Here is a 57,671-nt window from a genome sequence, read left to right on the forward strand (position 1 = left end):
ATTGATTGCGCCTTCTTTAAAAATGCTGCGCTGCTTGGCCATCTCTTCGGGCTTTTTCTTACCCATAGCACGGCGGAGCATATCGGCGCCGCCAAGGGTGTAACCCGACAGCACCTGCGCTATCTGCATTACCTGCTCTTGATACAGAATAATGCCGTAGGTTGGCGATAACAGTTCTTTTAGTGATTCATGCTGGTACTGAGAATCTGGATAAGATACTTCCTCGCGCCCATGCTTACGCTCGATAAAGTTATCGACCATGCCCGATTGCAACGGACCTGGGCGGAACAAAGCAACCAGTGCGATCATGTCTTCAAAACAGTCGGGCTGCAGACGCTTAATCAAGTCTTTCATACCGCGGGATTCGAGCTGGAATACTGCTGTGGTTTCATACTTTTGCAGCAGGCGGAACGACGCAGGATCCGTTAACGGAATCGCTTCAATACGCACAGGCGGACGACCGTTTTTGACTTCGACCTTATTCACCATCTCCAGTGCCCAGTCGATGATAGTCAAAGTACGTAAACCCAAAAAGTCGAATTTAACCAGACCTGCAGTTTCGACGTCGTTTTTATCGAATTGGGTTACTGGGTTTTTACCTTCAGCGTCGCAATAGAGCGGCGCAAAATCGGTAATTTTTGTCGGTGCAATCACCACACCACCCGCGTGCTTACCGGCGTTACGGGTCACACCTTCGAGCTTACGGCACATGTCGATCAGATCTTTGACATCTTCATCGGCATCATAGGATTCTTGCAGTGCAGGCTCAACCTCAAACGCTTTCGCCAGCGTCATGCCTGGTTCTGGTGGAATGAGTTTAGAAATTCGGTCAACAAAACCATAGGGATGACCCAGCACACGGCCAACGTCGCGAATAACCGCTTTTGCCGCCATAGTTCCGAAGGTGATGATTTGCGATACCGCTTCACGGCCGTACAATTCGGCCACGTGGTCAATAACCTCATCACGTCTATCCATACAAAAGTCGACGTCAAAGTCGGGCATGGAAACCCGCTCTGGATTGAGGAATCGCTCGAACAGTAAGTCAAATTCCAATGGATCTAAATCGGTAATCTTAAGCGCATAGGCCACGAGTGAACCCGCGCCCGAGCCACGACCAGGCCCGACTGGAATACCGTTATCTTTACCCCATTGAATGAACTCCATTACGATCAAGAAGTAACCTGGGAACCCCATCTGGTTGATCACTTTGAGTTCGATATCGAGGCGCTCGTCGTATTCACCGCGTTTCTCGGCGCGCACCTCAGGATCAGGGAACAAAAACTCAAGCCGCTCTTCAAGACCCTTCTTCGAACAATCGACCAGAAAGTCTTCGATGGACATATCGCCCGTCGGGAAGTTGGGCAGGAAATATTCGTATAAACGGATCGTCACATTACAGCGTTTAGCGATTTCGACACTGTTCGCCAACGCCGCAGGAATGTCGGCGAATAGTTCACACATTTCCTCTTCGCTACGCAAATACTGCTGTTCACTGTATTTTTTAGGTCGGCGAGGATCGGCAAGGGTAAAGCCATCGTGGATAGCGACGCGAATTTCATGGGCGTCGAAATCTTCAGGTTTAAGGAACACCACCTGATTGGTGGCGACCACGGGAATCCCTTTCTCCTGCGCTAAGGCCACAGCCATGTGCAGATAGCGCTCTTCGTCTGGGCGTCCAGTGCGGATAAGTTCAAGAAAATAGCGATCGGCGAAATGGGTTTGATAAAACTCACATAAAGATTCAACTTGAGTGCCATTGCCCTTGAGCAGCGCCTTACCCAGATCGCCTTCTTTGGCGCCCGATAACAGCAAAATGCCTTCGTTATAGGTGAGTAACCACTCTTGATCTATCACCACACGGCCAGCCACTTGGCCACGCAAATAGGCCTGACTGATAATTTGGGTGAGATTCTGATAACCGACATTGTTCATCGCAATGATGGTCAAGGCGCATAATTCGCCTTCAAATCCGGGCACTTGCATCCAAAAATCGGCGCCGATAATCGGCTTAATCCCCGCACCATGGCAACCACTGTAAAACTTCACCAAACCACAAAAGTTGTTTTGATCAGTCAGGGCGACAGCCGCCATTCCCTGCGCTTCCACCTGCGCCAAAATTGGCTTAACCTTGGCCACGCCATCGGTCATAGAGAAGTCACTGTGGACACGAAGATGCACAAAACGAGGATCGGACATAATTAGGATTATCTTTGAATAGCAGGTTAACAATAACTAGAAAGCAGCCTAACAAAGTCACGCAGCCAGAGCCAGTGACTTTGCAGGATAACGGCAACTATATACCCAAACAACCTCAAGATACCTATTTCGGCTTGTTTGGGTCAAATGCTAAAAATCAGCGCTCACAGTCCCAGTAATGCTTTGACGGGTTTGAAACTTTTACGGTACTGGTCAAACACACCATGTTCGGCGATGGCCTCAAAATGCGCCTTAGTCGGATAGCCTTTATGCTGAGCAAAACCATATTGCGGATAAGCAGCATCGAGCACGTCCATCTCACGATCCCGCGTCACTTTCGCGATAATCGATGCAGCACTAATACTGGCAATTAAACCATCACCTTTAATGATGCTGTGACTGGTAAGCGAGACGCCATTATGGGCAATAAAGATGGGGCTACGATTACCATCCACAAGCACAAGCTCAGGGGCAATATTAAGCCCAGCAACCGCGCGCTGCATCGCCAACATAGTGGCGTGCAGAATATTCAGCTCATCGATTTCAGCAGGACTGGCGCGGCCAACGTGATAACACAACGCTTTATCACAAATCTCATCGAACAGGGTTTCGCGGCGCTTCTCAGTGAGTTTTTTAGAATCATTCAGGCCACTGATGGGCTTGCTCGGATCCAAAATCACTGCGGCAGTGACGACGTCGCCGACTAAGGGGCCACGGCCGACTTCATCCACTCCGGCAATCAACCCCGTCGAAAAGGCCAGCAAATCGGCTTCAGTTAAACTTTTATAGGTTGCCACTAATTAGCCTCCGGCGATTTAGCCTGAGTATGTTTAGGCTCAACCAGTGCCATTACCGCTTCAGCGGCTTTTAAACTCGCATCACGGCGTAACACTTGGTGCAGGGCATCAAACTCAGCTTTGAGCGGCGTAAAATCTCGATTTAACTCGACTGTGACCGCCGCAGCTATTTTCTCTGGCGTGCAATCTTCTTGAATGAGCTCAGGGACGAGATCTTTTCCAGCCAGTAGATTCGGTAACGAGAAACGCTCGACCTGCATCATGCGCTTAGCAATCCAATAGGTCATAGGGCTAACACGATAAGCCACCACCATAGGACGCTTGACCAACATGGCTTCTAACGTCGCAGTGCCCGAGGCCAATAAAATGCCATCGGCCGCTGCCATCACTTCACGGGACTGGCCTTCAATCATGTGGATTTCAAGATCAGGCGCAAAATCCTTCAGTGCTTGCTCAAATTGGTCACGGCGTTTTTGATTCACCAGCGGGGTCACAAAACGTATATCAGGGAAGTTCTGTTTAATCAGTAAAGCCGCCTTCACAAAAGGCTCAGCCAGTTGCTTTAGCTCTCCACCACGGGAACCGGGCAGAATCGCTAAGTATTCAGCATCGGCATCTAATCCAAGCAAGGCACGGGCTGCAGCTTTATCACTTTGGAAAGGAATATCGTCAGCCAAAGTATGACCCACAAAGGTACAAGGCACCTGATGCTGATCGTAAAAGGCTTTCTCAAAGGGCAACAGCGATAACACCATATGAGTAGCCTTGGCGATTTTGAATATCCGTTTTGGACGCCACGCCCACACGGACGGACTCACATAATGGACCGTCTTAATGCCGCGCGCTTTGAGTTTAAGCTCAAGACCAATATTAAAGTCCGGTGCATCAATGCCAATAAAACAATCGGGCTTAAGCGCGGTAATCTCTTTAATCAGGGAGGCACGTACTGTTAATAAACGAGGCAAACGGGATAGCACTTCAACAATGCCCATCACGGCGAGTTCTTCCATCGCAAACAGGGATTTAAAGCCAAGGGCTTCCATGCGGGGACCACCGATACCGACAAAATGCGCATCGGGATGAGTCTTTTGCAGCGCCGCCATTAAACCTGCGCCTAAAATATCGCCCGAGAGTTCTCCGGCAACCATGGCAAACACTAATGGAGTTTTATTGCTCATAAACCAATCATGTCTCATGAATGAATGACATTGGATGACGGGGCGAACAACAGCTAAAACGCATCATGCCAAGCCATACTGCTGTAAATTAATGATTAAGCTCATTGATGGTTGAATGCACAAGGACATTACTAACGACAACGTCTAACCACCCAATAGGCTTAAGCCAATAATACAAAAGGGCATAAAAATGCCCTTTTGATGTCGTGTGGTCATCAAGTTAGCGAATAATGCCGCGACTCGATGACTTTACAAATTCAAGGAACAATTTCACTTGCTCATCGCTCTGTGCATCTTCAGCTAGGGCTTCCATCGCTTCGTCAACTGTTAAGCTGCTGCGATATAAGGTTTTATAAGCACGACGCACCGCCAGCTGGCTTTCTTTAGAAAAACCACGACGTTTCATGCCTTCGCTGTTTAAACCGCGTGGAATCGTCGGCTGACCCGCCGCCATCACAAAGGGAGGCACATCCTGCAGCACCAAAGAACACCCTGCAGTAAACGCATGGGCACCGATATGCACAAATTGGTGAACACCTGTCATACCGCCTAAAATCGCCCAATCACCCACGTGTACATGACCCGCGATAGAAGCGTTATTGGCCATGATTACATTATCGCCGACCACACAGTCATGGGCGATATGCACATAGTTCATAAACAGGTTATTCGACCCAATACGGGTTTCACTGTTATCTTGAACTGTACCACGGTGAATAGTCACGTGCTCACGGATGACGTTATTGTCGCCAATGATCAGTCGTGTGGGTTCACCAGCGTATTTTTTGTCTTGGCATTCTTCGCCTACTGAGGCGAATTGAAAGATACGATTACCTTTGCCGATAATCGTTGGACCTTTAACAACCACATGGGAACTCAACCAACAATCATCACCAATTTCAACGCCTGCACCGATATAGGTCCAAGGGCCAATGGTGACGTTATTGCCAATTTTTGCATCGGGATGCACAAACGCTAATGTATCTATCACTGACTAATCTCTCTGCGGGCACACATGATTTCAGCGGAACAAACCACTTCACCATCCACTTTGGCCTCACCGTAGAAGACGCCAATCCCGCGGCGCTCTTTAATCATTTTGACATCAAAATGGATTTGATCTCCTGGCTCAACCACACGTCTAAAACGCGCATTGTCGATACCAGCAAAGTAATACAACACCCCTGGAGGTGGCACATCACTACTCATGGTTTTAAAGGCTAACAGGCCAGTTGCCTGCGCCATGGCTTCTAAAATAAGCACGCCTGGCATCACAGGCTGAACCGGGAAATGTCCCTGAAAAAATGGCTCATTTATTGAAACGTTTTTGATCGCCTGCAGACTAACACCAGGAGTGTAATCAAGCACACGATCGATCAATAGGAATGGATATCTATGGGGTAGATATTTAAGTATTTCTTTAATATCCATAGTGTTCATTTGATTAGACACGAACCGAGTTCCTCAAATTGCCTTGGAGCAATTAATCTGGTGTTTTTAAATTTTTTTCCAACGTTTTAACACGCTGGAACAGTTCATCTAACTGACGGAAACGAACTGTATTTTTACGCCAAAGTTTATTGTCCATTGCCACTGTGGCAGAAGAGTATAAACCGGGCTCACGCATATTAGTGGTAATATTGGTAGCACCAGACACATGCACACCATCGGCAATGCTCAAATGACCTGCGATGGCACAACTACCGCCAATAATGCAATATTTACCAATAGTCACACTGCCAGCGATAGTCGTACTACCAGCGATTGCGGTATTTTCACCGATAATATCGTTATGGGCAATTTGTACTTGGTTATCGATAATCACCCCATCGTGGATCTCGGTATGGCCTAATGCACCGCGATCTACCGTTGAATTCGCACCTATCTCAACCCGATCGCCGATACGAACGCCGCCCGTTTGTGGAATTTTAATCCACTGGCCGCGTTCATTGGCATAACCAAAACCATCTGAGCCTAATACGGCACCCGAATGGATAATACAATTTTGCCCCAAATGCACATCGTGATAGACGGTAACATTAGCCCATAAACGCGTTTTTGAGCCAATAACCACATCTTGTCCAAGCACAACACCGGCACCTATCTGGACATCTTCACCTAAAATAACGTTCGCACCAATAACCGCATTCGCCCCAATCGCAACACCTTCACCTATATGGGCAGAAGCGTCTATTTGAGCCGAAGGATGGATACCCACCGCCGCTTTAGGCGTAGTGTCCAAGTACTGGGCAACACGGGCGAAACCAACGTAAGGATCTTTTACAATTAACGCAGTACCTTGATAATCCTGCGCATCTTTAGCTGACAATAACACCGCACTCGCTTGAGTTTCCTCAAGCTGAGAGCGATATTTACTGTTGGCTAAAAAAGAGATTTGACCCGCTTTGGCATGTTCTAAGGTCGCCACACTATTAATAACTAGCGTTTCGTCGCCTTGGATATCACCGTCTAATAACAGGCCTAGCTCTTTTAAAGTCACACTATTCATCTATTACTTGCCTTTGCTTAAGGCTTCAACCACTTTGCCACTGATGTCAGCGTTAGGCTTAACATAAATGACTGCACCACGTTGCAATACCAAATCATATTGGTCTTTTTCAGCGATAGTGTTGATGGCTTTTTGCACTTTAACTAACAGTTTATTTTGCTCTTCACCTTGGCGACGACGTAAGTCTTCATCCAATGCTTTGCCTTTTAACTGATATTCAGATTTTAGCGATTCCATTTTACGAACCAGTTCCGTTTTTTGTGCATCGTTCATTAACGCACCGTCACGTTGCTGCTTCTCCATCAGAGAGCGCATTTCTTCTTGCATTTTTTGGACATCAGCCATGCGATCGCCAAACTCTTTCTTCAGAGATTGAGAGATCTGTTCACGTTGTGGCAGCTGTTCGAACACAGCGCCCATATCCACTACGGCAATTTTCTCAGCATGTGCCATTAACGGCGCGCCTAACAAAACTAACGTCATCAGCGCGCGATTTACCATCTTGTTCAAAATAAACTCCTTGTTACCTTGTTATTGTCAGCAAAACTTGCCGAGTGTATGCCTTTTAAAAAGTTTTGCCAATATTGAAAGAGAATATCTCTGTTTGGTCGCCTTCGTATTCTTTAATCGGCCACGCTAAGCTAAACACCATAGGACCCATAGGTGATAACCACTGCACACTTAAGCCCCAAGAGGCGCGCAGGCGTGCTGGATCACTGTAGTCCTGTAACTTAGCAAACTCGTCTGCTGGCAAGCTATTTTTATAAAAATCGTAGTCAAACTCAGTATCCCAGACGTTACCCGCATCAACGAAGAAACTCGTACGTACTGAATTCGTGTAAGCCTCATCCAAGAATGGTGTTGGGACAATCAACTCCATGCTCGCTGTCGCAAGGGCATTACCACCGATTGAGCGACCAGAACTCACTTGGATACTATCAGGATCCGGCTGAGGGAAGTTACAGCCATCGCCGGATGGATCGAAGCAAGGTTCGCTGCCACTATACATATAGAAGGAGCGAGGACCGACCGAGTTTGACTTAAAGCCACGTAGAGAGCTACTACCACCCGAGTAATAGTTTTCCCAGAAAGGCAGAATTTGATCGTTATCGTTAAACTGACCATAACCGTTGCCATAACCTAATCGACCACGGGCCAAAAGCACGAAGCTCTGACTACGGTTGATAGGGAAATAGAAGTTAGTGTCAAAGTCTGTCTTAAAGTACTGTAAATCAGATCCTGGCGAAGTCATTTTACCGTTCAAACGCTGAGACGAGCCGTCTGTTGGGAAAGTGCCACGGTTCAAGGTGCTACGATACCAACCCAAACTCAATTCAAAGTTATCGAAACTTAAGTCCGCATTTGGATCGTTATCACGATAGATGTTATAGAAACGACGCGCTTGCTCGTAGGCGGAAATTTCAGAAATCGTGTTATGACGATAGCCGATGCCACCGTTGATACGGTTGTATTCATTGATCGGGAAACCCGAGTTCAATGCCACACCGTAAGAACTGTTTTTATAACGTTCTAAGTTAGCTTCATTGGCGTCAAACTCACTCCAATAAACGCTACCCCCTAAACTCACGCCATCCTTCGTCCAATACGGATCGGTATAGGATAAGTTAACGTTCTTAGAGTACTTGTTGGTGCTCAAACTCACACCAGCTTGGTTACCTGTGCCTAAGAAGTTATTTTGCTGCACACCAAACTGCAAGCTCAGGCCTGATTCAGTACCATAACCTACGCCAGCGTTGAATGAGCCAGACGGCTGCTCTTTCACTTTCACTGCGACATCGACTAAATCATCGGTACCTGGCACTTGAATGGTTTCAGTGTCAACAGTTTCGAAGAAGCCCAAACGGTTAAGACGCGCTTTAGATTGCTCAACTTGTGCAGAGTTTAACCAAGCCCCTTCCATCTGACGCAGTTCACGGCGCATCACTTCATCTTTGGTCACTGTGTTACCAGTGAAGTTAATCGCACGAACGTAAACACGTTTACCCGGTTTAACATTGATGTTTAATGTCACTTCTTTGGTCTTATCATCAATTTCTGGGTAGGTTTTGACTTCTGGGTAGGCATAACCGAAGCGGCCTAAATATTTGCTGTACATTTCTTCGGTGAAAGTCACATCGCCGCCGTTGTACATATCACCCGCTTTGATTGGCAGAATTGATTTCATCAACTCTTCACGGCCCATCAAATCACCCGTCAGGTTTACTTCTTTAACTTTATATTTCTCACCTTCATCTACGTTGATGGTGATATATAAACCTTTACGGTCAGGCGTCATCGCCACTTGCGTCGAGGTGACTTCAAAGCGGATATAACCTTTATTGTGATAATAGGTTTTGATGGTCTCGAGATCGGCCTGCAGCTTTTGCTTCTGATAACGGCGTTCGCCAAACAGATCCCACCAAGCCACATAATCTTTAAGTTCCAACATGCCAATCAACTCAGCATCGGTGAACTCATGATTACCGACCACGTTAATTTGGCGGATTTCGGCCGCTAAACCTTCGGTGAACTTAAATTTCAGCTCAACCCGGTTACGGGGCAAGTTGATCACTTGAGCTTCCACTTTAGCGCCGTATTTACCCACGCCGTAGTAGAAATCCTGCAGACCCTTTTCAATACCGGTCAACATAGTGCGATCGAGCGACTCACCGACTTTAACGCCAGAACCGTCCAGACTTTCCTGCAACTGTTCGTCTTTAATGTCTTTGTTGCCATCAAATGTCACGGCACTGATGGTGGGACGTTCAGTGACTTTCACCACTAATACGCCGCCATCTCGGCTCACGGAGACATTTTCAAAGTTAGTCGATGCATACAAGCTTTTAATCGCTTGTTGAATTCTTAACTGGTCAACAGTGTCACCTACTTTTACTGGTAAGCTTAACAGGGCAGCACCGAGTGCAACTCGCTGCAAACCTTCAACTTGGATGTCGGTCACTTCAAACGGTTGGAAAGTATCAGCCAACACAGTCCCTGAAAACGACGCACCGACGAATAACATCGAGGCAAAAAGTTTATTCAATCTCATAGAGCACTTCTAATTATTAGTCTGTCCTTGCTCAGAGTCGGGCAAAATCATTGAAGAGCGCAATGCTCATCAACATCAGCAGTATTGCTGCCCCAAATCTGAATCCTATTTCCTGCACCTTTTCAGGTACAGGTTTACCAGTTATTACTTCAATAAAGTAATACAGCAGGTGTCCCCCATCGAGCACAGGTAAAGGCAACAAGTTAATGATGCCTAAATTGACGCTGATGAGCGCGAGGAACCCGAGAAAATAGACCAGACCATAGTTTGCACTACTGCCCGCACCCTGTGCGATCGAGATGGGTCCACTCAGGTTTTTCACCGACACATCGCCGGTAAATAATTTGCCAATCATCTTAAAGCTCACAGCAACAAGTTGCCATGTTTTATCCGCTGCGATGCCGAAAGAATCGATTGGTCCATATTCAAGTTGTAAACGCATATTGTCTGGCCATGGCGCTTGGGTTGGGCTCACCCCCAGCATACCTATCTCTTGGCCATCGGCGTTTTTACTGCTTAACGGTGTCACTGCCACGTTAAACTGCTCGCCATTGCGACGCACAGTTAAGCTCACAGGCACATTGGCAGAATGTTGAATAATGTCAACAAAAGCCTGCCAATCGGAATAATTTTTACCATTTATCGCCACTAAGGTATCGCCGACTTTCAGCTCACTATTCGCAGCGGCGCTGTCAGGGCTAATTGCAGCTATTGTCGGGACAATTTCAGGGCGATAAATCCCTAAACCTAAAGTGGTAATCGGTGATTCTTTTTCAGGATCAAAATGCCAATTGCGGGTATCTAAAGTATAAGAGCGCACACTGGAATCTAAGCCCTGTAAACCGTTAACAGGTGTCAGCGATACACTCAGACTTTCATCGCCTATGTGGCCCGCTAAGGCTAAATTCACCTCTTCCCAGTTACGCACAGCCTGACCGGAAATGGCCGTAATTTGCATGGGCTCAGTAACTTGGATTTGCGCGGCGGCTGTCCCAGGCGTTGTCGATGTGATAACAGGTTTCAGTGAGGGCACACCAATCAAATACATGAAATACAAGGCAACAATAGCAAAAATGAAATTCGCAATCGGGCCAGCAGCCACAATCGCAATGCGTTGCCAAACGGTTTTACGATTGAATGCTTGATCTTTTAATTCATCGGGAACATCTTCAACGCGCTCATCGAGCATTTTGACATAACCACCGAGTGGGATCATGGCTAACACGTATTCAGTGCCATCTTTACCGACACGGCGCCAAATCGCCTTACCAAAACCTATGGAGAAACGTTCGACTTTGACACCACAACGGCGCGCGACATAGAAATGGCCGTATTCGTGGGCTGTGATTAACAGGCCCAGTGCAACGATAAAAGAACCTAAGTTCCATAAAAAATCTAACATCCCACTCCTTACGTCATTGATTTAATCATTCAGCCATTGCTAAGCGATGCTTGCTAAGGTCTCACGCGCATAGACGCGGGTTTGCGCATCTAAGGCTAAAATATCTTCTATGCTGCCCATAGGGCACTTAGGCACAGTCACTAAACAAGCTTCGTTCACTTTTGCAATTTGCGTAAAGCCAATTTGCCCCTGTAAAAATGCTTCAACGGCAATCTCATTGGCAGCATTTAACACTGTTGTCGCCTCTTGCCCTTGGGCACACGCGTCCATTGCCAGAGCCAAACAGGGGAAACGTTCAAAATCAGGTTCATAAAAGCTTAACTGTCCGACTTTGAAAAAATCTAAAGGTTCAACGCCAGAATGAATTCTTTGCGGATAAGCCATGCAATGGGCAATCGGTGTGCGCATATCTGGGTTACCCATTTGAGCAATAACCGAACCATCAAGGTACTGCACCATAGAGTGGATCACGCTTTGCGGGTGGATAACCACCTTCAGTTGCTCAGCCTGAGTGTTAAACAACCAACGCGCCTCAATAAACTCTAAGCCCTTATTCATCATAGTGGCGGAGTCGACGGAGATTTTAGGTCCCATGGACCAATTAGGATGTTTACAAGCCTGAGCTGGCGTCATGGCGGCCAGTGTCGCCAAATCCGAGCGCAGGAAAGGCCCACCAGAACCGGTTAACAGAATATGGGAAATACCCGATGCCGCTAAGTCACAACGGCCAAGGTTGGCTTGCACTTCTTGGGGGAGACATTGGAAGATGGCATTATGCTCACTATCCACAGGCAAGAGCACAGCACCAGAGCGCTTAGTCGCCTCAATAAACAGCTCACCTGACATGACTAAGGCTTCTTTATTGGCCAGTAATACCCGCTTACCCGCCTTTACGGCTTCAAGCGTCGGTACTAGCCCTGCAGCCCCAACAATCGCCGCCATCACAGTATCCACTTCGGCAGCGGTCACTAAACCGAGTAAATCATTGATGCCTGTGGTGACTTGGATATTGAGCGTCGCGGGTAAAACGGCACGCAACTGTTTTGCTGCCGCTTCATCCACCATATGCGCCACTTTTGGTCTGTGAGCAACACAAAGTGCGAGCATCTTATCGACGCTGGCGTTAGCCACTAGTCCGTACACGCGATAAGCGAGTGGATTCGCTGAGATCACACTTAAGGTACTGGCACCTATAGAGCCGGTAGCACCCAAAATCACCATATTTTGCATAGCGTTACATCCAGAATGCAATGTAGATCAGGGTAAACACCGGCAAGGCTGCGGTCAGGCTGTCGATGCGATCTAGTACGCCGCCGTGACCTGGCAAAATGGTGCCAGAATCTTTGATACAGGCCGCACGCTTAAACATACTTTCAGATAAATCCCCCACTGCTGACACTAAGGCAACAAATAAGGTTACTGCCACAACTAAGCCCAGTTCTTGCTCAGGCGAATAATACATCACAATCGCAACCACTATCATGGTGGTTGCTAAACCACCGAGTAGGCCTTCAAGCGTTTTCGCTGGGCTCACCGCGGGCATTAGTTTGGTTTTACCTATCGCCTTACCAACAAAGTAAGCGCCAGAATCGGCAGCCCACACAATCAACATCACCAAAAATACCAATACTGGGCCAAAATAAGGCGAAGCTTGTGAACCAATAGATTTGAGCGCGATAAGAGCGACAAAGCAAGGGATTAAGGTTAACTGTCCAAACATGGACTTAAACATAGGATTTTTTTGCCAAAACTTAGCGCTCTTAGGATAAGTCACCACTAATAATAGTGAGGCTAACCACCAAAGTGCGCCAATATAGAGAATGGCTAAATAGATAGGGTGTAATTGATGGCTTAACCAAACCGCATCGATGGGCACAATCAGATTCAGTGCCACCAACAAGATACCGACCGTACAGGTGAAGCTCCACTGAGTCACATCACACTGATTATCGATAATTCTTCCCCATTCCTTTGCTGCAATGAGAAAGACGCCGACCAAAGCCCAAGCGAAGTAGCTGGCAGGGAGCAAGAATATCGCCCCCAAAACTAATGGAACTAACCAAATTGCTGTTATTATTCGTTGTTTTAGCAAAAAAAATCCCTCATGAGGTTTTACAATGCACGCATCTCATCAATCTGACTTCCAGTCAAACCAAAGCGGCGCTGGCGACTTGCAAAAATGGCAATCGCTTCATGAAAAGCCTGTTCATCGAAATCAGGCCAAAGGGTGTCGGTAAACACCAATTCTGCATAGGCCGCCTGCCACAGCACAAAATTGCTGATGCGACAGTCCCCGCCCGTGCGGATCATTAAATCAACTTCACTCTGATTTTGCATGCACAAATGTGCACTTAAGGCTTCTTCGGTGAACTGACTGCTGGTCATTTCGCCAGTTTCAACCTTTTCCGCTAATTTTTGGGCTGCTTGAAGTATGTCCCAACGGCCACCATAGTTAGCGGCGACATTCAAAACTAAGCCGGTATTACCTGATGTCTTCTCTTGCGCGGCAGCAATTTGCTTCTGTAATCGCGCAGAAAAACGGCTGATATCGCCAATAATCTTCAGCTTAACCTGATTCTTATGCAGCAATTTAATTTCACGCTGTAATACGGTAAAAAACAATTCCATCAGCAAGCTGACTTCTTTATCGGGTCTACGCCAATTCTCGCTAGAAAATGCAAATAACGTTAGCGATTCAATACCCAATTGGCTTGCCGTGCTTACGGCTCTTCTAACGGCCTTAACACCGGCCTTATGCCCCAACACTCGTGGCTTACCTTGGGTTTGTGCCCAACGCCCATTGCCATCCATAATAATGGCGACATGCTTAGGTAACGACTGTTTCACGAGTTCGGGTAATTGTCCCGGCAAGGTCGTTTGAGTGTATAAATCACTCTCACTCGTCCTAGGGTGCGGATCAAGTTCCACTGTGGATGACATCTAATACAGCCCTTTAAAATAGACAAACGCCGTGTAGTATACCCCTACACGGCGCATCAACTCTAGCTTATCGAACTTGAGATTAGACTTCCATCAACTCAATTTCTTTGGCTGCTAAAATCTCATCAACCTTTTTAATGTGAGCATCGGTGAACTTTTGTACTTCTTCTTCGCTACGACGAACGTCATCTTCTGTACATTCTTTAGCTTTCTCAAGCTTTTTCACTTCAGAAATGGCATCACGACGTACGTTGCGGATAGCGATACGACCGTTTTCGGCTTCGTTACGCACCACTTTGATGAAGTCTTTACGACGCTCTTCCGTCAGCGCGGGTAATGGAATACGCAAGGTCGCGCCAGCAGACATAGGGTTCAGACCTAAATCTGAGCTCATAATGGCCTTTTCAACGGCTTGGATAGCACTACGATCGAATACAGTCACAGACAGAGTGCGTGAATCTTCAACGCCCACGTTTGCCACTTGGTTCAGTGGTGTCATAGTACCGTAGTAAGACACTTGAATTGAATCAAGCAGGCTTGGGTGAGCACGACCTGTACGTACTTTCGCCATTTGGTTTTTAGTCGCTTCTACACATTTACCCATGCGTTCTTGCGCATCTTTCTTAATGTTCTCAATCACGTTAAATGTCCTTCTTGGTCATTAAATAACTTTTTTTGCTCTGATCAGCGTGCCTTCCTCTTCACCCATGATAACGCGGCGAAGAGCGCCAGGTTTGTTCATGTTGAAGACTAAAATAGGCATGTCGTGATCACGCGCCAGAGTAAAGGCTGCTAAGTCCATTACTTTTAATTCTTTTTCCAGAATTTCCGCATAAGTGACTTCATCATACTTAACGGCGTCTGGGTTTTTCATTGGGTCTTCGGAGTATACACCGTCGACTTTCGTCCCTTTCAACACGACTTCAGCTTCGATTTCAATGCCGCGTAAACAGGCCGCAGAATCGGTCGTGCAGAATGGATTACCTGTACCGGCAGCAAAAATAACCACTCGGCCAGATTTTAGCAAGCTGATCGCTTCAGCCCAATTGTAATCGTCACACACACCCTTTAACGGGATAGCTGACATCAGACGGGCATTAACATAGGCACGGTGCAAGGCGTCGCGCATTGCCAAGCCGTTCATAACCGTTGCCAGCATACCCATGTGATCGCCCACCACACGGTTCATGCCAGCTTTTGCTAAGCCTTCACCGCGAAACAGATTGCCACCACCAATAACCACACCCACCTGAATACCCAGTTCAACCAGCTCTTTCACTTCCTGAGCCATGCGATCTAATACTTTAGGGTCGATGCCGAAGCCTTCGTCGCCCATCAGTGCTTCGCCACTTAATTTAAGAAGAATGCGTCTAAATGCGGGTTTTGGATTGGTGCTCATAATTTTTATCCTGGTTATAACAAGACCGCAGCGAATGCCACGGTCTTGGGGGTATTTAGCGTTGGCGATTAAGCCTTTTTAGAAGCAGCGATTTGAGCAGCAACTTCAGCTGCAAAATCTTCTTCTTTCTTCTCAATACCTTCACCAACTTCTAAACGAATGAAGTTAGTCACTGTAGCGCCTTTCTCTTTCAGAACTTCGCCAACAGTTTTCTTTGGTTCCATGATGTAAGCTTGGCCAGTCAGAGAAATCTCACCGGTGAACTTCTTCATACGACCCAGAACCATCTTCTCAGCGATCTCAGCAGATTTGCCTTCGTTCATAGAGATTTCGATTTGCAGTGCTTGCTCTCTTGCAACAAGATCAGCAGGCACATCTTCTGGATTAACGAATTCAGGCTTAGAAGCAGCAACGTGCATTGCGATGTGCTTTAAGGTTTCTTCGTCAGCTTCACCGGCTACAACAACACCAATGCGCTCACCGTGACGGTATGAAGACAGGTTTGCACCATCGATGTACTCAACACGACGAATGTTGATGTTCTCACCGATTTTAGTTACTAGAGCAACACGTGCATCTTCGAACTGTGCTTTTAAATCTTCAAGTGTCACTTTAGATGCTGCAGCAACATCTAACACTGCGTTTGCGAAGCCTAAGAAGTTAGAATCTTTAGCAACAAAGTCAGTTTGACAGTTAACTTCTAACAGAGCAGCGAAACCTTCGCCATTCTTGATTAAAATAGTACCGTCAGCAGCGATGTTACCCGCTTTTTTAGCCGCTTTAGCAGCGCCAGACTTACGCATGTTGTCAATCGCTAACTCCATGTCGCCGTCAGCTTCTGTCAGAGCGTTTTTACAATCCATCATGCCTGCGCCAGTACGGTCGCGCAGTTCTTTAACTTGGGCAGCAGTAATTGCCATTGTTAAATCCTCTATAAAAAATCGACTAATTTGCAGATATAAAACAGGGGCCGAATGGCCCCTGTTAACCAATCAAAAATCTTGGTTAATAAGGGTGATGAAACTCATCCCGCCTTATTATTATTCGGCTTCTACGAAACCGTCTTGCTCAGCTTGAACAGCCAAATCTTGACCACGGCCAGCTTTAGCAGCAGCAGCAACAGAAGTAGTGTACAGGCGGATGGCACGCATAGCGTCGTCGTTACCAGGAACGATGTAGTTAACACCATCTGGCGCAGAGTTAGTATCAACAACTGCAACAACAGGGATACCCAGGTTGTTAGCTTCTTTAATAGCGATATGCTCATGGTCAGCACCGATGACGAATAATACGTCTGGCAGGCCGCCCATGTTTTTAATACCACCTAAAGATTTTTCCAGCTTTTCAAGCTCACGAGTACGCATCAGCGCTTCTTTCTTGGTCAGCTTGTCGAAAGTACCATCTACTGATTGGCTTTCCAGTTCTTTCAGACGTTTGATTGACTGACGAACGGTTTTCCAGTTAGTCAGCATACCGCCTAACCAGCGGTGATCAACATAGTACTGGTCACAAGACAGAGCAGCTTCTTTGATCGCTTCGCCAGCAGCACGTTTAGTACCAACGAATAATACTTTACCTTTCTTTGAAGCTACATTGCTGATGAAAGCCAGCGCTTCATTGAACATTGGCACAGTATGCTCAAGGTTGATGATGTGAACACCGTTGCGAGCACCGAAAATGAATGGCTTCATTTTTGGGTTCCAGTAACGGGTTTGGTGACCGAAGTGGACACCGGCCTGAAGCATATCGCGCATTGAAACTGTAGTCATTTCTATTACCTTAAAATTTAGGGGGTTAGACCTCCACGTATCCCATGTCTTCGACCCCGCAGTTAACAGCTGAGGGCACCCCGAAGAATGTGTCGACACGTGTGTGATTTAGTATTTAGACAAATAGCCATGTATAATGGCCGCCATCTTTAGTCTTGCAAGTATCTAAACAGAGCAAATGCTGGCTTAGGCAATTCATCAAGACTTAAACATAACGGCGCGCTTTATACCATAAATAGCCCTAAAGCACAAATTTTTGCATTAGGTTGCGTGGCCAACAGACATTAAAGACACAAGAGAAAACGCAATGAGTATAGTCATCAAGACAGCTGAAGAAATTGAAAAAATGCGTGCTGCGGGCAAACTCGCCGCACAGGTATTAGAAATGATCGCCCCGTATGTTAAGCCGGGCGTGACCACCAATGAACTCAATGATCTCTGCGCCAAATATACCGAAGAGCAAGGTGCGATTTCGGCGCCGCTTAACTACCATGGTTTTCCTAAGTCCATTTGTACTTCAGTAAACAATGTGATTTGCCACGGTATTCCGAACGATAACCCACCATTGAAAGAAGGCGATATTCTCAATATCGACATCACAGTGATCAAAGACGGCTATCACGGTGATACTTCGATGATGTTTTTAATTGGTGAAGTGAGCGCTAAGGACAAACGCCTGTGCCGCATCGCGCAAGAAAGCCTGTATTTAGCCATTCGCAAGGTGCGTCCAGGTTTAAAACTGGGTGAAATTGGCAATACTATCGAAAAATTCATCAAAGCAAGCAAAACAGGCCTTGAGAAATATTCCATCGTGCAAGATTATTGTGGCCACGGTATTGGCTCGGGTTTCCATGAAGAACCTCAGGTCATGCACTACCGTAACGGCGATAACACAGTATTACGCCCAGGCATGTGTTTCACCATTGAACCTATGATCAATGCCGGTCGCCACACGACCATACTCGATCGTGATGATAAGTGGACGGTGACCACCTCAGACGGAAAAAACTCTGCCCAGTGGGAACACACTCTTCTGGTAACAGAAAAAGGGGTTGAAGTACTGACTCTGCGTGAGGATGAAGATTTCCCGCGTATCATCAATCACGAGCGATAGGCCAAACTAACAAGCATAAAAACAAGGGACTCGATGAATATAGCTCTGCTCGCAAAACAATCATTAATCGAACAGAATCAGATTCTTTTGGCCAGTTTTAAGGCTAAAACCCCGATTGAAGAGCTCGTCACGCAGCGCTGTCAATTTGTCGATGCCCTTGTCAAGCAAGCTTGGGAACAGCACGGACTAAGGGAATACGATATTGCCCTGATTGCCGTAGGCGGCTATGGCCGTGGGGAGCTGCATCCCCACTCAGATGTCGACTTGCTGTTCCTGTTTAATGATATTTTGTCACCCGCCGCCGAAGCAGCACTCAGTCAGTTTATTGCCTTTCTGTGGGATGCCAATCTCGAAATCGGCCACAGTGTTCGTACATTGAACGACACGATTATCCTCGGTCGTGAAGACATCACCATAGCCACTAACTTATTAGAAGCCCGACTGCTCGAAGGGCCTGAGCTTTTATTCGATCAACTTTACGATGCCATTCGTCAAAGTGATTTTTGGACCTCAAGCGATTTTTTTATCGCAAAACGGGATGAGCAAAATGCCCGCCATGCCAGAGCCAGTGCCTTCGATTTAGAACCCAATATCAAGAGTTGCCCCGGTGGCCTTAGGGATATTCAAACCATTGCTTGGGTAGCCATGCGGCACTTTGGCGCCGCTCGCCTCGAAGAATTAGTCCAATACGACTTTTTAGAACAAGGTGAATTAGAAGAATTGCTCGAATGTCAGCACTTTTTATGGAAGCTGCGCTTTGCCCTGCACATGGTGGTGGGGCGCGATGAAAATCGCTTACTCTTTGATGTACAACGCCAAGTTGCCGAACTTATGGGCTATGAAGACGCCACCCAGCTTGCTGTTGAGCAGATGATGAAACGCTACTATCGCACGGTACGCCGAGTGATGGAGCTGAACGAAATGTTGCTGCAGCTATTTAAACGGGCAACATTGGGGCACACAAAAGCCTTAGAAATTCAATCGATAGATAAACACTACCAGCGCCGTGGCACCTTTATAGAAGCGCTCAGCGATGATCTGTTCGATAGCGGCGAAGAAATTGTCCGGCTGTTTTTGTTGGTCGCAAAAAACTCCAACATCAAAGGCATTTACGCGCCAACACTGCGTTCACTGCGCCGTGCAAGACGCGCCCAACCGCAAGCCTTACAAGAAAATCCGCTTTGTCGCCAAACTTTTATGGAAATTCTGCGCCACCCTCGCGGCATTGTTGCTTTGTCTTTAATGCATAAACACGGTGTGTTATCGGCCTATTTACCCGCATGGCGAAATATTGAAGGCCAGATGCAGTTCGACCTATTCCACGCCTACACAGTCGATGAACATACTCACAGATTGCTGCTCAATATCGAACGATTCTCCCAGCCCGAACAAAAAGAAGAATTTCCCCTAGGCTCGATTCTCATCAACCAACTGCCGAAAAAGGGCTTACTGGTACTCGGTGCAATCTTTCACGATATTGCCAAAGGTCGCGGCGGCGATCACAGTAAATTGGGCTCAAGCGACGCCCTCGCCTTTTGTAAGCTGCACGGGTTAAACGATCACGATGGCCGTCTAGTCGCTTGGCTGGTTGAAAATCATCTGGTGATGTCTGTCACCGCCCAGCGCCGGGATATTTCCGACCCCGATGTGGTGGCCGATTTTGCTAGTAAAGTCCGCGATGCCGTGCATTTAAGTTATCTGTACTGCTTAACCGTGGCCGATATCTGCGCCACCAATGAAAAAACCTGGAACAACTGGAAAGGCTCACTGCTGCGTGACTTGTACTTTTCGACCCAAAGGGTACTCGCCCGCGGTAAAGAAAAACCCGTCGATATTCGTGCCAGAGTGCGTGAATACCAAGCTAAGGCGAAAAAAGAGCTGCTGCGCCGTGGACTGAAAGAAAAAGATCTCGATACCCTGTGGCAACGTTTTAAGGCGGATTACTTTTTACGCCACCAGCCCAATCAAGTCGCGTGGCACGCTGAAGCGATTTTAAAGCACAAACAACAGGATGAGCCCTTAGTCTTAGTGTCCAAACACACCACCCGTGGTGGCACTGAGCTATTTGTCTATTGCCAAGACAGACCAAAGTTATTTGCAACTGTGATGGCGGTACTCGACAATAAAAATATCAACGTCCATGATGCCAACATCATGACCTCAAAAGATAATTATGCACTCGATACCTTTGTGATCTTAGAACAAGATGGCGAGCCAGTGAGCCAGCTTTCACGCATCCAAAGTATCCGTAAGGCACTCGAAAAAGCCCTGTCGAGCGACAGTCCAAAACTGCCACGCTTTAGAAAACTGTCGCGCAAGATGAAACCTTTTAATGTTCCTACACAAGTGAGTTTCCTCGAAAGCAGTCGTCATGGTACAAGTATGATGGAGCTTATCGCCTTAGATTCGCCAGGATTACTGGCAAAAGTCGGCGATATCTTTTACCGTTGCAACACGACGTTACTCGCGGCCAAGATCACCACCATTGGTGAGCGAGCCGAAGACTTTTTTATGCTGCAGACCAATGACGGCCTACAGCTTAACGAAACCCAAGAAAATACCCTCAGGGACGCTTTAATCAGTGCCTTGAGTGCGAAGAATATCGAATCAGTTAATTAACGAGACCAGTGGGAGAAGTAAATGGAGGCTTTACGCCAACGTATTGAGGCGGCTTTTGAAGCGCGCGCCGACATCACGCCAAGCACAGTTGACGCCAGCGTGCGTGACGATGTGCAACATGTCATCAATATGCTCGATAAAGGTGAAGTCCGTGTCGCCGAGAAAATCGACGGACAATGGCATGTACACCAATGGCTGAAAAAGGCGGTATTACTGTCCTTCCGTATTTTCGATAACGTGGTTATCGATGGCGCCGAAACCAAATACTTCGACAAAGTGCCGTTAAAATTTGCCGAGTATGATGAAGCCCGCTTCAAAGCGGAAGCGATTCGTGTGGTGCCATCTGCAACAGTGCGTAAAGGCTCATTCATCGGTAAAAATACCGTCTTGATGCCATCCTATGTGAACTTAGGTGCCTATGTTGATGAAGGCACTATGGTTGACACTTGGGCGACCGTTGGCTCATGTGCCCAAATCGGTAAAAACGTGCATTTATCTGGTGGCGTAGGTATTGGTGGCGTACTTGAGCCATTGCAAGCGGGCCCAACCATCATCGAAGATAACTGCTTTATCGGTGCACGTTCTGAGATTGTTGAAGGCGTTGTAGTTGAAGAAGGCTCAGTGATTTCTATGGGCGTGTATATCGGCCAAAGCACTCGAATTTATGATCGCGAAACTGGCGAAGTGCATTACGGTCGTGTGCCAGCGGGTTCAGTCGTGGTTTCTGGCAACCTGCCGTCAGCCTGTGGCAAGTACAGCCTCTATGCCGCCATTATCGTTAAGAAAGTGGATGCAAAAACCCGCGGTAAAGTGGGTATCAACGAATTACTGCGTATTGTTGATTAACAGTATTCGTTCGATAACATGAGTTACGTAAAAAGATGCCCGAGGGCATCTTTTTTATTGTCGGTAAAATTTAGCCTACAGTTGCGCTGTTATTATCAGGATTAAAAATAAAGTGTTTCATAAAGCACTTAAATCAATCTCTCAACTTCGCGGAAAGCGTTTCTTGTCATGGCAATGGCCCGCCAGCCGATAATCCCCAATGGCTGCTGTGCTTTGTTTATCACCACAAGATATTCTGAATCCAAAAGATTCAACTGCAATAAGGCATCTTCCGATGTCGCCACCTCACTGATGGTAGGCACCGAATGCTGCATGATCTGATGGGCTTTTTTATGTAAAGGTGCCCTATCCTGCTCACGCTCAGCCGCTGTGCCAAGTAATGGACTAAACCAATGCTCCAGCAATTGATGAGTGATCACGCCAATTATCTTATGTTGCTCATCTAATACCACAGCCACCTTAGCGCGAGCAGCAGTAAGCAAACGCTTAACGTCGGCTAACTCATGGTCGAGGGAAATCGTGACGAGAGGTTCAAGGAGCGCGGCACCAATATGATCGCTAATACTCAGCTCACGATTAATCAAAATCGCTAAACAGGTCTCGACTATCTCAGGATCAAACAGAGTCCCTTTGCCCGCACGCAGCACTTCGGCCATTTTCTCCAGCCCTAAGGATGGACGATAGGGCCTGTGGGATAATATTGAATCGGCAACATCGGCTACCGCAATAATTTTTGCCTCATAGAGAATGGCTTTATCCTTTAACCCCTCAGGATAGCCTGAGCCATCGAGCCGCTCATGATGCTGTAAAATCATCTCTTTGATGGGCCATGGAAACTCCACATCCTCAATAATTTCAGCGCCATGGAGTGGATGGGTCTGTATTAATGCGTATTCTTCTTTTGAAAGCTTCGAAGGTTTGGTCAAGATCTGCGATGGAATGGCCAACTTGCCGATATCATGGACTAAGGCACCAATTTTAAGCCCTTCTAGGCGCTGGGGATCTAAGCCTAATTTCTCACCAATCAAATAACTTAATTGCGCCACCGATTTTTGATGCCCTGCGGTATAGGCATCTTTTAGTTCTAATGCCTCAGAAATAGCACTAATAAGCTGGGTTAACGACTGAGATAACTGCTCTTTTTGGGATTTAATGATTTTGGACTGGCGGGATACCGCGCGCAATGTGCGTGGTAGTTCAATGCTGTGCCATAAAATGCTGGCAAAAGTCAGTAATGATCTCGCATCATTACGACTATAGGGCTCGTTACGGTCAACCACGCACACTATGCCGACCAAGCGGCTGCGAAACAAAATCGGCACCGCCAAGTAACGCCCCGCAAGTAACAGTTTATCTAAGGGCAAATCCCCTAAGCGTCTTTGGGAGTCGGTTTGATTTTGGATGATCGGCTTATAATCTCGTACGCATTCGAGCCATACGCGGCTTTCAAGTTCTGACACTTGGGTATTATCTTTGATGAAATCGGCTTGGTCCGCCTCTGCGTTGGGATAGTCGGAACGTGCCGCGAGCGTGAGTGTTTTTGATTTTTCGTTATGCAACAGAATAAAGCCATAGCGACTACCAGTGAGCGACATCGCCTTAGCAACTGCGACTTTGAACACTTCTTCTTGGGAGGATTTAATCACATCTTCAATGTGTTGCAGCCAAGCATCGCTCGCTTGAATCGCTCGACGATAATCCGAATGCAACTCTTTCATCTGCGGATCTTCAAAATTAATGTCAGATAGAATCAAATACCATCCCATCTCAGGCAAAGAATGCAGCGCAAGATGCACACGTATACCCCGATGATCTTGGAGTTGAAAACCGAGCTCTTGCCCACGACGCCTTACAATATCGGCGCACAACTCGGCATTAAAGGCACTAAACAATTGGCTGATAGGTTGATTAATGATTTGCGCCGCCGAACGTGTACAACGCCGGTAAAAGGCTTGGCTCATCCGTAGCACGCGAAATTGCTCATCAAGCTGTGCCCAAGATAAATTCAAACTATCGGGTAAATCTTTCGTTCCAACGATAAGGCTTTGACTGGTTGGCATCCTGCACTCCGATCTTAGACTAGAGCATGGGCGACACGCTTATGCGCTATGTTCGCCCGAATGTTAACACTATAAAATCTCCAATAAACATAATGATAGCTGATTAAAATGGACCAAGCTGAATGCCATGATATCGCAATACTTACCATAACCTTAGCGCGACTGCCTGCGTATTAGAAAACGATCGTTTTATTGCCGTACACGACCACTTGCTCGTTAAGCACCAACTGCAGCGCTTTGCTCAGCACACTCTTTTCAACATCCCGCCCAGAACGTGCCATTTCTAAGGCGCTATAACTGTGATCGACAGGTATCACGTCTTGCTTGATGATCGGCCCTTCATCGAGGCAATTATTCACAAAATGCGCCGTCGCACCGATAATTTTCACCCCGCGCTCCCAGGCTTGGCGATAAGGCGCCGCGCCAATAAAAGCAGGTAAAAAAGAATGATGGATGTTGATGATGCGATTAGGATATTGCGCCACAAAATCAGGCGTTAATACCCGCATATACTTAGCCAAGACTAAATAATCGGGTTCGTATTGTGATACCGCAGCCAACAGTGCTTGCTCGTGTTGAATTCGGTCTAAGCCTTCGTGACTCACCAAATGAAAGGGGATGTTAAACTTTTCGGCCAGTTCGCGCAGCGCATCATGGTTGCCCACCACAGCGGCAATCTCGACACTTAAACCGCCGTAATAAGCTTTCATCAATAGATCGCCTAAACAGTGCGCTTCTTTTGTCACTAACACCACAATGCGTTTCTTGCCGGCGCTGACTAAGGTCATGTGATTCTTAGCAGGCAGCACGTCGCGCAGATCCTGTAATAACTGTTCGCTGTTAAAAATGCCCTCTAACTCAGTTCGCATAAAGAAACGCCCTTGGGCATTATCCACAAACTCACTGTTTTTGATAATATTCAGTTTATGGGTAAAACAAACACTGGTGATTTTGGCGATGAGGCCTTGCGCATCGGCGCAATCCGTCAGTAAGATTTTACGTTCTATGGATGGCGAAGTATTACCGCGAGTTTCAGTCATTTGTTGCAAAGTTGGCTCTCCTCTATTGTCCTTACATCGAGTTTGCCATAGCAAATCGTGCTGAACAGCATGAAAATCCTATAATGCGAAAATAAAAATGACATTTCAGAGGCTTGAATCAATAAAATGTAAAAATTAAGCAGTTAATTTTGTAAAAACACAATCCTAGCGGCGAGTATCTAAGTAACGCTGCAATACCTTACGCAAGGTTTCGGCCTTAGTGCCATAAACCACCTGCACACCTTTGCCCATCACAATTACACCCTTAGCGCCCAACTGACTCAAACGCACCTTATTAACTAACTCTGGCTTATGTACGCTCAAGCGTAACCGAGTCAAACAGGCATTCAGCTCAACGATATTGTCACGCCCACCAAGCGCCGCAATAATCGCCCGTAAACTTTCTTTAGGTCCTTTACTGTCATTGTCGTTATGCTCAAGCCTGCCGGGTGTTTTCAAATTAAATGCTAAAATACTCAACCTAAACAACAGGTAATATATGATGGCGGTCAAAGGCCCTAGGAAAATAAACCAGCTGGCATTACGGGACAATGGAAATAACAGCGTAAAGTCCACCAGCCCTTGGGAGAACACTATGCTGTGGTGAATATCGAGCATGATACAGATAAAGTAAGCGAGCCCAGTGAGTAAGGCGTGAATGATAAATAGGATTGGCGCCACAAACATAAAGGCAAATTCAATAGGTTCTGTCACCCCAGTTAACCAACTGGCCGCCCCTGCCGAGAGCATAATGCCCGCCACGCGATTGCGCTCAGAGGGATCGGCGCAGCGCCACATTGCCAGCGCCGCCGCAGGTAATCCCCACATTTTAATCAGGTAACCACCGGCAAGGTTTCCCGCCTGCGGATCGCCCGCTAAATAACGCGCTACCTCGCCACGAACGACTTCGTGCCCTAATAACTGATATTGGCCCACTTCTAAATAAAAAGGTGCATTCCAAATATGGTGCAAGCCAAGGGGAATAAGTAACCGCTCTAATGCGCCATACACGCCAAAGGCAATAGCTGGTTTTTGATAAACAGCCCAGTCAGATACCCGCTCAATCAATAGCGCTAAGGGTGGCCACACATGGGCGAGCACATAACCTAAGCCCATCGCTAGGGGAATGATCAACAAAGATGCACTGCGGCGTCCCTCAAAAAAGGAGAAAATCGCAGGCAAGCTTATATATTGACTCCAGCGCACCGCAAGACAAGTAATGCTGCCGAGCATCATGCCGCCCGCAATCCCAGTATCTAAAGTATCCATTCCCAATAGAGGCTGGGTTGGGAGTCGATACAAATCAGCTAGCGCGGCTAACGTCGCCGTCATCACCCCATAACCAAACACCGCCGTAAAGGCGGCAATGCCTTGATCGCGGCAAAAGCCAATAGCGACCGCTACGGCAAATAACATCGGCATGATGGCAAAAATGAGTTTACCCACAGCCAACATCAACACTGTCAGCTCTTCGGGCATAAAAGGAATGGGACTAACGGTTAAGCCGAGCATGACCCCAGCTGCAGGCAAAATGGCAATAGGAATAAGCAGCGCTTGGCTTAAGCGCTGGGCAAATTTAAACCATTGCTGAGTAACGAAACTGCCTAAGCGACGAGCTCGGTCTTGACGACTTGATTCCAGCGTTCTAGCCATTTTATCGCTTCAACCTCAGGTTCCATGGTTTCACAGGCATCGATTTCTAATAATTCTACAAGTGGTTTAGCACCAAGCTCACTCAAAAGCGCATCTACAGACTTACCGGCGCCGCAAAAGGTTTCATAACTTGAATCACCCAGTGCGATTACACTGTAGTTAAGCGCAGGTAAATAGGGCGCAAGATTTTTAAGATTATGATACCAAGGCTGAATATCTTCGGGTAAATCCCCTTGGCCTGTCGTAGAAGTGACCACAACTAACAATTCATCCTGCGGAGGAATAAAGCTGGCGACGTCATTTGGTTGCCACAATGTGACATCATAACCTAAAACTTGCATTTCTTTCTCTAGGGTTTCGGCGGCAAATTGTGCACTGCCATAGACAGTGCCAAACACCAGATTCACCTTTTTCATGGTACACTCCACATCGCGTTGCAAACCTTATTAGGCTGACCATACTTTATTGTTCAGCGGATGGGCAAGCTAAGGCGCAAAATTTTTATAAATCAAGTCATTGAGCATGAGGAAATATCTGATGCGACAGTCCACCCGCCAAAAACACCTCAAGCAACACCACAAAACAACCCATATTCGACGTAAAAACTATTTCCACTCCGCCCAGCAAAATCTCACATCACCACTTGTGTCTACCTCTGGATTCTCAACCTTAGCCGTGATGATGCAAGAACTGCGTCCGCAAACTGCACAAACTCCGCAACGCCTCGACTAACAACCGCAAGACTCATTTTGATGAAACTGTGTTGATTCGACCGTTATGGGTTCGATAGTTTTGATTCAATTGCTTTAGTGCCAATAACCAAGCCAAGCGAATGACTTTTGATGCCACTCACTTGGCTGACTGCCAATTATGTCGAGATTGTCTCAGTTGAGATTGTCAGAGTTAAGCTCATGGGTTACGCATTGCCAGTTGGTATTTCATCCGTGGCGATTAACAACTCAGCCTGTTGACTCAAGGTCGCCTCGTCCCAACCTAGCTCGGCAAACACGGTTTCCCACTCAGGCTCGATCTCGGTTTCTATGCTGAGCCGAACTTGAGTGACAGGATGGGTAAAGCTGAGCTTTTTCGCGATAAGCCACAGGCGATTAATGCCAAAATGCTCGCGGAAAAACGCATTTTGCTTACCGTCACCATGGGTGGTATCACCAACTATGGGGTGACGTAAATGCGCCATGTGTCTTCTGAGCTGATGCTTGCGCCCCGTTTTAGGGCTCAAGCGTACCAGTGCAAATCGGCTAGTGGGATATCGGCCTGACGGATACGGAATTTCAGTATTGAGTAACGGCTCATACGCCGTCACAGCCTCTTGCGCCGCTTTGTTGGGATCGGCATTCTTATCGCCCAATTCATCCAACTCAACCTTAAGCGCATAGTCTAAAATACCGCTCTCGTGCATATTACCGCGCACTAAAGCCAAATATTGCTTTTCAATCGTATGGGAAGCAAATTGCTCACACAGTGCATTGGCGACTTCACTGCTCTTGGCAAACAAAAGCACGCCAGATGTCGGCCTGTCGAGACGATGTACAGGAAATACATGACAGCCCACTAAGTCGCGGGTTAGCTGCATGGCAAAAAAACGCTCCCGACGCGCTAAATAACTACGGTGGACCAATAAGCCTGCAGGTTTATGAATTGCCACTAAGTGCGCATCTTCATAAAGAATTTCAATCTCAGGCGCCTGCTCTTCTGAATCATCCTCTTGGGTTGCATTCAGTGTATTTTCAGGCGTTTCAAGCCAGATATCATCTTGATTCATTTAACAACATATCCAATTCATTCAATACGCCAATCAGAGCTTGGCGCGGGGGCATATTCTGCCAAACATGTTCAGCCATAGGGGCTATCGCTATTTGCGTCGGCAATGGCGCACCCGTTTCGATTAACGTCTGCATTCTAGGCAGCAAAATAAACTGCAACCACTGCTCAAGGGGCATAAGATCACAGGCAAAAGGCGCTGTGCTTGCCATTGCCTCGGCAGAGGGCGCTTGCTCAGACCACAACTCGACCGCTTGTAGCGCTTGGGCAATCTGAGCCAATTTAGCTTGGGTTTGACTGTATAACATAGCTTTCAGATCCATTCTCATGTTAGCCATTGTGATTAAGGAACTTGCCACAATCCACAGGCCGAATAGGTCGATTAAAGTGCCGCAATCATACCATCCAGACGCACTTCCCCCTATAATGGCGCCAATTTATTGAGCCTCTTTGATTGATATGGCAGCCAAATGACTGAAATTACAACTTTAAGCCAGTTTTTAACCACAGCCAAAACCCAGTTCCAAGTGTATGATCTTGGCCGTAGGGTGCAACATATTGATATGCTCGCGTTTCACCAGATCGAATCTCTATCTACCCCTTATCCCTATCCCATTCAAGGGCATGCGCAATTTGCTATCGTCTTTTGGGATGCGAGTCAGCAACACTTTATTTGGTTTCTAAAACTAGCGTTAGATGAGCAAGGATTACTGTCGCCTGCACCGCGCTCACAATTTATCGAAATGATATTAGCGGCATTAGGGCAAGATCCCACTCAGCCACTCAGTGATGAGCAGCAAGAACGACTCGCAAATAATCCGTTTAACTTCAAGCCAAGCCAAGAAAAACTCGCCGTATTCAACGCGCTTGTTCGTAAACAACTCGGCCAACGCGCGTCATCGCAATACGAATTTGCCGTACAGTACCTGTCAGGCCAAGTAGCCCCAGCACAATGGCAACATATTGGGATGCAAGGCATAGCCGATGTATGTGCGCGCGCAAATGAATTTGATCATGAGCAGCACTTAGTATCGAGCTTTGACACAGCCGCCATCGAAGTGCAAATCGCCCTATGTCAGTGCCTTGAGCACTTACTGATTAGCGACACACTCGCCGATAAAATTCTCGCAAAACTTCAAGATGCAGCCCCAGAGCACCAAGCCTATTTCCTACGGGCTTTGGCTTCTAGCGCCAAACACAGCCAACAAGCGTTTGAGCATCTACACGGCCAAGCCTCTTTAGATACCAATGCCCTCATCAGTATTGCCGGACGTAACTGGTCGGTATTAAAACAAGATTCAAGTCGCAGTCTTTACTTAGAAGCCCTAGCACTGCAGCCCCAAGCCTTTTTTAATCAGGTCTTTGCTGATATTGTGGCTATTCCTAGTTTGCGCAATCAACTACTAGGCGAGTTAAGAAATCCCAATCGAAGCATTCAACTATCACAAGCCATAGGTGGTTTGTTTAAGGCAGCAAGCAAATGATGTCAGATTTACTGTTAATTATTGGCCTCGTCGTGATTGCCGCATTTTTTTGGCAGTTACGCCAAATGGCAGAGCTGAGCCGTATTTTTGTCGAAAAAGAATGCTGGCGACAAAAAGTGCAACTGTTAGCCATAGCAATGGAAACCGCCCGCCCAAGTATTGGCGGCACCACGGGGATTTGTTGGAAAGCGAAATATTTATTTGAATTCAGCACCGACGGCATTAACCAGTACAGTGGCCATATTTGGATGCAAGGCAAGAAAATTCAAAAAATAGAATGGCCTATCTTCCCAGAGCCCGAATGGCAAGAGGCGCCGACAGCGCAGGGGAAATTTGGCGGTTGTGGTACGCAAAGCGGCTGTAGCTCAGGCAAATGCCATTAAGCTTTTATCGACAATGTTGGCTCAAATAAGCTGTTCGCCAGAATTGAGAATAATCAGTTATTCTCTGGTGCTGCAAAATAACTCACTGTAAAAGTTAAAAAAGAAAGGGCGCGGCCCTAAAGCCACGCCCTCCTATTCTCTGTTAAGCTATCCCGCTATTTTTGTGCTCCCTGCACCATCCATGCGTCAATCTGCGTCCTGCTTCATCCCTGCTCAATCCTTGAGGTCCCTGTACTCATGTACTTCCCTATCTCTTGGTCATCCAGTCCCAAGCTTGCTCTTTCCTAAGCGGTTCCATCATCATCCATGAAACGGGTATTGCATCCATTCAATTGCACTCCCTGTGCCATTGCCATCCTATGCAATGAGTCTATCAATCCTTGATAGTCTCCCTTCCTTGGTATTGGCTATTTTTCATCCTGAAAGGCCTATATCCCTATTCCTTAAGTCACATTCCTTAGTCACTGTTCGATCATCCTGATCGCCAACATCCTGTTGCCCGTAACTCCTTCTACAAAATGAATTCTACGCCAACCAACAAAAGTACTCATTGCGGATTATTTAATAATGTTAACAAAAATAGTGAGCTTAACAGATGAAAAATAGACTAACCGGCTGATATAAATAAAAATAATAACCAAAACCAAGACATAACCACCCCTTTAACTTACAAATTACTTACATACTTGTGAGAGATCTCTTACACGGAGGATGGCAATTAGAATCAAAAGTAAGCAAACGCTAAATTTTCTCCCCTGAAGGACTTATGCATAAACCGCTATCGCTCAAAGTTCGACAAGCATTCTGCATGACCAAAACACAGTCAACACAGAGAGTAAATCATTGGGCAATAAGAGGAGTAGACTGGTAAACATGCTTTACGGTGATAAGTCTTTAAGCAGAGTTAAGCTAAAGTCCATGTGAATAGCTTTATAGCTTGGCAAAGCGAGATTAATGCTGAAAATGAACCAAAGAAAAGGGCGCAACTAAAGTGCGCCCCATTTATCCTTTGTAAGCCGTCCTGCTCGATTTGTGCTCCCTGCACCATCCATGCGTCTGCTTGCTTCCTGCGTCGTCCCTGTAATTCCTTTTCGTCCCTGTGTATCAAACTTGCGTGAGATAACACTCAGTCCTTTGACCTGTAAATCCATTTTACAGAGCCTGTCACTTCCTATGACTTCTTCCTATTGCATCCTGCAAAAATTTGTCTTCCATAGAGTAGTACAAGCTGTTCACCCTTATACTTTATCCTTGTCTCGACACATCCTGTCTCGAGTTCATGCTTAATCCTTAAGCGTGTCCTGTATTCTTCCTGAAATTCATCATCCTGACGATACGACTCACTGTCTCTAATCATCCTTGAAAAGCAATCCTGCTTTTCCTTAGCCTATCCTAGGCGAATGACAGTTTTCCTACCGTCAGCGATTTCAACCATGAAATCTTAATTCGTTGCTTCTTGCGTCCCTTTGGCCTGTTTCGCTTTCCTTGCTATCCATTTGCTTTGGCCATGAGTGAATTCTACGTTAACCATGACTTTTTTGTTCGGCTCAAAGAACGGACTACAAAATAAATTACGACCGAACAGGAGAAAAATAAACACAAACTAATGATTTAATTAAAAATTAAACCAAGAAGAACGAAAAACAATCAAAAAGAAAACATTATATCCTACAGCGTTTGTAAGCGATCTCTCACACGGGTATGGGCATCTCACTCGGGCGGCTTTTTTAACGCTTAAAAAAGCCGCGGATCATCTGAGCAAACATCACCCAATCTGCCATCAAACTGTAAAAGGGATACTGAAATGTCGCGGGTCGATTCTTCTCAAATACAAAGTGTCCCACCCACGCAAAACCGTAGCCAACGAGCGGAATAAACCAACATAGCCACCAGGCTTGTGAAACCAAGGCAATGCCAATAAGCAGCAAGACTAAACAACTGCCAACAAAGTGCAATTGCCGGCAAGTCGGGTGCTGGTGTTGGGATAAATAGAAAGGATAAAAATCGGCGAACCGTTTATAAGAGTGAGTCATCTTGTTGAACCGAATAGAATAATAACTGACCATGGACACTGCCGATATTGAGCTCGCCTAAAGAGACAAAGTCATGCTGGGTAAATAATTGCAGATGACTCTCCTGAGCGACAAACACACCAATGCCATCCAAATCCGGCTGCTCATCACACCAACTCACTACCGCTTGGACTAACTTATGTCCGAGTCCTTTATGCTGCTCGTTCGGTGCAAGGGCGATAAACTGCAAAATACCGCAGTGCTTACTGGGTAAGAGTTCGACAATACTGGACTCTTTTTTCATCAAAGCTTGGGTTGATTGCCAGCCCGTACCTAACAACATTTTTAAGCGCCAATGCCAGTAACGCCCTTCTCCCAAAGGCACTTCTTGCGTTACCACACAGGCTAAACCAACCAGTCTTTCATGGTCGAACAAACCTATGAGTGCTTGTTTTTGTTGCCATAACGTATTGAGTTCTTCGCGGATCGCGGCGCGCAATTTTTGCTCGTAAGCGGCTTTATCTGAGGTGAAAAGTGAATCGACAAAAAAAGGGTCATCATGGTAAGCGTTATAGAGGATAGAAGCGGCAATGCGTAAGTCTTCCGCTGTCAAATAGACTGCACGGCAGCCTTCCAAGGTCTCATTATCCATTATTAGTATTCCTTGACTTAGCTCACACTTTTTATGAGTAACAATTAATTTACCAAGGAAACAGAAAAGTGCAAATTTTAATCATAGATTGCATTTTTCAATCAGGCGTTTACTCTAAACGAAGGCACTATACTGAAAAGGAAATAATGATGGATACTACGCCAGTAGACTTAAGCCACTTATTCGAGCAACTCGGTTTAGACAGTAGCGATGAAGCCATAGCGCAATTTATTGCAACCCATGATATCGACCATCACATCCATCTAAGCCAAGCGCCCTTTTGGACCCCTGCTCAAAAGAGCTTTATCATCGAAGGCCTAGAAGCGGATGCTCAATGGACTGAGCCCATTGAGCAACTTGATACTCAGCTACGTAAATTATAAAACAAGACGCGCGGGGTTAAATTTTGCTGTAAGCCGTTTCGCCCCACCCCACTAAGGCATTGTTGCTCAGCACAATAGGTGTGCATTCGTCCTTGGTGGTTTTTCCATCGCCATTATTACGCTGGGTACGATAAAACAACACTAAGACTTCTTTATTCGATTCACCTTGTTGAGCACTTTGTTGAATGTAGGCTTCACTAAAATCAGCGGTGCCCATTAAGATCATCACTTGGTCTTTGGGCATCCCTAAACTCAGTTTGGTTAAGTTAGTACGGTTTTTATCCTGCACTTTTTCCCAAGATTCGCTGCTATCCCAACCCGATTCGCCATCACCGACATTGACCACACAGCCGCTAAGACCTAAGCTTGCAAGCCCTAAAAACGTGATGGCGATAAGTTTGTTATTCAATTTATGGTTAATCATGTGACATCCTATGTGATTATTATTTTTGCTTAAAAAAGCGATTTAGGCAGGACAAGAAGCAAAATAGATGCCAAATTACAAAACACTGTTTTTAAATGAAAAAAACTTACACGACCTTTTGAGATTAGTTTAAATCATTCAACAAATTAAGGAATTTTGCTAATTATGAGTCCACTTGACCAAGTATTGGCTGCGGCACGTGCGCTCGAGGCCTGCGGTAAAGTACCGAGCCTTGCCTTAATAAAAACCCGTTTAGGTAGCAGCCTACCTTTACCTATATTGATCCAAGGCCTACAGCAATTTAAATCTATGCCTAAGGCGGATCGCGAGCGTTTAGCCGAGTTGCAAGCCATCAGCCCGACAACCGAAGCCACTGCAACTAACGATACCTTGACGCTTGCACTGCTTGCCGAGCGTCTGCAGAAACAACAGACGCATTTTGAACGTCATGCTGAGCAGCAAAAAGCAGAAATAATGCAATTAAAAAACGAACTGCTTGAACTTAAACAACGCATCAACTTATTAGAATCCCAAGGAAAAACCGCTTAATGTTTGTCACTGAACTGCGTTTTGAATGCTTCGCCGACACCACTATCTCTGCCGCCGAAAAAGCCATTAATCAGCTCCTCGAAGCCTATCGAGCTAACGGCCAAATCTTAGGGCGAGAATTTGCGGTCGCCTTTAATGACGGTGAGTTTAGAGTGCGTTTACTGATGCCAGAGAAAAGCAGTTTAGCGCATAAATATCACAGCCCTTGGGTCAAAAAAGCCTTAGCAGAGTTAACCGACGCTAAGCTACTCGCGCCGCGGGAAAAGTTTATCGGTCAGGACATTAATTCTGAGGTCAGCAATACCGACACACCGAGCTGGCAACTGCTGTATACCAGCTTTGTACACATGTGCTCGCCCCTGCGCAGCGGCGATAATCTACTGCCGATTCCCTTATATCGACTTCCAGCAACCTTTAATGGCGATCACAAACGCATTATCCGTTGGCAGAGCGAATGGCAAGCCTGTGACGAGTTACAAATGGCGGCGGCCACCAAAGCAGAATTTGCCGCACTCGAGGAATTATCGAGTCCAGACAGTGATTTATTTCGTAGAGGTTGGGATTTGCGCGGCCGTATCGAATATCTCACGAAAATCCCGACTTATTACTACTTATACCGCGTAGGTGGTCAAGATTTAGCCTCAGAAAAAGCGCGGCCTTGTCCACGTTGTGGTAGTCATGATTGGAAACTCGATGAACCTTTATTGGATATGTTCCACTTTCGCTGCGAGCCTTGCCGCATAGTATCGAATCTGTCTTGGGATCATCAGTAACATCATTTTATCCCGCCAAAGACCTCAACCTAAGATAAGCCATGCTTAGGTTGAGCGTTCACGCTCAAACTCAGTGTGGTAGAGCATTCACACTCTGGCTAAACGTGGTAGAAGGCTGAGAGCTCGCCGCAAGATAGCGTCAAGCTCCCGCCAACTAGCGTTTACCGAAGAGGTTTTGCCACATACGTTTAAAGCTGGCAAAAATCCCCGGATGTTCTAATGCGGGCATCGGCAGTTCTTCATGTTTAACGGGCGGTGCTATCCGTGGCGATATTGCTTGGATAAACGCAGTCAAACTCGAGGCCAATTGCTCTGATTGCACTTCACCAGGGATTTCAATCCACACGCTGCCATCACTGTTATTGATGGTGAGCATTTTATCGCCCTCATCTAATAGGCCAATAAACCACGTCGGTGGCTGCTTGAGCTTTTTCTTCATCATCAGATGACCAATCAGATTTTGCTGCAGGCAGGTAAAATCATCCTCATTCCACACTTGCAGTAACTCACCCGTGCCCCATTTTGAGTCGAACAATAATGGCGCAGAAAAATACAAACCGTAAAAATGATTAATTTCCGGCCACAAAGTCAACTCAAGCGCATGCTCAACATTGGCAAAACTGCCTTCGACTTCGCGTTTCACCGGCTGCCAAGAAACCGCTTGGTCAAGATCAGCATGAAATTCGCCTTGAATACACACAGAAGGCTCACCCTGTGGATAATAACGCGGTAGTTCACCTAAACTCGTTAGGTAAGCTTGATGATAGTTTTGCAAAAATTTATCGAGTGCGAGCAGACAAGACACTTAAGCACAATCCAATTTCAGGTATAATGTGCGCCTATTTTGACATGGAAACAGTATTGATGACACAGAATCACGATCCCTATAGTGATGCGCAAGCGCTTGTTGGCCTGACTTTAGGTAAAGCCACAGACTATCAAGCCGAGTATGATGCGTCGCTGCTGCAAGGGGTTCCACGCTCACTAAACCGTAATGCTATTGCACTGACTGGGACCTTGCCGTTTCATGGTGCCGATATCTGGACGGGTTATGAGCTGTCTTGGTTAAATGCTAAAGGTAAGCCTATGGTGGCCATAGCTGAGTTTCATTTAAGCTATGAAAGCCTGAACCTGATTGAGTCGAAATCGTTCAAACTGTATCTCAATAGCTTTAATCAAACCAAGTTCGATAGCATAGATTCACTGCAAAAGACCTTAGTCGCAGACTTAAGTCAATGTGCCCAAGGTGATGTTAGCGTTAAAATCATCGAACCAAAAAGCTTTGGCATTCAGCGTATTATTGAGTTACCAGGCACGTGTATTGACGATCTCGATATTGAAGTCAGCGATTATAGTTTTAATCCTGATTACTTGGAAAACAGCACGGACGATAAGCAAACGGTTGCGGAAACGCTTAATTCAAACCTGCTGAAATCCAACTGTTTGATCACTTCGCAACCCGACTGGGGCAGCGTAATGATCCGTTATCAAGGACCTAAAATCGATCGCGAGAAATTGCTGCGCTATTTGATTTCTTTCCGCCAACATAACGAGTTCCACGAGCAATGTGTCGAGCGGATTTTTGTCGATTTGAAGCGTTTCTGTCATTGCACTAAATTAACCGTTTACGCCCGCTACACGCGCCGCGGCGGTTTAGATATCAACCCGTATCGCAGTGACTTCGAGCAACCTGGTGAAAGCCACAGACTCGCAAGGCAGTAATTAACGCCCATTCGACTAGCAAATTTCGAACTAACGTTTAGCACTGAGACAAAAACCAAGGTTAAAACCGACACTAAGCTCTGAATCACTAGCCCTAGTTGCTAACAAGATTCAGAGCTTTTTCATTGACTGTACTCGCACTGGCATCGAGCAATAAATTTCGCAGCCATTGATGACTCGGGTTTTGGGTGTATTTACTGCTCCACACCATATACAAATCAATGGGTCTTGTTTTCAGTGGCATAGGTAAAATTTGGATGCCGAACATCTCGGCGTACTGACTAGCGTACCGCAAAGGCGCTATGCCTATCGCCTCACTTTTGCCTACGGTAGCAAACATGCTCAATAAGGATGACTGCTCACTATACATCCTGCGCCTTGGCAACACGCCTTCGGTAAACAAATCCCCCGCAGTAAGATTAAAACGCCGCATATTCAAAAAAACATGTTTCTCCTCAAAATACTGCTCATGGGTGATGGCGCCTTGAATCCGCGGATGCTGCCGACTGACGATACACACTAAGGTTTCAGTGAAGAGTAACTTGCTCGAGAGCAAACTTTGCTGCGCGGGTTTAATGTCTATCGCCACCGCAACCCGCTCAAGCAAGATATCGCGATATAAATCAGCCTCCTGAGGTGGTGATTCACGGAAAATTACTTCAATGTCCGCATCCTGCAATAACGCCTGCACACCGGTTTGTAGCGCTTCAATAACCGACTCATTGGCATACACATAAAAGCGCCGCTGGCTACACTTTGGGTCAAAATGCTCAAACCCTAGCAATACGGTTTCAATATCAGCCATCGGCTGCTCAAACTTACGGTACATTTCCCGCGCTACCGCTGTCGGCTCAATTCCTCGCCCAACCCGATTAAACAATGACTCCCCGACCCATACCCTGAATCGGCTGATCGCATTACTGACTGAAGACTGAGTTAAATCCAGTTCATCAGCCGCTTGGGTGAAGGAACGAGTACGGTAAACCACCATAAACACGCGCAATAAGTTTAAATCTAACGGCTTTTGTGTCGGCATAAGGGAAAGCACTCATTCACAATATGAATATTACAACCCAAGCTAACTCGAGTTATCTAAATACACAAGCTGTCTATACTCAAACCATCAACGACACTATCTCTCTTATCTGTAGGTAAAATTATGCAAAAATCTTTGATGACATTGAGTATTATCGCAACGTTCTCCCTCAGCGCGACAGCGGCAGAACACGAGCATGAACATATCAGCCTGCACTATCAGGGAAAGCCTGCGACCCAGCAAACTACTGAGGTCAACAAGGCCACTGCAGCCACTCTAAATTACACCGATAAAAAAGCCTTTGAAGAGTTTTCTAAAAATCTCATCGCCGAACTCGATGAACCAACAGCCGCCATTTTGCGCACTGAATTTAGCTTTATCGGCGACAAAACCCCAGACACAGTCAATCCCTCACTCTATCGCCAAGCCCAGTTGAATATGGTGTCTAACGGCTTATACAAGGTCACAGAGGGGATTTACCAAGTTCGCGGTACTGACTTGTCGAACTTAACGCTTATCCGCGGTAAAACGGGGTGGATCCTTTATGACGTGCTGCTCACCAAAGAAGCGGCAAAGTTATCATTGGAATTTGCCCTAAAAAACTTGCCTGAGGGTAATGACTTACCTGTGGTCGCTATGATTTATTCCCACAGCCATGCGGACCATTTTGGCGGTTCCCGCGCCATTAAAGACATGTACCCTAAGGTCAAAGTCTATGGTTCAAATAACATTACCAAAGAAATTGTCGACGAAAATGTTCTCGCCGGTAATGCCATGAGCCGCCGCGCCGCCTATCAATACGGCGCAACATTAGAGCGCAACGAGCAAGGCATTGTCGATGCCGCACTCGCAAAAGGATTGTCCAAAGGCGAAGTGACCTACGTGAAACCCGATATCACCCTCAACAGCAAAGATAAGTGGGAAACACGCACTATTGATGGCATCGACATGGTGTTTATGGATGCATCAGGCACAGAAGCCGCCTCAGAAATGGCCACCTATATTCCCTCAATGAAGGCCTTATGGACGGGTGAACTCACCTACCATGGCATGCACAACATTTACACCTTGCGCGGTGCAAAAGTCCGTGACGCCATCAAATGGTCTAAAGACATCAATGCATTGCTGACACGCTTTGGCGATGATGCGCAGGTTCTTTTTGAGGCCCATTCAGCACCTGTCTTTGGCAATGCGGATGTCAATGCTTATCTCAGAATGCAAAGGGATAACTATGGTCTAGTGCATAATCAAACCCTGCGTTTAGCCAATAATGGTGTAGGTATTCAAGATATTGGCGATGCGATTCAAACCACTATCCCTAAAGCGGTGCGTGATACTTGGTATACCAATGGTTACCATGGCACCTACAGCCATAATGCCAAAGCCGTGTACAACATGTATTTAGGCTATTTCGATATGAATCCAGCCAACTTAAACCCACTGCCGACAAAGGATGAAGCGGCCAAATTTGTCGAGTATATGGGCGGTGCTAAAGCCGTACTCAAACATGCTAAAGCCGACTATGCCCAAGGCGAATACCGTTTCGTGGCAACGGCACTGAATAAAGTGGTCATGGCAGAACCCGATAACGAAAAGGCAAGACAATTACTGGCCGATACCTATGAGCAACTGGGTTACCAAGCGGAGGGTGCAGGCTGGCGCAACATTTATCTTACTGGCGCCCAAGAGTTACGCACAGGGATCCAACCCGGCGCCCCTAAATCGGCCTCGGCTGATATTTTAGGTGAAATGGATATCTCGACTCTGTTCGACTTCCTCGCCGTCAAAGTCGATAGTATCAAGGCCGCTGAACTTGGACTGTTAAGGCTTAATGTGATTAACCCTGACACTAAAGAAACACTCTACGTCGAGTTAAGCAACGGTAACTTAAGCAATATTAAGGTTGATAAACCAATAGAGGCCGATACCAATCTTTATATTGATAAGCGTGACATTACCGGGATTTTACTCGGCAAAGTGACCCTCAAAGACTTACTTGCCAACGGCACGGCCAAACTAGAAGGCGATAAAGCAGCCTTCGGTAAGATAGCGTCGACCTTAGTAAAATTTGATGAAAACTTTGAAATCGTCCCACTTCCGAACGCGAAGTAGTGACATCAACGCCCTGATAATTCAGGGCGTTTTTATGGAAAAGATTAACTAGCGTATATTCGCCTTGAACACTTCTAACACTTGGCTGGCGCTAGCGTTATTGGCTAACGTAAAGTACAAATAGCCATCACCGCGAAATGCCCTGTCTAATTCAAGCAGTAAATGGGTTTGCTCAGCTTCGCACACCACAGAGATTTCAATCTCACGTATCGTATTTAACCCTAGATTACGCGGCTTAAACTCAAATTCTTGATAACATCCAGAGGTTGAGCGAAAGGCGCGGGTATTCAAGAATCCCTGCTCAACATCGGCCTTATAAAGTACATAACCCATACTAAACATAGCATTAAGCACATGTTCAAGAACTGGTGTAGGCATGACAACCAAAACATCGGTGTCGCTAGGGTCAATCGCTGAATCAATATCTACACCTGTTTGCAGCCAAACTTGACACTGATTATTCCGCACAGGTAACTGAGTAAATGGCGTTTCAGGATGCAACTTACCACTGAAAGGAATGTTGCGCACTTCACCAGCTTGGATCTCAAAAGAATCGCTTAAACGCCAAGTTGCAAGTTTATGATTTTTAAAATAATCGCCATTATCTGTACTCACTTTAACTTTAGTCATTAACGCCAAGTCGAGTCCCGAAATTCTCTGCGCCACATTGCCGCCTTTAACGACGATTGTCGCGTTAAACATTTGGCCCGGCAACAAGCGATTATCTTCCAGTAAAGTATCGACACTCGCGCCGCCAATTCCGACAGAGGCAAGCATTTTTTTAAACATAGGGGTTCCTTATCCAGTGAACCTATTAACTATCATCAACCTAGTTCCAAGTGATTGAGGATAATGTTGTCAGATTAACAAAGCAGAATTAGTTCGCAGAACCTGGCGTTGGCGCTGCAGTTTTGCACTCAAGCAATAATTGCTGGAAATGCGCACCTAAGTCTTGTTGGGCAAATTGCTCGCTCGCAGTCGCCATTTGCTTAAGGCTTTGTAAGGCTTGATCTAAACCTTGTTGCTCAATGAGACTTTTAGCATAGGCCGCCGCATCGGCGCCTTTTTGCAGCAAGCTCGCGACCTGATCAAAACTGATGTCTTGTTCCATCACTTTCTGTAAGTCACCCAGCAATTCTGCCACCTTGGCCGACTCCACCAGCGAGCCCTCAACATTCACTAACTTGCCAAGCGGATCTTGGCTCAGTTTTTCAGCCACGCAGGCCGAAACTGTGCCCGCCGCTGCGCTTTGGGCCACAACATCTAAGCCATTAGCACGAATTTGCTCAACCACTTGCTGCAATTGTGGATCTTGGGCTAACCAAGCCTGCTCTAATTGTTGCTTTTCATCGCCACCAAAATAACCACAACCAGATAGCAACACCAGCATAGTAGCCGGCAACATGCACTTAATCTGTTTCATTGCTAAACCTCATTTAATCCATTCAAATTCAAAATATTATCGGCGTGACTATACCCAGCAATGTTTAACCGAAGATGAATAAAACGGTTGATAGCAAGATAAGACGGAGAAAGAACCATGGCTAAATGCGATCGCGAACTTCAGCGGTTTAACTGAGTTTACTGGCGTGAAAAAAACACGCTCTTTCGTCGTTAATCAGCAGCAAGTAAGCACTCTATACTACTCAGCTGTGCGGTTAGCGTTAAAGGAAGACTGGCGTTACCTGCATGCGCTAGGCTAATGGCAAAGCGATACTCCTCGGTCAAACGACCAAAATGTGCCTGCCAATGCATAGGGTCTGCTAAATCCAGTGTGTGTATTGGAATTTGTAGCGGGACTTGTAATGAAATATGTGGATAAACATTAAGCCTCTCTGCTACGCCGCAGGATTGCCTTAATGCGGCATCTTGACAGGATAGCTCAAGCGATTCGACTGCCAGTTGTTCGAACGGCTTTAGCTCAAAGGCGAAAGATTTAAGCGACTGCGCTAAACCGAGTCCTGTGGCCTTGATATAGGACTCCTTTAACGCCCATAAATCGAAAAAGCGCTGCCGCTGACTCGCTTCATCGGCGAGAGCGAGCAAGGCTGACGTTTCTTGGGGAGAAAAATAATGATTTAGGATTGGATAGATATCCGTCTTCGGCCGCGATCTTTCAATATCGGCCCCAAATAAACCAGACTCAACGCCATGAAACTGAGCCACACCAATCAATAACCAATCGCCGCTATGGCTTAGGTTAAACTCAAGCCCAGTTTGCTGCCGTAATGCCGTCGTTAAGCTCGGTTTACCCTTAGCGCCATATTCGAAACACCACGCCTGTGGCGATAAATCCGCATAGCGAGATAACACGGCCCGCAGCGCCGCCCTGACCTGTAATCCCTTCATTTGCGCCTTGGGGTCGCGATAACGCGCAACCTTTGCCAGTTCATCCTCACTTAACCAAGACTCGGCGAGTGATGTTTTGGCCACTGAAATATCATGCAGCGGAATAAAAAATAGATCCACATTCACGCCATTTTTGCTAGATGCTAGAGAGTCAGTCATTCGAGAGCCTAGCTGTACCAAGCTCTGCGGCTGATGAGTTATTATTGGCTGGCTTTCTGGAGAGCACTTAGCGGCATTCTGTTCAGGATTCATTTATGTGAGTTCATTTATATGGATTTATTATTGTTCGGGTTCATTTATCTGGATTTATTATTGTTCGGGTTCATTTATCTGGATTTATTATTGTTCGGGTTCATTTATCTGGGTTCACTATTAACTGACTCATTAGCCATCTTATATAGTCGGATCAGTGCTATATCAAGCCTTAGAGCCAATGCCAGCAAAAAATCAGTAGCAAAATAAGTGGCGAAATCTACAACGCAATATTTAGTGCAATGCCTAGCCCATCTTTAGCTCGTTTTCAACGCTATAAGCCACACAAACAGTCGCTCAAGTTAGCCGTTTCAGCCGCACAGTTTCACTCATCACAGAGGAGGCTTAAGCCAATATTGGGCTATTTTACCCCGCTAACTCAAAAAAGCGGCCTTTATCGCCGCTAAAAATTTAACTCTTCCACTATCAAAGTATTAAAAAGCCCAAGCGGCCAGCGAAAACCCAACATAACGCACAGAAAATACCTTTACTCAACAAAAGCCAATAAATTCCAGTCCCAGATGATTGTATCGCCCCGAAACCTCAGGTAATCTGCATCCCCATTAAGTGACACAGATGATAAGCACAGGTTTTACTATGGGTGTCGCGACATGAGTCCTCAATGTCAGTCGTGACTCAGCTACTATCGCTTATCAGTCCCAATAGATTATGTCGGATGATAATTATTATTAATGGCAGCTCGCGACTCTCAATCTAAAGCGCCGTCTTACGCCCCTAAGAGCACGACTCAAGCGGCGAAAAAAGACAGCGCACCTCGGCATCGAAACGCCACCACTACGCCTGAAATGCGACTCTTTATCCAGCAATCGGATCTGAGCGTCAGCCAGCTGGCAAAAATTTTAAATATTACCGAGGCAACAGTCCGTAAATGGCGGAAGCGTGAGTCCATTAGTAACAGTTCGAACACGCCCCATCACCTCAATACCACGCTCACGCCGATGGAAGAATATGTGGTGGTGGGATTACGCTATCAACTCAGACTCACCTTAGATAGATTGCTCAACGTCACCCAAACCTTTATTAATCCCAATGTGTCGCGCTCCGGCCTTGCCCGTTGCTTAAAGCGCTACGGCATATCGCGGCTCGATGAATTTGAAGCACCGCAAGTCCCCGAACGCTATTTTAATCAATTGCCTGTGACGCAAGGCAGCGATATCCAAACCTATACGGTCAATCCAGAAACCTTGGCTAAGGCGCTCGCATTGCCGAGTACCGACGGCAATACTGTGGTGCAAGTGGTGTCACTCACCATACCGCCGCAGCTCACTGAGCAAGCTCCAAGCTCAGTACTATTAGGCGTAGACACAGCAAGTGATTGGATTTACCTCGATATTTATCAAGACAGCAATACCCAAGCGACCAATAGATATATCGCCTATGTCCTCAAACATGGGCCGTTTCATTTACGAAAGTTGCTCGTTCGCAACTATCACACCTTCTTAGCCCGTTTTCCCGGTGCCCATGGCACGCCAAAGACAAGCGCGGCTAAATCCCAAAACAAGGTCACCGTATCTAGGTCGACCCGTGGAGACTCTTTATGAGCCATACCCCTTCTGTACCTAATTCTGCGACTGAGTCAAAAAAAGATAAACGACTCAACAAACGTTTAAAAGATATGCCCGTTGCCATCGTCGGCATGGCCAGCATCTTCGCTAACTCGCGTTATTTAAATAAATTTTGGGATTTGATCAGCGAAAAAATCGATGCCATTACTGACATCCCAGACACCCATTGGCGCGCCGAGGATTACTACGATGCCGACAAAAGCAAAGCCGATAAAAGCTACTGTAAACGCGGTGGTTTTTTACCAGAAGTCGACTTCAATCCAATGGAATTTGGTCTGCCACCCAATATTCTTGAGCTAACAGATACCTCGCAACTGCTGTCGCTGATTGTCGCCAAAGAAGTGCTTGCCGACGCCAATCTGCCCACCGATTACGACCGTGACCGTATCGGCATCACCCTAGGCGTGGGCGGTGGTCAAAAAATCAGTCAGAGCTTGAACTCGCGCCTGCAATATCCAGTATTGAAAAAAGTATTCAAAAGCAGTGGCCTGAGCGATGAAGACAGCGAAATGCTGATCAAAAAGTTCCAAGACCAATATATCCACTGGGAAGAAAACTCTTTCCCAGGGTCCTTAGGCAACGTGATTGCAGGCCGTATCGCCAACCGGTTTGATTTTGGCGGCATGAACTGCGTGGTCGATGCTGCCTGCGCGGGCTCGCTTGCCGCTATGCGTATGGCGTTGACGGAACTGACCGAAGGTCGCAGCGACATGATGATCACTGGCGGTGTCTGTACCGACAACTCGCCGTCCATGTACATGAGCTTCTCAAAAACGCCTGCCTTCACCACCAATGAAACCATTCAACCCTTTGATATCGATTCAAAAGGCATGATGATCGGCGAAGGGATCGGCATGGTCGCGCTTAAACGCCTTGAAGATGCCGAGCGCGATGGCGACCGAATTTATGCCGTCATCAAAGGCGTTGGCGCCTCATCTGACGGTAAGTTTAAGAGTATTTATGCGCCGCGCCCTGAGGGCCAAGCTAAAGCTCTCGAACGCGCTTACGACGATGCAGGTTTTGCCCCGCACAGCATTGGCTTAGTTGAAGCCCATGGCACGGGTACTGCCGCAGGTGATGTGGCTGAATTTAATGGCTTAAAATCGGTATTTGCCCAAGGCAATGACACAAATCAACATATCGCGTTAGGTTCAGTGAAATCCCAAGTGGGCCACACTAAATCCACAGCAGGCACTGCTGGGGTGATCAAAGCCGCGCTAGCGCTGCACCACAAGGTATTGCCTGCGACCATTAACGTTAGCAAGCCTAATCCAAAACTGAATATCGAAAGCTCACCATTCTATTTAAATACCGAAACTCGCCCATGGTTCCAGCGCGCCGATGCAACGCCGCGCCGTGCAGGTGTAAGCTCCTTTGGTTTTGGTGGCACGAACTTCCATCTCGTATTAGAAGAATACAAACCTGAGCACAGCCGCGATGAGCAATATCGTCAGCGCAGTGTGCCGCAGACACTATTGTTTGCCGCAGCCAATAAAGCCGCGCTGCTTAGCGAGTTAAAAGCTGCGCTGAGCCAAAGCGTGAACACAAGCGCAAACGCGAATAAGAGCAGCGCTGCGAGCCTGAACGCTATCGCTCAGCAATATCCGCTGCGCCCGCTGGCAGACACAGATGCCCGTTTAGGTTTTGTGGCTAAGGATATCGCTCAGCTACAAGCTCAGCTAAATCAAGCGATTGCGCATTTAGAAAGCGGGCACCTAGAAACCAGTGCAAGCGAGGCGTGGCAATTACCGTCTGGGATCAGCTACCGCTCCCATGCCTTGGTCGCTAAAAATGAATCAAAGAAAGTAGCGGCCCTGTTTGCTGGTCAAGGTTCACAGTACCTGAACATGGGCCGCGAACTCGCCTGCCATTTCCCGGAAATGCGCCAACAAGTGACGGCCAGTGATAAGGTATTTGCTCACCACGGCCAAACGCCGTTATCGAACATCCTTTACCCTATTCCGGCATTCGATGCCAATGCAGTTAAAGCCCAAGAAGCGGCGCTGACCAATACCCTGTTCGCCCAAAGCGCCATAGGCGCAGTTTCAATGGCGCAATATTCGCTATTAACGCAAGCGGGTTTTGCACCCGATATGGTGGCAGGTCACAGCTTTGGTGAATTGTCAGCCCTTTGCGCGGCAGGCGTGATTTCCAATGAAGATTACGTCGAACTGGCCTTCGCCCGTGGGCATGCCATGGCGCAAGTGCCGAGCGATACTGGGACTCAAGTTGATTTAGGAACCATGTTCGCGATTATTCTTAAGCAAAAGAATGATATCGATGCGATCAATAGCTGTTTAGCCCAGTTTGATGGCGTTAAAATTGCCAACTACAACGCGCCGACGCAATTAGTCATCGCAGGTGGCACAGAGCAAACTCAGCTGGCCGCGAAAGCCATTAGCGAACAGGGCTTTAAAGCGATTGCCCTGCCTGTCTCAGGCGCGTTCCATACCCCATTGGTTGGACACGCACAAAAGCCATTTGCCAAAGCCATTGATAAAGCTAAATTCAGCGCGCCTTCAGTCGCACTTTATGCCAACGGCACGGGTCAATTACACCCAACCGATGGCAAAGCGATTAAAGCAGAATTCAAGCAACATATGCTGCAATCGGTTCGCTTTAGCGAACAACTGCAGGCCATGTATGACGCTGGCGCCCGTGTGTTTGTTGAGTTTGGCCCTAAGAACATACTGCAAAAGTTAGTTGAAAATACCTTAGGTGAACACTTGAATGAGCTTTGCCTTGTCAGCATGAACCCGAATCCTAAGGGCGACAGTGACAGTCAATTACGCTTAGCCGCAGTGCAACTGGCAGTAGCCGGCGTGGCGTTAACTGAGGTTGACCCCTATCAAGCCGTCACGTCACAAGAAATTGCCGAACGTGAAGCGCCATCAGCGATGAACATCAAACTCACCGCCACTAACCATATTAGTGCTGCAACCCAAGCTAAGATGGCTAAATCCCTCGCCACAGGCAGCGTGACTAGCCAAGTGCAATATGTGGATCGCATCGTTGAAACGATTATCGAAAAAGAAGTCGAAAAAATCGTTGAGAAAGAAGTCATCGTCGAAAAAGTGGTTGAAAAAATAATAGAAGTGGAAGCGAATCAAGTGGCAACTGTTGAAATGAAACAAAAACTCCCAAGCGTGACGCAAGGCTTAAATCACCAACAACAAGCGACGGCGCAGGTGAGCCCAAGTACACAAAACGTCAGCGCCGATGCGTTAACCGCATTTTTCAGCGCACAATCTCAAGCAGCGCAATTGCATCAACAGTTTTTAGCTATCCCGCAGCAATACGGCGATACCTTCACCACGCTGATGACAGAACAAGCCAAGATGGCAAGCCTTGGCATTGCAATCCCAGAAAGCCTGCAACGCTCAATGGAAATGTTCCACCAGCATCAAGCGCAAACCCTGCAAAGCCACGCCGAATTTATGCAACTACAAAGCAGTAGCAGCCAAGCGGCCTTGGCGATGTTAAACAATACACCGATTAACTTTACCTCAGCGGTTACAAGTCAGCCACGAGCAACTGCGCCGACTCCTGCACCTGTTGCTCCAGCGGCTGTTGCTGCAACGACAATGCCACACAATGCCGCACCAGTGACTCAAGCTGTTGCAACGAGACCAGCAGTTAGCACATCTATTGCGCCTATTGTGCAAACGGCTCCCGTTGCTTATGCACCAACTGCGACTGTACAAGTTACACCTGCCGCTCCTGCATTAGTCATGCCTGCTGTAGTGATGCCAGAAGTGACACCTGTGGCAACAGCAACGAGCGGCTTAAGTGCAGCGTTAGTGCAACAAACCATGATGGCTGTGGTGGCCGATAAAACAGGCTATCCCACTGAAATGCTGGAGCTTGGCATGGATATGGAAGCCGATTTAGGTATCGACTCTATCAAGCGCGTTGAAATTTTAGGCACAGTGCAAGACGAACTGCCGGGCTTACCCGAACTCAGCCCAGAAGATTTGGCCGAATGTAGCACCTTGGGTGAAATCGTTAGCTATATGAATAGCAAATTACCAGCGGCTGACCAAGTTATAGTTTCTACAACAGCGCCAACAACTCCTGCAGCCAGCGGTTTAAGCGCTGCGTTAGTGCAACAAACCATGATGGCAGTGGTGGCTGACAAGACAGGCTATCCCACTGAAATGCTGGAACTTGGCATGGATATGGAAGCCGATCTCGGTATCGATTCGATCAAGCGCGTTGAAATCCTAGGCACAGTGCAAGACGAGCTACCAGGCTTACCTGAACTCAGCCCAGAAGATTTGGCCGAGTGTCGTACCTTGGGTGAAATAGTTAGCTATATGAATAGCAAATTACCTGCAGCAGGGGTTATTACTTCGACAGCAGCGCCAGTTGTTCAAACCATTGCCGCGCCCGCCGCCAGCGGTTTAAGCGCTGCGTTAGTACAACAAACCATGATGGCTGTGGTGGCCGACAAGACGGGCTATCCGACTGAAATGCTGGAACTTGGCATGGATATGGAAGCCGATCTAGGTATCGACTCCATCAAGCGCGTTGAAATCCTAGGCACAGTGCAAGACGAACTGCCGAGCTTACCTGAACTTAGCCCAGAAGATTTGGCCGAGTGTCGTACCTTGGGTGAAATCGTTAGCTATATGAATAGCAAATTACCAGCAGCGGTGGCTATTGCTTCGACAGCTGCGCCAGTTGCTCAAACCATTGCAGCTCCTGCCGCAATCGGTTTAAGCGCTGCCTTAGTGCAACAAACCATGATGGCTGTGGTGGCTGACAAGACAGGCTACCCTACTGAAATGCTGGAACTTAGCATGGATATGGAAGCCGATTTAGGTATCGACTCTATCAAGCGCGTTGAAATCTTAGGCACAGTGCAAGACGAACTGCCGGGCTTACCTGAGCTGAATCCTGAAGATCTCGCCGAATGTCGCACCTTAGGCGAAATCGTAAGCTATATGAATAGCAAGCTGCCCGCTGCGGGATCTGTTATTGCTACGCCGATTTCAACAGCAAATGTAGTCACTCAAGTTGTAACAGCCGTACCTGCCGCCAGCGGTTTAAGCGCTGCATTAGTCCAACAAACCATGATGGCTGTGGTGGCAGACAAGACAGGCTATCCCACTGAAATGCTAGAACTGAGCATGGATATGGAAGCTGATTTAGGTATCGACTCCATCAAGCGCGTTGAAATCCTAGGCACAGTGCAAGACGAACTGCCGGGCTTACCTGAGCTGAATCCTGAAGATCTGGCCGAGTGTCGCACCTTGGGTGAAATCGTAAGCTATATGCAAAGCAAGCTAGGCCAAAACGCGGTAAGCCAGAATACAGCTGCAGTTGGCGCTGTCGTTCAACCTGAACCTACTATCGATTTGCCCCCACATGATTTACCACCCCATAGCGAGGTGGTGCTAAAAAAGTTGCCAGCGGCGGCTGAGCTAACGCAACTATCGCCACAGCAATCGTCAAAGCAATCAGCGCAACAGGCTCTAACACGCGTTTTTGCTAAAGATGGCTGCATTATCATTAGCGATGATGGTCACAATGCCGGTGTACTTGCCCAGAAGCTGCATGCTCAAGGTCTCAAGGTCGCGGTTGTGCGCTCACCAGAAAGCCTTGTAACTGGTGCATCGCCGCTTGATAGCCATATTGCCAGCTTCACCTTGGCCGCGATTGACGATGCTAGCATTAGCAATGTCATTAATGAGATCAAAAAGTTAGGTACGGTTGCAGGCTTTATTCATCTGCAACCGCAACATAAAACCGCCGCCGATGCGAAAGGTTTAGTGTTGTCCAATGTCGCCAAAGCGTCGGTCGAGCAAGCCTTCTTGTTCGCTAAACACTTGCAACCTTTGTTGGTCACTGGACAAAGTAGCTTTATCAGCGTCAGTCGTATCGACGGCGGATTTGGCTACCTCAACCACAGCCAAATTGCCAATAGCGAATTAAACCAAGCAGCGTTATCAGGCCTGACGAAAACCTTAAGCCACGAGTGGCCAAGTGTGCATTGCCGCGCCTTAGATATCGCGCCCGCACTTGATGCCAAACAACTGGCCAATGCGGTTATCGCTGAGCTATTTGCAACTGATAAGCTATTAGAAGTCGGTGTTAGCCAAGGCGCAGCCCAAGCACTTGAGCGCGTGACCTTAGTGGCAGGCAAGGCAGATATCCGCCACGGCGCAGCGAACTTAACGAGTGCAGATAAAATTCTGGTGACCGGCGGCGCAAAAGGCGTGACCTTTGAATGTGCGCTAAGTTTGGCCAAACGCAGCAAGGCGCACTTTATCCTTGCCGGCAGAAGCAGCCAACAAGCGATTCCCGCTTGGGCACAGGGCAAAAATAACAGCGAACTTAAAGCCGCTGCTATTGCCCACATTCATAGCTTGGGCGAGAAACCCACGCCAAAACAAGTGGATGCCTTAGTATGGCCAGTGCAAAGCAGCCTAGAAATTGCAGCCGCACTAGCAGCCTTTACCGCGGTAGGCGCCAGCGCTGAGTACTTAAGTCTCGATGTTAACAACCCTGATGCGATCGCCAGCACGATAGTGCCGATCACTGAGTTATCACCTATTACTGGCATTATCCATGGTGCGGGCGTGCTCGCCGATAAACACATCCAAGACAAAACCTTAGATGAGTTGGCACGGGTGTATGGCACTAAGGTCACAGGCATTAGCAATCTGCTAGCCGCACTGGATTTAGATAAGCTAAAGCTGGTTGCCCTGTTCTCATCGGCGGCAGGTTTTTACGGCAATACCGGCCAAAGCGATTACGCTATGTCCAACGACATACTCAACAAAGCCGCACTGCAATTGGCGCAGCAACTGCCCAATGCCAAGGTGATGAGCTTCGATTGGGGTCCGTGGGACGGCGGCATGGTGAATCCTGCGCTGAAAAAGATGTTTATCGATCGCGGTGTGTATGTGATCCCGTTAAAGGCGGGTGCTGAGTTATTTGCTAGCCAATTGTTGAGCAACACAGGCGCACAATTGCTGGTCGGTACTGATATGCAAGGCAGCGCACCTCATGACGACAAGCCTAACGAAGTACAAGAAACTAAAGGTAGCAATCTAAAAAAGCCTGAAGCGGATCTGACCACTGACGCGTCGGATCCGCATGCTTTGGCATCAACACTTGCTGCAATCGCTTTCACGCAACCGCTAACACTGCAGCGCACACTGGACCCTAAGGCAATGATCTTTGTTGAAGATCACTGCATTAATGGTAATCCCGTATTGCCGACTGTGTGCGCGATTCAGTGGATGCGTGAAGCCGCCTTTGACGTGCTCAAGCAGCCTGTCAAAGTGCAAAGCTACAAGCTGCTGAAGGGCATTATTTTCGACACTGCCGTGTTACAAAATGGAGTGTTAGAAAGTGCAGCCCCCATCATGCTGGAACTTAAGCTAACGCCCTTGGATAATGCACAAGCATTCAATGCCTTAATCAGCTTTGAAGGTCGTCCGCAATATCAAGCTATTTTAGTGGTTGATGACACGGCTAGCAGCTTGAACAAAGCAACTGCTTTTGACGCGCAAAGCTTGGCAGGACTTTCTGCCATCACAACCGCGAGCCGCCTTTACAGCGACGGCACGCTGTTCCACGGCCCAAGACTGCAAGGTATTAAGTCGGTGGTGAAGTTTGACGATGCGAGCTTAATCGCCAAGGTGAGCCTATCCCATGTTGCGTTAGCGGACTGCGGGGATTTTGTACCTAATCTCACGCCTAAAGGCTCACAAGCCTTTGCGGAAGATTTGTTGCTACAGGCAATGCTGGTGTGGGCACGACTCAAATATGGCGCGGCAAGTTTGCCATCAAGCATTGGTGAGTTTATCTCCCATGCGCCCTTTGCCTTTGGCGATAAAGGCCATTTAGTGCTCGAGGTGGTGAAACACTCTGGCCGCGCCCTTGAAGCCAATATCGCGCTATATCATCAAGATGGCCGCTTAAGCTGCGAAATGAGCAACGCCAAAGTCACCATCAGCAAAAACCTTAACGGTGCGTTTTTAGCGAATAAAGTTGCCAATAAAGTTGCGAATAAAGCCATTGAAAGCGTGGAGGCAAAAGTCGAGTGAACTTAGCCTCTCCTTTAACAACGACAAATAACGCCAAGCCACTGCGTATTGCAGTGTTGCTTGGCGATGCGCTCAACCTTGACTCTCACTCAGCCCAAGTATTAGGGAGTTTTGCGGAACATGAAAGCGTTCAGATTTGCGCTGTAGATGCCGACCTCTCGCCAACACATGAACCAATAGTGCATAAGCAACAGTCGCTTACTGCATTATTGAGTCAAGCGGTGACGGCCCTTGAGCAAGGCAAGCTGGTTGAACTTAAATTCAATGATGGCAATCTGCCCCAGTCTCTGTATTTGCTCGATGGCTTACGCGCCGCCAAACTGCGCCTCCACGCCCACGGGTTCATTGCAGGCTTTGCCGCTGGCAATGGGGCGACAGGTGACGTGAATACGGCTGTAGCTAATGCGGCAGCTGTTGCTATTAAGGCATTAGCGGCGGCAAAGCGTAGTCCTGCACAAACCGTTCAGCATCAGCTCGTCGCCAACACTCTCAACGAGGCATTTCTTGCGCTGCGCCAAGGCGTAACCGCCCTCGCCGCGCGAACACAAGCGCCGCTTTATGGTAAAGAAGGGGAAAATCAGCAAACGGGTTATTGGTTTAGCGACCAACATCAAGCACGGGTGTTGTGCTTAAATCTTGTCGCAAAGACGTCAAGTCAAACGGATGAATCTCGACATCTAAACCAAAGTATTGTGCTGACCCAAGGCTCACAAGTTATCGTGCCCAAAGCCCTTGTTGATAAAAACCGGCTGTTTGTGCCGATAAGTGCTGACAATATTGATGCACTCATAGCGCAACTATTACAACTTTTGCAGCGAGTTAACACTCTAGAAAATAGTACGGGCACACTGGAAAATGGCGCCGGCTTGCACGCTGACTTTCGCGCTGAGCAACTCAAACCTTGGTTTGAACGCTATGATGCCAACGCACCACTGGCATTAGTCTTGATGGCGGCATCGATTGATGATCTGAAACTTGAAGCCAACGCCATGCTTGCGGCGCTTGAAAATGATGCGGTTCGTCATCAGGGTCAAGCCTTTAAGACCCCAGCAGGCAGCTGTTTTACCGCTAAGCCGCTAGGGAATGCAGGACTGACCTTTGTTTATCCCGGCGTTGGCACGGTTTACGCCAATATGTTCAATAACTTGCATGAATATTTCCCCACGCTGTATCACCAGCTAGAACGTGAAGGCGATTTAAGCGCCATGCTGCAATCTCCGCAAATTTATGCAGCAGATGTTAAAACCGCAGCAGACATGAGCTTAAGCCAGCAAGCGATTAGCGGCGTGGGGGCCAGTTATTTATTCACTAAATTACTCACCCAAGTTTTTAATATTAAGCCCAAAATGGCACTCGGTTACTCTATGGGCGAAGCCGCCATGTGGGCAAGCCTTGATGTGTGGCAAACCCCGCACGCAATGATCAACGCCACCGAAAATAGCGATATTTTCAACCATGCGATTTCTGGCGAGCTAACCGCAGTGCGCCGGGCATGGCAGCTTAAGGATAATGAAGCCATAGTGTGGAACAGCTTTGTGGTGCGTTCAGGTAGCCATGAAATCAAGGCATTATTGCCAGCGTTTCCTCGCGCCTACTTAGCCATCATTCAAGGTGATACTTGCGTCATTGCTGGCTGCGAAACAAGCTGCAAAGCCCTGCTTGCCACGTTAGGTAAACGCGGCATTGCCGCTAATCGCGTCACGGCCATGCATACCGCACCCGCCATGTTAGTCCATGGACAAGTACAAGATTTCTATACGCAAGCGCTAAAAGCTGAGGCGCTAAAAGCAGCGGCGCAAGACTCGCCTATTCGCTTTATCAGTGCAGCGCAAACTGCGCCAGTGGCAGTGGATAGCCACAGCATTGGCCGCGCGATTGCCGATACCTTTTGTTCGCCACTCGACTTTAGTGCGCTCATTCAAAATGCCACCGAGCAAGGCGCAAGGCTATTTGTCGAAGTGGGCGCCGATAGGCAAACCAGCACACTCATAGATAAAATCGGCCACGCCCATGCAAGCCAAAGCACTGCGAACGCGGCGACAGCCGCCATTGCTTGCAATGCCAAAGGTGCCGATGCGATTACCAGCTTACTCAAGTGTTTAGCTCAGCTGATAAGCCACAGAGTGCCGCTGTCGCTCGCGCCGCTCATGCCGCCATTTAGTGCTAACGCAGCCCCTTTATCATCAGCAGTATCACCACAAGGAGAACCCCAGTGAGTTCTCAGCATTCCCCTAGGATTGATAGCACTAGCGTGCCTATGACTGCGTCAAACTATGAGTCAAAAAGCGCATCAAACTATGCATCAAAAAACGCATCAAACAGTGCGTCAAAAATCGCGATCGTCGGTCTCGCGACTCAGTATCCCGACGCCGATAATCCACACACCTTCTGGCAAAATCTGCTGGATAAAAAAGACTCTCGCAGCCAAATTAGCCGCGAAAAGCTCAATGCTAATCCCGCCGATTACCAAGGTGTGCAAGGTCAGTCTGATCGCTTTTACTGCGATAAAGGCGGCTACATTCAACACTTTGAGTTTGATGCCAAGGGTTATCAACTGCCTGAGTCCGCCTTTGATGGTTTAGATGAAAGCTTTTTATGGGCACTCGATTGCAGTCGTAAAGCTCTGCAAGACGCAGGGATTACCCCAAGCGATGCCGTACTGGCGCGCACTGGTGTCGTAATGGGAACCTTGTCGTTCCCCACTGCCCGCTCCAACGAACTGTTTTTGCCCTTGTATCACCAAACCGTTGAAAAGGCGCTGCAAAATAAACTGAATCAAAGCGCGTTTCAGCTGACTGATTTTGGCAACTCAGTTAACGACCTCAATGCCAATAGTCAGACCTTAAACATCGCCAATGGCGCGGTTGCCCACACAGCCTCAAAACTGGTCAGCGATGCACTCGGTTTAGGTGGCACTCAGTTGAGTCTGGACGCCGCCTGCGCCAGCTCGGTTTATGCGCTCAAACTCGCCGGCGATTACCTAACCACAGGCAAGGCCGATGTGATGCTAGCGGGCGCCGTATCGGGCGCCGATCCTTTCTTTATCAACATGGGATTCTCGATTTTCCACGCCTATCCAGATCACGGTATTTCGGCGCCCTTTGATAGCAACAGTAAAGGCTTGTTCGCTGGCGAAGGCGCTGGGGTTTTAGTGTTAAAACGCTTGGAGGATGCCGAGCGCGATGGCGACAACATCTATGCCGTCGTCAGCGGCATTGGTTTGTCGAACGACGGTAAAGGCCAGTTTGTATTAAGCCCCAACAGCAAGGGCCAAGTGCAAGCCTTCGAGCGCGCCTACAGTGCCGCAAATACACTGCCCGCCAATATCGAAGTGATTGAATGCCACGCTACGGGCACGCCACTTGGGGATAAGGTCGAACTCGCCTCGATGGAGCGCTTTTTTGAGGACAAACTCGCGGGCTCTGCAGTGCCGCTTATTGGCTCGGCAAAATCCAACTTAGGCCATTTACTCACGGCCGCGGGCATGCCGGGGATCATGAAGATGATTTTTGCCATGCGCTCGGGCCGCTTGCCGCCCAGTATAAATTTATCGGCGCCGATATCCTCACCTAAGGGGTTGTTTAGCGCTAAAAACCTCCCGACAGAAATGCATGCGTGGCCCGATAAAGCTGGCAATGACCGCCGCCATGCGGGTGTTTCTGTGTTTGGTTTTGGCGGCTGTAACGCACATTTATTGCTGGAATCCTATGTACCGGCAAATACCAGCAGCCAGCATACGCAGAGTGCAGCCCAAGTCAGTTATCAGCACACGCCGTTAACTATCATTGGCTTAGCATCGCATTTCGGGCCTTTATCGTCGATTAATGCACTGGATAACGCGATTAGCTCTCAGCAAAACGCCTTCATTCCACTGCCCGCTAAACGCTGGAAAGGCTTAGATAAACATCCTGACATCTTAGCTAACTTTGGCTTGCCTGCTGTACCGCAGGGCGCCTATATCGACCAGTTCGATTTTGACTTCCTGCGCTTTAAAGTGCCGCCCAATGAGGATGATCGCCTGATCTCCCAGCAACTGCTGCTGATCAAAGTGGCCGATGAAGCGATCCGTGATGCGAACTTAAAGCCAGGTGGCAAGGTAGCTGTATTAGTGGCGATGGAAACAGAGCTGGAATTACACCAGTTCCGTGGCCGAGTGAATCTGCACACTCAATTGGCAGACAGCCTTAAAAAACAAGGGATAACACTCACACAAACTGAGTATCTCGCCCTTGAAAAAATCGCCATGGACAGCGTGCTCGATGCCGCCAAACTGAACCAATATACCAGTTTTATTGGCAACATCATGGCGTCACGCATCGCCTCCCTGTGGGACTTTAACGGCCCTGCCTTTACCATTTCGGCGGCAGAATTGTCAGTCGCCCGCTGTATCGATGTGGCCGAAAACCTGTTATCCCAAGAATCCTTAGATGCCGTAGTGATCGCCGCCGTCGATTTAAGTGGCAGTCTAGAGCAAGTGGTGCTTAAAAACGCGGTATCTAAAGTGGCATTGAATGCAACAGACACAGGCTGGAAAGTCGGTGAAGGCGCCGGCGCGCTGGTACTCACTGCTGAAAATTCAAATACGAATGTTCAACTTAATGATGCCAATAGCAACAACTTTGGCAACAGCTATGGTCACATTAGCGGCCAAGTGTTTGGCGCTGTATATGACCCCCAAGGCAACAGCAACACGGCGCGGATTTGCGATCACTTGCTAACCCAAGCCAAGGTGAATAGCAGCCAGATTAGTTTGATTGAAACCAGTATTGCGGTTGAGCAACGAAGCGAGCCAGCGCTGACACCCAATACCCTGTTGCCGAGTGTGAGTGCGCGCAGCCAAGCCGCAGACACCCTAGGCCATAACTTTGCTGCGGCGGGAATGGCGAGTATCTTGAGTGCGCTGCTTCAGTTAAAAAATCAAGTTCAGCTGAAAAATCAAGCGCAGTTAAAAAACCAAACGCAACCGGACACTCAAGCGCAGCACGCGCTCGTAGCCACCTTTAGCCAAGGTAAGTGCGCGCAGTTATTGCTCAGCCAAAGTGCCATGCAAGCGCACAACTTGCAGCAAAGACTTGAACAAGACTTAACGCTTTCTGAGCAAAAACACTTGATAAAACAAGTGACACTCGGAGGCCGCGATATCTATCAGCATATCCTGGATACCCCGCTCGCTTACCTTGGTGCAATACAACAAAAAGCCCAAGCCATGACGGCATTGCCAGCGCGCAGCCAACGCAAGCATTTGGCCCAAATAGCAAGCAAAGACACTAATCGCGTTGCACCAAGCTGCCCAACTACGGCGCTACCAAAAGAGACATTAAGCAGTATGCCAATAAATGCCCTAAGCACGCCCAACAACACTGCCGCTCACGCAGATCTAAAAGACGCGGCATTTTTACGTAATCAGCAACTCGCCCGTGAAGCCCATTTAGCCTTTTTGCAAAGCCGTGCAGAGGGCTTAAAACTGGCCGATGCCTTGATGAAAGCCCAGCTTGCCACCGAGTTAGCCGTCAATGGCCAAGCGACGCCAGCGGAGCAGCA

General features: G+C 47.5%; 45 protein-coding genes (2 of these 45 cut by a window edge). 15 read left to right on the plus strand and 30 right to left on the minus strand.

Annotation, left to right across the window (positions count from 1 at the left end; all coding sequences use genetic code 11):
- The 16 genes from dnaE to rpsB all read right to left on the minus strand — a co-directional run.
- Positions 1–2,199, minus strand: partial view of a DNA polymerase III subunit alpha gene (gene dnaE / locus K5Q99_RS01120; RefSeq protein ID WP_220592478.1) — the 5' portion only. It extends 1,275 nt beyond the left edge of the window; the window shows 2,199 of its 3,474 coding nt (coding positions 1–2,199); it begins with the start codon at positions 2,197–2,199; its stop codon lies off the left edge, out of view.
- A 164-nt stretch (positions 2,200–2,363) separates the two neighbouring features.
- Positions 2,364–2,996 carry a ribonuclease HII gene (gene rnhB / locus K5Q99_RS01125; protein WP_220775779.1) on the minus strand — a complete coding sequence of 211 codons (633 nt, stop codon included), beginning with the start codon at positions 2,994–2,996 and terminating at the stop codon, positions 2,364–2,366.
- Positions 2,996–4,174 carry a lipid-A-disaccharide synthase gene (gene lpxB, locus K5Q99_RS01130; protein ID WP_220775780.1) on the minus strand — a complete coding sequence of 393 codons (1,179 nt, stop codon included), beginning with the start codon at positions 4,172–4,174 and terminating at the stop codon, positions 2,996–2,998. The genes rnhB and lpxB overlap by 1 nt, the downstream gene beginning before the upstream one ends.
- Before the next feature lie 220 nt (positions 4,175–4,394).
- Positions 4,395–5,165: an acyl-ACP--UDP-N-acetylglucosamine O-acyltransferase gene (gene lpxA, locus K5Q99_RS01135; protein WP_106650030.1), complete on the minus strand. Its 771-nt coding sequence runs from the start codon at positions 5,163–5,165 to the stop codon at positions 4,395–4,397.
- Positions 5,162–5,626 (minus strand): 3-hydroxyacyl-ACP dehydratase FabZ, encoded by a 465-nt coding sequence (fabZ, locus tag K5Q99_RS01140; protein ID WP_106650029.1) that lies wholly within the window; start codon positions 5,624–5,626, stop codon positions 5,162–5,164. Before fabZ ends, lpxA begins: the two co-directional genes overlap by 4 nt.
- A gap of 31 nt (positions 5,627–5,657) precedes the next feature.
- Positions 5,658–6,683: a UDP-3-O-(3-hydroxymyristoyl)glucosamine N-acyltransferase gene (gene lpxD, locus K5Q99_RS01145; RefSeq protein ID WP_106650028.1), complete on the minus strand. Its 1,026-nt coding sequence runs from the start codon at positions 6,681–6,683 to the stop codon at positions 5,658–5,660.
- Between the two features lie 3 nt (positions 6,684–6,686).
- Positions 6,687–7,184, minus strand: a complete 498-nt coding sequence (locus K5Q99_RS01150) for an OmpH/Skp family outer membrane protein (protein WP_011846353.1) — start codon at positions 7,182–7,184, stop codon at positions 6,687–6,689.
- A 64-nt stretch (positions 7,185–7,248) separates the two neighbouring features.
- On the minus strand, positions 7,249–9,732 hold the full coding sequence (gene bamA, locus K5Q99_RS01155) for an outer membrane protein assembly factor BamA (RefSeq protein WP_106650027.1): 2,484 nt from the start codon (positions 9,730–9,732) through the stop codon (positions 7,249–7,251).
- Between the two features lie 31 nt (positions 9,733–9,763).
- A complete protein-coding gene (rseP, locus tag K5Q99_RS01160; protein WP_106650026.1) occupies positions 9,764–11,134 on the minus strand; it encodes a sigma E protease regulator RseP in 1,371 nt (456 codons plus the stop codon).
- 39 nt (positions 11,135–11,173) lie between these two features.
- Positions 11,174–12,364 carry a 1-deoxy-D-xylulose-5-phosphate reductoisomerase gene (ispC, locus tag K5Q99_RS01165; RefSeq protein WP_220775781.1) on the minus strand — a complete coding sequence of 397 codons (1,191 nt, stop codon included), beginning with the start codon at positions 12,362–12,364 and terminating at the stop codon, positions 11,174–11,176.
- Between the two features lie 4 nt (positions 12,365–12,368).
- Entirely contained in the window at positions 12,369–13,226 is an 858-nt protein-coding gene (locus K5Q99_RS01170; RefSeq protein ID WP_220775782.1) for a phosphatidate cytidylyltransferase, read from the minus strand.
- Positions 13,227–13,246: 20 nt separating this feature from the next.
- On the minus strand, positions 13,247–14,074 hold the full coding sequence (gene uppS / locus K5Q99_RS01175; RefSeq protein WP_106650023.1) for a polyprenyl diphosphate synthase: 828 nt from the start codon (positions 14,072–14,074) through the stop codon (positions 13,247–13,249).
- Between the two features lie 82 nt (positions 14,075–14,156).
- On the minus strand, positions 14,157–14,714 hold the full coding sequence (gene frr, locus K5Q99_RS01180) for a ribosome recycling factor (RefSeq protein ID WP_106650022.1): 558 nt from the start codon (positions 14,712–14,714) through the stop codon (positions 14,157–14,159).
- 21 nt (positions 14,715–14,735) lie between these two features.
- The gene (gene pyrH / locus K5Q99_RS01185; protein ID WP_106650021.1) at positions 14,736–15,473 is read right to left on the minus strand and encodes a UMP kinase; all 738 of its coding nucleotides are present in this window, start codon (positions 15,471–15,473) and stop codon (positions 14,736–14,738) included.
- A 68-nt stretch (positions 15,474–15,541) separates the two neighbouring features.
- Complete coding sequence (gene tsf / locus K5Q99_RS01190; RefSeq protein ID WP_220775783.1) at positions 15,542–16,393, minus strand: translation elongation factor Ts; 852 nt, start codon at positions 16,391–16,393, stop codon at positions 15,542–15,544.
- Positions 16,394–16,513: 120 nt separating this feature from the next.
- Entirely contained in the window at positions 16,514–17,242 is a 729-nt protein-coding gene (gene rpsB, locus K5Q99_RS01195) for a 30S ribosomal protein S2 (RefSeq protein ID WP_037458301.1), read from the minus strand.
- 283 nt (positions 17,243–17,525) lie between these two features.
- Between rpsB and map the strand changes: the two genes are divergently transcribed.
- From map to dapD, 3 genes are read left to right on the plus strand one after another with little or no spacing between them, the layout of a single operon-like run.
- Positions 17,526–18,356 (plus strand): type I methionyl aminopeptidase, encoded by an 831-nt coding sequence (gene map / locus K5Q99_RS01200; protein WP_281422414.1) that lies wholly within the window; start codon positions 17,526–17,528, stop codon positions 18,354–18,356.
- A gap of 33 nt (positions 18,357–18,389) precedes the next feature.
- Positions 18,390–20,975 carry a bifunctional uridylyltransferase/uridylyl-removing protein GlnD gene (gene glnD / locus K5Q99_RS01205; RefSeq protein WP_220775784.1) on the plus strand — a complete coding sequence of 862 codons (2,586 nt, stop codon included), beginning with the start codon at positions 18,390–18,392 and terminating at the stop codon, positions 20,973–20,975.
- A gap of 21 nt (positions 20,976–20,996) precedes the next feature.
- Positions 20,997–21,821, plus strand: coding sequence for a 2,3,4,5-tetrahydropyridine-2,6-dicarboxylate N-succinyltransferase (dapD, locus tag K5Q99_RS01210; RefSeq protein WP_106650017.1), 825 nt, complete (start codon positions 20,997–20,999; stop codon positions 21,819–21,821).
- Between the two features lie 128 nt (positions 21,822–21,949).
- On the opposite strand, the gene K5Q99_RS01215 is transcribed toward dapD, so the two are convergent.
- The 4 genes from K5Q99_RS01215 to K5Q99_RS01230 form a co-directional block, all read right to left on the minus strand.
- Positions 21,950–23,881 (minus strand): HD domain-containing phosphohydrolase, encoded by a 1,932-nt coding sequence (locus tag K5Q99_RS01215; protein ID WP_220775785.1) that lies wholly within the window; start codon positions 23,879–23,881, stop codon positions 21,950–21,952.
- A 173-nt stretch (positions 23,882–24,054) separates the two neighbouring features.
- Positions 24,055–24,921: a formyltetrahydrofolate deformylase gene (purU, locus tag K5Q99_RS01220; RefSeq protein ID WP_080561625.1), complete on the minus strand. Its 867-nt coding sequence runs from the start codon at positions 24,919–24,921 to the stop codon at positions 24,055–24,057.
- Positions 24,922–25,086: 165 nt separating this feature from the next.
- The gene (locus tag K5Q99_RS01225; RefSeq protein ID WP_220775786.1) at positions 25,087–26,574 is read right to left on the minus strand and encodes a PTS transporter subunit EIIC; all 1,488 of its coding nucleotides are present in this window, start codon (positions 26,572–26,574) and stop codon (positions 25,087–25,089) included.
- A complete protein-coding gene (locus K5Q99_RS01230) occupies positions 26,526–26,990 on the minus strand; it encodes a flavodoxin (RefSeq protein ID WP_220775787.1) in 465 nt (154 codons plus the stop codon). The genes K5Q99_RS01225 and K5Q99_RS01230 overlap by 49 nt, the downstream gene beginning before the upstream one ends.
- 121 nt (positions 26,991–27,111) lie before the next feature.
- Between K5Q99_RS01230 and K5Q99_RS01235 the strand changes: the two genes are divergently transcribed.
- Positions 27,112–27,306, plus strand: coding sequence for a hypothetical protein (locus tag K5Q99_RS01235; RefSeq protein WP_106650014.1), 195 nt, complete (start codon positions 27,112–27,114; stop codon positions 27,304–27,306).
- A gap of 184 nt (positions 27,307–27,490) precedes the next feature.
- Here K5Q99_RS01235 and truC read toward each other — a convergent pair whose 3' ends face one another.
- Together truC and K5Q99_RS01245 are read right to left on the minus strand one after the other, a co-directional pair.
- Positions 27,491–28,354, minus strand: coding sequence for a tRNA pseudouridine(65) synthase TruC (truC, locus tag K5Q99_RS01240; RefSeq protein ID WP_220775788.1), 864 nt, complete (start codon positions 28,352–28,354; stop codon positions 27,491–27,493).
- On the minus strand, positions 28,341–28,661 hold the full coding sequence (locus tag K5Q99_RS01245) for a YqcC family protein (protein WP_220775789.1): 321 nt from the start codon (positions 28,659–28,661) through the stop codon (positions 28,341–28,343). The genes truC and K5Q99_RS01245 overlap by 14 nt, the downstream gene beginning before the upstream one ends.
- Positions 28,662–28,823: 162 nt before the next feature.
- On the opposite strand from K5Q99_RS01245, the gene K5Q99_RS01250 reads away from it, so the two are divergent.
- Positions 28,824–29,837 carry a DUF3549 family protein gene (locus K5Q99_RS01250; RefSeq protein ID WP_220775790.1) on the plus strand — a complete coding sequence of 338 codons (1,014 nt, stop codon included), beginning with the start codon at positions 28,824–28,826 and terminating at the stop codon, positions 29,835–29,837.
- Entirely contained in the window at positions 29,834–30,220 is a 387-nt protein-coding gene (locus tag K5Q99_RS01255; RefSeq protein ID WP_220775791.1) for a DUF3301 domain-containing protein, read from the plus strand. The genes K5Q99_RS01250 and K5Q99_RS01255 overlap by 4 nt, the downstream gene beginning before the upstream one ends.
- A 1,727-nt stretch (positions 30,221–31,947) precedes the next feature.
- Here K5Q99_RS01255 and K5Q99_RS01260 read toward each other — a convergent pair.
- Together K5Q99_RS01260 and K5Q99_RS01265 are read right to left on the minus strand one after the other, a co-directional pair.
- Positions 31,948–32,253, minus strand: coding sequence for an Mpo1-like protein (locus K5Q99_RS01260; RefSeq protein ID WP_220775792.1), 306 nt, complete (start codon positions 32,251–32,253; stop codon positions 31,948–31,950).
- Positions 32,237–32,884 carry a GNAT family N-acetyltransferase gene (locus K5Q99_RS01265; protein ID WP_220775793.1) on the minus strand — a complete coding sequence of 216 codons (648 nt, stop codon included), beginning with the start codon at positions 32,882–32,884 and terminating at the stop codon, positions 32,237–32,239. Before K5Q99_RS01265 ends, K5Q99_RS01260 begins: the two co-directional genes overlap by 17 nt.
- A gap of 149 nt (positions 32,885–33,033) precedes the next feature.
- Between K5Q99_RS01265 and K5Q99_RS01270 the strand changes: the two genes are divergently transcribed.
- The gene (locus tag K5Q99_RS01270) at positions 33,034–33,267 is read left to right on the plus strand and encodes a DUF2789 domain-containing protein (protein WP_106650007.1); all 234 of its coding nucleotides are present in this window, start codon (positions 33,034–33,036) and stop codon (positions 33,265–33,267) included.
- Positions 33,268–33,283: 16 nt separating this feature from the next.
- On the opposite strand, the gene K5Q99_RS01275 is transcribed toward K5Q99_RS01270, so the two are convergent.
- Positions 33,284–33,691, minus strand: coding sequence for a DUF3192 domain-containing protein (locus tag K5Q99_RS01275; protein WP_006080961.1), 408 nt, complete (start codon positions 33,689–33,691; stop codon positions 33,284–33,286).
- Between the two features lie 165 nt (positions 33,692–33,856).
- On the opposite strand from K5Q99_RS01275, the gene K5Q99_RS01280 reads away from it, so the two are divergent.
- Together K5Q99_RS01280 and K5Q99_RS01285 are read left to right on the plus strand one after the other, a co-directional pair.
- Positions 33,857–34,240 (plus strand): hypothetical protein, encoded by a 384-nt coding sequence (locus tag K5Q99_RS01280; protein WP_220775794.1) that lies wholly within the window; start codon positions 33,857–33,859, stop codon positions 34,238–34,240.
- The gene (locus K5Q99_RS01285) at positions 34,240–35,013 is read left to right on the plus strand and encodes a Zn-ribbon-containing protein (protein ID WP_006085230.1); all 774 of its coding nucleotides are present in this window, start codon (positions 34,240–34,242) and stop codon (positions 35,011–35,013) included. Before K5Q99_RS01280 ends, K5Q99_RS01285 begins: the two co-directional genes overlap by 1 nt.
- A 154-nt stretch (positions 35,014–35,167) precedes the next feature.
- Here the strand turns inward: K5Q99_RS01285 and syd are convergent, their stop codons facing one another.
- Positions 35,168–35,818: a SecY-interacting protein gene (gene syd / locus K5Q99_RS01290; protein WP_220775795.1), complete on the minus strand. Its 651-nt coding sequence runs from the start codon at positions 35,816–35,818 to the stop codon at positions 35,168–35,170.
- Positions 35,819–35,877: 59 nt separating this feature from the next.
- Here syd and queF point away from each other — a divergent pair, with 59 nt between their 5' ends.
- Positions 35,878–36,735 (plus strand): NADPH-dependent 7-cyano-7-deazaguanine reductase QueF, encoded by an 858-nt coding sequence (gene queF / locus K5Q99_RS01295; protein ID WP_220592459.1) that lies wholly within the window; start codon positions 35,878–35,880, stop codon positions 36,733–36,735.
- Between the two features lie 94 nt (positions 36,736–36,829).
- Here the strand turns inward: queF and K5Q99_RS01300 are convergent, their stop codons facing one another.
- A complete protein-coding gene (locus K5Q99_RS01300; RefSeq protein ID WP_220592458.1) occupies positions 36,830–37,771 on the minus strand; it encodes a LysR family transcriptional regulator in 942 nt (313 codons plus the stop codon).
- 123 nt (positions 37,772–37,894) lie between these two features.
- Here K5Q99_RS01300 and K5Q99_RS01305 point away from each other — a divergent pair, with 123 nt between their 5' ends.
- Positions 37,895–39,883: an alkyl/aryl-sulfatase gene (locus K5Q99_RS01305; protein ID WP_220775796.1), complete on the plus strand. Its 1,989-nt coding sequence runs from the start codon at positions 37,895–37,897 to the stop codon at positions 39,881–39,883.
- A 48-nt stretch (positions 39,884–39,931) separates the two neighbouring features.
- Here the strand turns inward: K5Q99_RS01305 and K5Q99_RS01310 are convergent, their stop codons facing one another.
- From K5Q99_RS01310 to K5Q99_RS01320, 3 genes are all read right to left on the minus strand, one after another.
- Positions 39,932–40,672, minus strand: a complete 741-nt coding sequence (locus K5Q99_RS01310) for a sporulation protein (RefSeq protein WP_006085223.1) — start codon at positions 40,670–40,672, stop codon at positions 39,932–39,934.
- 88 nt (positions 40,673–40,760) lie between these two features.
- On the minus strand, positions 40,761–41,306 hold the full coding sequence (locus tag K5Q99_RS01315; RefSeq protein WP_106649998.1) for a hypothetical protein: 546 nt from the start codon (positions 41,304–41,306) through the stop codon (positions 40,761–40,763).
- Positions 41,307–41,497: 191 nt separating this feature from the next.
- The gene (locus K5Q99_RS01320) at positions 41,498–42,391 is read right to left on the minus strand and encodes a 4'-phosphopantetheinyl transferase family protein (protein ID WP_220775797.1); all 894 of its coding nucleotides are present in this window, start codon (positions 42,389–42,391) and stop codon (positions 41,498–41,500) included.
- Between the two features lie 785 nt (positions 42,392–43,176).
- Between K5Q99_RS01320 and K5Q99_RS01325 the strand changes: the two genes are divergently transcribed.
- The 4 genes in view from K5Q99_RS01325 to K5Q99_RS01340 are tightly spaced (each overlapping or abutting the next) and all read left to right on the plus strand, a layout consistent with a single transcriptional unit that may run on beyond the window.
- Positions 43,177–44,046, plus strand: coding sequence for a helix-turn-helix domain-containing protein (locus K5Q99_RS01325; RefSeq protein ID WP_105249738.1), 870 nt, complete (start codon positions 43,177–43,179; stop codon positions 44,044–44,046).
- A complete protein-coding gene (locus K5Q99_RS01330; protein WP_220775798.1) occupies positions 44,043–52,130 on the plus strand; it encodes a type I polyketide synthase in 8,088 nt (2,695 codons plus the stop codon). Before K5Q99_RS01325 ends, K5Q99_RS01330 begins: the two co-directional genes overlap by 4 nt.
- Positions 52,127–54,346 (plus strand): PfaB family protein, encoded by a 2,220-nt coding sequence (locus K5Q99_RS01335; RefSeq protein WP_220775799.1) that lies wholly within the window; start codon positions 52,127–52,129, stop codon positions 54,344–54,346. Before K5Q99_RS01330 ends, K5Q99_RS01335 begins: the two co-directional genes overlap by 4 nt.
- A protein-coding gene (locus tag K5Q99_RS01340; RefSeq protein WP_281422413.1) for a hotdog fold thioesterase crosses the window boundary here: on the plus strand, positions 54,343–57,671 show its 5' portion. Its footprint extends 2,683 nt past the window's final position; 3,329 of the gene's 6,012 nt are visible here — the first part of the coding sequence; the start codon lies at positions 54,343–54,345; its stop codon lies off the right edge, out of view. Before K5Q99_RS01335 ends, K5Q99_RS01340 begins: the two co-directional genes overlap by 4 nt.

It is taken from the genome of Shewanella hafniensis (assembly GCF_019655335.1).
In the GTDB taxonomy this organism is placed as follows: Bacteria; Pseudomonadota; Gammaproteobacteria; order Enterobacterales; family Shewanellaceae; genus Shewanella; species Shewanella hafniensis.

Bases quoted from the DNA above. Each gene is read 5' to 3' on its own strand.
- lpxB (WP_220775780.1), bottom strand. From the start codon at position 4,174: ATGAGCAATAAAACTCCATTAGTGTTTGCCATGGTTGCCGGAGAACTC.
- lpxD (WP_106650028.1), bottom strand. From the start codon at position 6,683: ATGAATAGTGTGACTTTAAAAGAGCTAGGCCTGTTATTAGACGGTGAT.
- K5Q99_RS01150 (WP_011846353.1), bottom strand. From the start codon at position 7,184: ATGGTAAATCGCGCGCTGATGACGTTAGTTTTGTTAGGCGCGCCGTTA.
- bamA (WP_106650027.1), bottom strand. From the start codon at position 9,732: ATGAGATTGAATAAACTTTTTGCCTCGATGTTATTCGTCGGTGCGTCG.
- rseP (WP_106650026.1), bottom strand. From the start codon at position 11,134: ATGTTAGATTTTTTATGGAACTTAGGTTCTTTTATCGTTGCACTGGGC.
- ispC (WP_220775781.1), bottom strand. From the start codon at position 12,364: ATGCAAAATATGGTGATTTTGGGTGCTACCGGCTCTATAGGTGCCAGT.
- uppS (WP_106650023.1), bottom strand. From the start codon at position 14,074: ATGTCATCCACAGTGGAACTTGATCCGCACCCTAGGACGAGTGAGAGT.
- pyrH (WP_106650021.1), bottom strand. From the start codon at position 15,473: ATGAGCACCAATCCAAAACCCGCATTTAGACGCATTCTTCTTAAATTA.
- tsf (WP_220775783.1), bottom strand. From the start codon at position 16,393: ATGGCAATTACTGCTGCCCAAGTTAAAGAACTGCGCGACCGTACTGGC.
- rpsB (WP_037458301.1), bottom strand. From the start codon at position 17,242: ATGACTACAGTTTCAATGCGCGATATGCTTCAGGCCGGTGTCCACTTC.
- glnD (WP_220775784.1), top strand. From the start codon at position 18,390: ATGAATATAGCTCTGCTCGCAAAACAATCATTAATCGAACAGAATCAG.
- dapD (WP_106650017.1), top strand. From the start codon at position 20,997: ATGGAGGCTTTACGCCAACGTATTGAGGCGGCTTTTGAAGCGCGCGCC.
- K5Q99_RS01215 (WP_220775785.1), bottom strand. From the start codon at position 23,881: ATGCCAACCAGTCAAAGCCTTATCGTTGGAACGAAAGATTTACCCGAT.
- purU (WP_080561625.1), bottom strand. From the start codon at position 24,921: ATGACTGAAACTCGCGGTAATACTTCGCCATCCATAGAACGTAAAATC.
- K5Q99_RS01225 (WP_220775786.1), bottom strand. From the start codon at position 26,574: ATGGCTAGAACGCTGGAATCAAGTCGTCAAGACCGAGCTCGTCGCTTA.
- K5Q99_RS01230 (WP_220775787.1), bottom strand. From the start codon at position 26,990: ATGAAAAAGGTGAATCTGGTGTTTGGCACTGTCTATGGCAGTGCACAA.
- K5Q99_RS01235 (WP_106650014.1), top strand. From the start codon at position 27,112: ATGCGACAGTCCACCCGCCAAAAACACCTCAAGCAACACCACAAAACA.
- truC (WP_220775788.1), bottom strand. From the start codon at position 28,354: ATGAATCAAGATGATATCTGGCTTGAAACGCCTGAAAATACACTGAAT.
- K5Q99_RS01245 (WP_220775789.1), bottom strand. From the start codon at position 28,661: ATGTTATACAGTCAAACCCAAGCTAAATTGGCTCAGATTGCCCAAGCG.
- K5Q99_RS01250 (WP_220775790.1), top strand. From the start codon at position 28,824: ATGACTGAAATTACAACTTTAAGCCAGTTTTTAACCACAGCCAAAACC.
- K5Q99_RS01255 (WP_220775791.1), top strand. From the start codon at position 29,834: ATGATGTCAGATTTACTGTTAATTATTGGCCTCGTCGTGATTGCCGCA.
- K5Q99_RS01260 (WP_220775792.1), bottom strand. From the start codon at position 32,253: ATGACTCACTCTTATAAACGGTTCGCCGATTTTTATCCTTTCTATTTA.
- K5Q99_RS01265 (WP_220775793.1), bottom strand. From the start codon at position 32,884: ATGGATAATGAGACCTTGGAAGGCTGCCGTGCAGTCTATTTGACAGCG.
- K5Q99_RS01270 (WP_106650007.1), top strand. From the start codon at position 33,034: ATGGATACTACGCCAGTAGACTTAAGCCACTTATTCGAGCAACTCGGT.
- K5Q99_RS01275 (WP_006080961.1), bottom strand. From the start codon at position 33,691: ATGATTAACCATAAATTGAATAACAAACTTATCGCCATCACGTTTTTA.
- K5Q99_RS01280 (WP_220775794.1), top strand. From the start codon at position 33,857: ATGAGTCCACTTGACCAAGTATTGGCTGCGGCACGTGCGCTCGAGGCC.
- K5Q99_RS01285 (WP_006085230.1), top strand. From the start codon at position 34,240: ATGTTTGTCACTGAACTGCGTTTTGAATGCTTCGCCGACACCACTATC.
- queF (WP_220592459.1), top strand. From the start codon at position 35,878: ATGACACAGAATCACGATCCCTATAGTGATGCGCAAGCGCTTGTTGGC.
- K5Q99_RS01300 (WP_220592458.1), bottom strand. From the start codon at position 37,771: ATGCCGACACAAAAGCCGTTAGATTTAAACTTATTGCGCGTGTTTATG.
- K5Q99_RS01305 (WP_220775796.1), top strand. From the start codon at position 37,895: ATGCAAAAATCTTTGATGACATTGAGTATTATCGCAACGTTCTCCCTC.
- K5Q99_RS01310 (WP_006085223.1), bottom strand. From the start codon at position 40,672: ATGTTTAAAAAAATGCTTGCCTCTGTCGGAATTGGCGGCGCGAGTGTC.
- K5Q99_RS01315 (WP_106649998.1), bottom strand. From the start codon at position 41,306: ATGAAACAGATTAAGTGCATGTTGCCGGCTACTATGCTGGTGTTGCTA.
- K5Q99_RS01320 (WP_220775797.1), bottom strand. From the start codon at position 42,391: ATGACTGACTCTCTAGCATCTAGCAAAAATGGCGTGAATGTGGATCTA.
- K5Q99_RS01325 (WP_105249738.1), top strand. From the start codon at position 43,177: ATGGCAGCTCGCGACTCTCAATCTAAAGCGCCGTCTTACGCCCCTAAG.
- K5Q99_RS01330 (WP_220775798.1), top strand. From the start codon at position 44,043: ATGAGCCATACCCCTTCTGTACCTAATTCTGCGACTGAGTCAAAAAAA.